Origin of the sequence: Crossiella sp. CA198 (genome assembly GCF_052078295.1) — a bacterium.
GTDB lineage: Bacteria > Actinomycetota > Actinomycetes > Mycobacteriales > Pseudonocardiaceae > Crossiella.
The window spans coordinates 338496-396166 of record NZ_JBQJIM010000007.1; the positions used below are offsets into that span (position 1 = coordinate 338496).

Here is a 57671-nt window from a genome sequence, read left to right on the forward strand (position 1 = left end):
ATTCCGTTGGCGCGCAGTCGATGACGATGGTCAGTCAGGACGGGGACCGGGCCAGCGGGTTCAGCCTCGGCTACGACGGCGGGCGCGGGCGCTGGGCGTTCGGGATGAACCGCACCGACGGCGACGGGGCCGTGCTGGACGCCTCGGTGTCCGCGTCCGCGCCGAAGCCGGGCGTCTGGACCCACCTGGCCGGTCGTTATGACGCGGCGGCGGAGGAACTCCAGCTGTTCGTGGACGGCAAACCCGAGCCGCCGCAACGGTTCCGGGCCACCTGGTCGGCCGGTGGCGGGCTGCGGATCGGCCGGGCCAAGGTCGACGGCGGCGCACTGCGGCACTGGCGCGGGGATATCGACGAGGTGCGGATCGTCGGCGGTCTGCGCACGGCGGACCAGCTGCTGGAGGAAACCACCCTGCCGTGGACCGGGCGGCCGCTGATCCGGGACGGCCTCAACCGCTACTACGGCCACAACCGGGACCACTTCACCACCGGCGGCGCGGGTGCGGGTGGGGCCGCCCCGCCCGGCTATCACCTGGAGCACGAGCTGGGCTGGTTCGCGCCAGAGGGCGCACCGAACACGCTGACCCTGTACTCCTGCCTGACCGGCGAGGACCAGTTGGCCTCGGCCGAGGCCAACTGCGAGGGCTTCCGCAAGCTGGCCACCCTGGGCCAGATCTACCGGACGCCGCCCGCGGGTGAGCCGACGGTTCCGTTGCAGCGCTGCCGCACCGAGGGCGGCGAGCACTTCGAGTCGACGCACGCCGACTGCGAGGGCAAGACGGTGGAGCACCGCCTCAGTTACCTGCGGGCCTACGCGCCGCTGGTGCGCTATGCCCAGCAGGACCAGCCAGGTGATCACCTCACCTCGGTCGGCGGCGTGCCCACCGGGTACCGGGCGGAGTGGCGGCTGGGCCTGCTGCCGTTCATCCCGCAGCCGGGCACCAAGGCGCTGGAGTTGTGCCAGGACGGTACCGATGCGTTCACCGCGCTGGAAACCGACTGCGGCGGCAAGACCAAGCTACGCACGCTGGGCTGGATCCACACCGAACCACCGGCGGGCAAGGAGTCGGCCCGGTTGCTGCGCTGCCGCCTGCCCAACGGGGAACGCTTCGAGACCACCGATCCCGGCTGCGAGGGCCAGACCCCGGACGGCACGCTCGGCTACCTGATCACCCGGCTCTGAGCCGTGATCCCACTGGGGGAGAACACCATGAAGACCCGTACCTCGCAGGCGTGTTGGCCGTTGTCGTACCCAGTCTTGGCCAAACTGGTGCGCCCATCCGGCCAACACACCGTCCGCAACGGCCAAGACACCGTCCACAACGGCCAACACGGCGTCCAGAACGGCCAACACGCCGTACGACAACGGCCAACACGGTGGGGGTTGGGGGTGCTTCGCTGGGTGAGCGCCATCATGTCCACCGTGGTGCTGGTGACCACCGCGCAGGCGCTGCCCGCGGTCGCCGCACCCGCGCCAGTGCGATTCACGCCGGGTCAGGTCGATCGGCAGACCCCGGTGGTCCCGGTCCAGGCCGATCGCGGGGCCAGGCATCGGCAGAAGTCCGAACCACCGCGGATTTCCTGGCCTGCCAAGGATTCCGCCCGGGTGCTCGGCTCCTCGGCCAAGGCCGAGGTGCTGGATCGCGGCCGTGGCGCCGCACTCGGCGTCGACGGGCTGGTGCTGGCGGTGACCGGCAGTGGTCCGGCCGAGGTCCAGCTCGACTACGCCGGGTTCCGGGACTCCTTCGGCGGTGACTGGGCGCAGCGGCTGCGGCTGGCCGAGTTGCCCGCCTGCGCGGCGAACACACCCGAGCGGGCCGAATGCCGGACCAGGACACCGGTGCCCAGCCGCAACGATCCGGCCACCGGCCGGGTCACCGCGCGGATCGCGCCCTCGGCACCGTCCACTGTGTACGCGCTGGAGGCAGCGCCGGAGGGGGCGACCGGGGACTACAAGGCCACCCCGATGGCGCCGTCCGGGGACTGGCAAGTGGCCGCGCACAGCGGCAACTTCAGCTGGAACTACCCGTTCCGGGTGCCGCCGGTGCCGGGTGACCTCGCGCCGAAACTCGCGCTGGGCTACTCCTCGGGTTCGGTGGACGGGCGGGTGGCCGGGGTGAACAACCAGCCCGGCTGGGCCGGTGAGGGCTGGGACTTCTGGCCCGGCCACATCTCCCGCTCCTTCAAGGCCTGCGCCCAGGACAGCACGGTGGCCAGTCAGAAGACCGGCGACCAGTGCTGGGCCGGTGGGCACCACCTCAGCTTCGTCAACGGCGGCCGCTCCGGCGAGCTGGTGTGGAGCGAGGCGGACAAGTTCTGGCGCAGCGCGAGCGATGACGGCTCGCGGTTCGAGCTGAAGCAGGGCGAAAGCTATCCCGGCGGGGACAAGTTCGGCGAGTACTGGGAACTGACCACCACCGACGGCACCCGCTACCAGTTCGGCGCGGTCAAGGACGCCCAGTCGGTGTGGACCGTGCCGGTGTTCGGCAACCAGGCCGGGGAACCCTGCCACACCGGGGATTTCGCCACCTCGCACTGCGAACGCGCCTGGCGGTGGAACCTGGACCGGGTGATCGACCGGCACGGCAACACCATCAGCTACACCTACGAGAAGGAGACCAACGCCTACGGCCTGAACATGGGCAAGGCCAAGGGTTCCTACACCCGTGGCGGCACCCTGCGCCGGGTCGACTACGGCCAGCGCGAGGGCGTGGCCGGACCCGCCGCCGCCCAGGTCCTGCTCGACCACGCCGATCGTTGCGCACCGGGAACCGACTGCAACCAGCGCAACGCCGCCAGTTACCCGGATGTGCCGTGGGACCTCCAGTGCGACACCGCGGCCTGCACGAAAAGCTACGCGCCGAGCTACTTCTCCGCCAAGCGGCTGGCCAAGCTGAGCACCCAGGTGTGGGACGGCGCCAAGTACCTGCCGGTGGACTCCTGGCAGTTCCAGCACTCCTACCCCAGGCCAGGCGACTCCACCCGGGGTTCGCTGTGGCTGGACTCGATCGTCCACACCGGACTCGCCGGTGGCTCGATCGCGCTGCCCGCGGTGGAATTCGCCGGTGAGTTCCGGGAGAACCGGGTGGACACCGCGGGCGATGGCAAGCCGGAGCTGAAGAAGCAGCGGATCACCTCGATCCGCAACGAGCACGGCGGCGAGACCACCATCGGCTACAAGGCCGCCGAGTGCGTGCCGGGCGCGCTGCCCAAGCCGGAGGAGAACGCACAACGCTGCTTCCCGGTGCACTGGGCGCACGACGGCGGCATCGCCAAGGATGACTGGTTCCACAAGTACGTGGTGGACCACGTGTCCCTGGTGGACCGGGTCGGTGGCGCACCGGCCCAGGAAACCCACTACGACTACCAGGGCGGCGGGGCCTGGGCCTACCAGGACAACGAACTGATCCCACAGGAGCGGCGGACCTGGGCGCAGTGGCGCGGCTACCACACGGTGCTGGTGCGCGAGGGCTCGGCGCAGGTTCCGGCCAGCCAACGGCCGGAGAAGGAACTGCGCTACTTCCGCGGTCTGCACGGCGACCGGCTCAACCCCGGCGGCGGCGCCAAGCAGGTGTCCCTGCCCGACACCGAGAACCGGAACCTGGAGGACGCCACCGCGCTGGCCGGGTTCCAGCGCGGCGAGATCGTGCGCGACGGTCTCAACGGCCCGGTGGTCACCGACACGGTCACCGACGCGGAAATCCGGCGCACCGCGACCGCGCACAACCGCACCGCCTACTTCACCGGCGAGTCCCGCAGCCTGGTGAAAACCACGGTGTCCCAAGGCATCCGGCGCACCGAGAAGAAGACCCGCTACGACCAGCACAACCTGCACCAGGAGGTGGCCGAACTCGGCGATGTCACCACCGCGGCCGACGACCGCTGTGTGCGCACCAGCTACGCCCGCGACGAAGGCGCCCGGCTGCTGAACCTGGTCAGCCGGACCGAAACGGTCGCGGTCGCCTGCGACGCGCCGGTGCAACGGCCGGACCAGGTGGTCTCGGACCAGCGCACCCACTACGACGGCAAGCCGTGGGGCCAGCCGCCGGTCAGGGGCGATGTCACCCGCACCGAACGGGCCACCAGTTTTCCCGGCGGGCAGCCGAAATACGAGCAGCAGACCAGAGCCACGCACGACGGGTACGGCCGGGTGCTGCAGAGCTTCGACGCCCTGGACCGGCGCACCAGCAACGCCTACCAGCCGGAGACCGGACCCACCCGGACCACGGTGGTGACCAATCCGCTGGGGCACACCAGCACCACCGAACTACGCCCGGAATGGGGCAGTGTCGCGTCCACTGTGGACACCAATGAACTGCGCACCAGTCAGACCTACGACGCGCTGGGCCGGGTCACCGCGGTCTGGAAGCCGGGCCGGACACCGGGCCGGGACGAGCCGCACCTGCGCTACACCTACCAGCTGCGCGGCCGGGACGGGGTAAGCGCGGTGAGCACCCAGACCCTGCGTGGCAGCGGTGATTACGTGGTGGAGCACCAGCTCTTCGACGGCCAGCTCCGCCCACGCCAGACCCAGACCCAGGCCTGGACCGGCGACCGCGTGGTCACCGAGCACAGCTACGACAGCAGAGGACTCCAGGTCCGGGAGAGCAAACCGTTCCACGCCAAGGGAACACCCGGTATCGACCTGGTGCAGAGCCTCAAGGAGACCCCGCCGCCAGGACAGGTGTTCACCGAGTTCGACGGCGCCCGGCGAAGCACCGCCAGCACCCTGCGCACGCCGGTGGACGAGCGGCGCACCGTGACCCGGCACCGCGGCGACCGGACCGAGGTGATCCCGCCGACCGGGGACACCACCACCGCGACGATCACCGACGCGCACGGCCGGATCACCGAACTGCACCAGTTCCACGGCCCGCAACCCGATGGCGCCAAGGACATCACCCGCTACACCTACTCGATCCGGGGCGAGCTGGAGACGGTCACCGACAGCGCGGGCAACCGGCCGCTGCGCACCGTGCACGACCTGGTGGGCAACCGGATCGAGGCGCACGACCCGGACAAGGGCGTCTCCCGGATGACCTATGACAACGCCGGACTGATGCGCACCAAGACCGACTCCCGCGGCCAGCTGCTGGTCTACGGCTACGACGACCTCAACCGGCCCACCGAGATCCGCGCGGGTTCGGCCACCGGCACGCTGCTGGCCAAGTGGGAGTACGACGCCACACCCAGGGCGGGCGGCAAGATGGTGCGCGGGCAGCCGTCCGCGGAGATCCGCTACGCCGGCGGCCAGACCTACCGCAGCTCGATCCTGGCCTACGACGAGGGTTACCGGCCGGTGCGCACCGAGGTCGCCCTGCCACCTGCCGAGACCGGGCTGCCCGCCAGCTACACCACGGTCAGCTCGTTCAACCCGGACGGCAGCCTCGCCGCGCTGACCCTGCCCAAGATCGGCGACCTGCCCGCGGAAACGCTGGTCTACCGCTACGACTCGATGGGCCTGCTGCGCACGATGTCCTCCGCCGCTGGCAACTACGTGCGGCAGACCGAGTACACCGCCTACGGTGAACTGGCCGAACTGCGGCAGGGCCCGGACAGCGCCGTGGTGTCCCAGCGTTCCTTCTACGAGGAGGGCACCCGGGTGGTGGCCAGAACGCTGGTGGAGCGGGAGATCGGCAACCGCCTGGTGGACGACACCCGCTACACCCGTGATCAGGCAGGCAACGTCAAGAAGATCAGCAGCCAGGCCGCCGACGGGCTGGACACCCAGTGCTTCAGCCACGACCACCTGCGCCGGATGACCCAGGCCTGGACCCCGGCAGGCGAGTGCGGCACCGGTCCCTCCGGTTCCCTCGGCGGTCCGGCGCCCTACCGGGTCGGACTGTCCTATGACGCCAGCGGAAACCGGCGCACCGAGACCCGCTACGGCGCCGCGCCCGGCACTGACACCGTGCGCGGCTACGACTACCCGGCCACCGGCGCACTCCAGCCGCACGCGGTCCGCTCGGTGACCACCACCGCCCCCGGCGGCCAGCCCAAAGTCGAGGACTACCGCTACACCCCGACCGGCGGCACCGAGTCCCGGCCCGGCGTGCACGGCGGCAGGCAGCAACTCGGCTGGGACGCCGAAGACCGGCTCACCGAGGTCAAGGAAGGGGACAGGACCACCAGCCACGTCTACTCCCTCGGCGGCCAGCGCCTGCTCACCCGCGACCCCGGCGGCCGCACCCTGCACCTGCCACACGGCGAGCTGCGCTACGACGAGACGAGCAAAACCCTGCGCGGCACCCGCTACTACAGCAATGGGAAGGAACGCACGATCGCCGTCCGCACCGAAGGGAAGCTGTCCTACCAGGCACTGGATCACCAGGGCACCGCGACGCTGACCGTGGACGCCACCACCCACCAGGAAACCCGCAGGCGGCTGGACGCCTTCGGCACCCCGCGGCAGGCGACCACCCTGCCCGGCAACCGCGGTTTCGTCGGCGGCACCGAGGACAAGAGCACCGGGCTGACCCGGCTCGGCGTCCGCGACTACGACCCCGGCACCGGCCGGTTCCTGTCCGTGGACCCACTGCTCGCCCCGCAGGATCCCCAGTCCCTCAACGGTTTCGCCTACGCCAACAACAACCCGGCCACCCTCAACGACGCCAACGGCCTGCGGGCGACCATGTGCGCGGTGATGGACGACGGCTTCCCCGGCGAGCCCTGCTACGAGGAGAAGTCCGGCGAGGAATACCAGCGGCGGATCACCGAACGGCGCAACCAGCTCAAGACACCGGGCAAGTGCGGGCCGCCGCGGGTCTGCTTCGGGGACTACAAGCTCAAGTTCTGCGGACTGGGCGCCATGCGGGAGATCTGGCAGTCCTGCCCGGCCGCCCGCCGCTCGGACAAGGAGGTCGCCGCCGAACGCCGCGCCGAGGACGCCCGGCGCCGCGCCGCGGAGGAGGCGGAACGACGCAAGACCATGACCTACACGGTCGCGGTCTGCGAGTCCTACACCGTCTCGATCGTCTTCGTCAGCTACACCACGGAGACCTGCAACCTCACCGACGCCGAGGGCACCGGCAAGAGTTCCTCGTCGAAGTTCGGGTTCGGACCGGGCTTCGGCGCGAGCAAGACCGACTCGATCAAGCACACCAACGGCCGGATCGGTGTCGGCAACCAGTCCAGCTGGGGCGTCGACGGCAGCCTGGGACAGCTGGGACCGATCGGCGTGGAAGGCGGAATCTCCCGGCCGACCTCCGGCAATGAACTCGGCGACCTGACAGTCGGCGGCGGCCTGTCCCAGGGCCTGGGCACCCCGCGGGTGACCATCGGCTACGAGTACGGCACCACCTGGCGAACATGAGGCGGTAGGGACTACGTGGAGATCGTGGCCGCGATCGCGGCCACGATCGCGAACAAGAGAGCGAGGACGAGGATCGTGGTCGCGGCGCGAAGCAGCTTGAACTTCTTCGCGCCGAGCCGGGAAACCACCCGCAACCGCTCGCGGTGCCAAGCAGTCGGATCCGCCGCGATGCGGGTGAAATGCGCCGCGAGTTCCACGTCGGTCATCGACTGGTAGACGGCGAAACCACTGCCGCGCAACCTCGGTCGCACGCTGACCAACAACAGCAACAGGGCGACGCCGAGCAGCAGCAGAGCCGCCCAGAACCCGAGAGCCGCGGCCAAAGGTGTTGACAGGCGCGGCAACACCGCGACACCCACGGTGAGGATGGGGCTGAACACCGCCAGCAGGATCCCGGTTTTCGTCTCCGTGCGAGCGAGTGCCGCATCTCCCCGGCTCAGTTCCTCCTTGAGCAGGTCGTCGAGCTTCGTCGAATCGAGGTCCCGGCGATTCTCGATCGTCCCGTCTTCGGCCACCGCCGCATCATGCCAGCGCGTCCTCCGGCGGCTGAGTGGGGTCTCGGTGAGAATGGGCTTGAGTTTCCACCCGCTGGAAGGTTCAGGCTGAGTCCCGTGAACGACCCGACCGAGCTGTTCACCATCGGACAGCTCGCCACCACCACCGGTCTGTCGACCAGGACCATCCGGTTCTACTCCGACAGCGGCCTGCTACCGCCGACGACCAGGTCTTATGGGGGTTACCGGCTCTACGACGCGGCCGCGGTGGCCCGCTTGGAGCTGGTGCGGACCCTGCGGGAGCTGGGACTGGATCTGGACACGGTGTCGCGGGTGCTGGCCGAGCAGGTCACGGTGACCGATGTGGCGCGCACGCATGTGACCGCGCTGGATGCGGAGATCCGGACCCTGCGGGTGCGCCGGGCGGTGTTGCGGGCGGTCGTTCGACGTGGTGGATCGACCGAGGAGATGAGACTGATGAACGATTTGGCCAGGCTGTCCGCGGGGGAGCGGCAGCGCGTCCTGGACGAGTTCGTCGAACGTGCCTTCGAGGGCGCGGATCCGGCGGCGCCGGGGGCCGGGCTGGCGGACGCGATGCGGCAATTGCCAGCGGAGTTGCCGGATGATCCCAGTGACGAGCAGGTGGATGCCTGGGTGGAGCTGGCGGAACTGGTGCGGGACAAGGACTTCCAGCACCGGGTGCGGCAGATGGTGGTGGCAGGGCAGAACGAGGTCGGCCGGGAGGTGCAGGCGCAGGGGCCCTCGGCGGAGCAGGTGATCGCGGCGGCCGGTGTGGCGGTCGAGGCCGGCATCGCGCCGGATTCGGCCGAGGCCAAGGAGATCCTCGGCCGGGTGGTGTCGCCGGAGTTGTCCGCGGCGGAACGGGTGCGGCTGGCCGATGGCTGGGCGGTGTTCACCGATCGCCGGGTGGCGCGTTACTGGGCGCTGCTGGGGGTGCTCAACGGCTGGCCGCCGCGGCCGGGGCCGGACGGGGTGCCCGCGTTCGAGTGGGCCATCGCGGCCCTGCGCGCGTCCAGCTGACGCGGCGGGTCAGTCCTGATTGGCCCGCCGGCGCCGGATGATCCGCAGCAGGCCGAAACCCAGCACGCAGATCACCACGGTGGCCAGGATCAGCAAGGTGAGTTTCAGCCACTCCGGTTCGGAAATGAAACCGGCGATGGCGACCAATGCGAATGCGGGCACGAGTAGTGCGGTGAGCACCTGCGTGGACCGATCCTGTTCGTTCTGCACCGCGCGAGTGTAACAGGGTGAAAGTAAAACCGAATTTACCCGATCGGGGCTGTCGTGTGTATCGGCGGCCCCGATCATCGGTATCGGGATTGATTTCCGGCCGCTCCCGGAGTTGGCGTGCGAATGCGGTTGGGTGATTTCCCGGACTGCCGGACGCCGTGCCATGGCGAGCCGCGCCGCATCGCGCGGCCGGATTGGGTTTGATCACGGCATGACGACGATGCGTGCGGTGGTCCTGGACGGTCCGGGCTCGGTGGCGGCGTTGCGGCTCCGCGAGGTGCCCATCCCCGAGCCCAGGCCAGGCTGGGTGCGGATCCGGGTGGAGGCGTTCGGGCTCAACCGGTCCGAACAGCACCTGCGCACCGGGCTGGCCGGCAACCCGGTGTTCCCGATCATCCCCGGCATCGAGGCCACCGGCACCGTGGACCTCGCACCCGGCGGGGAGTTCGCGGCCGGGCAGCCGGTGGTGGCGATGATGGGCGGGATGGGGCGGGCCTACGACGGTGGGTACGCCGAGTACACCGTGGTGCCCGCGAGCAGTGTGACGCCGGTGCGCACCAGCCTGGACTGGGCCACATTGGGCGCGCTGCCGGAGATGCTGCAGACCGCGCACGGGTCCCTGCACACCGGGCTGGCGATCCAGCCGGGGCAGAGTTTCCTGGTCCGCGGCGGCACCTCCTCGGTGGGCGTGGCCGCGGCGGTGCTGGCCAAGGAACACGGCCTGGAAGTGTTGTCCACCACCAGGAATCCGGCCCGGCTGGACGTGCTGCGGGAACTGGGCGTGGATCACCTGCTGGTCGACGACGGCTCGATTGCCGCGCGGGTAAGGGAAATCCGGCCCGAGGGCGTGCACGCGGCGCTGGAGCTGGTGGGCGTCAACACGTTGCCGGACACCTTGCGTGCCACCGGGACGCACGGCACGGTCTGCTTCACCGGCATGCTCAGCGATGAGTGGACCATCCCGGACTTCTACCCGATGGACTACCTGCCCAACGGCGTCCGGCTCACCGCGTACAGCGGCCAGAGCAGCGACCTGCCCCAGGCCGATCTGCAGCGCTACCTGGAACTCATCGAGGCCGGGAAGCTGCCGGTGCGCATCCACAAGGTGTTCGCGCTGGAGGAGATCCGTGAAGCGCACCAGCTGATGGAAGACGGTGGCGCGGTGGGCAAACTGGTGGTGCGGGTCCGTGACTGACCGCTTACGGATCCGCTCCGGCGTGTGGTTCGGGACGCCGGATTGGCTGGCGCGGGTGCGGGTGGAGACCGACCGCTGCCGGTACCCGCGCTTCGAGCTGTCCATGCACGGCGACCCCGGCCGGGAGTCCTTCTTCACCGCGGTCCGCCAGCACCTGCCACAGGACCCCGTGCTGGTCAGCTCACTCAGCTGGGACGCGCTGCTGGACTCGGTGCGCAACGGCTTCCACGAGGCCAAGGGCAATCGGTTCGTGGTGGTGTGGCCGGATCTGGGCGAGGCGCCGCCGTTCGCGGTGGAGATGCTGGACAAGGTGGTGTGGCACGTGGCGGCCGGGCGGAAGTACCTGTGCGTGTACGCCGAGCAGAACCCCGCGTTCCCCGGCGGGCGCTACCAACCGCCAGTTCGCTGAACTCGCAGCTCAGTGATGGTTTCCAGCAGGTACCTATCGCACAAATAAGTGCCTAATTGCTGAAAGAGACCAAGGATAGGAGAGTGGTGCGCAGACAGGGACCACGCGGAGAGGGAAGATCATGGGCAACACGATGCGGGCGGTGCGGCAGGACTCCTACGGCGAGCCGGAGGTGCTGCGGGTGGCCGAGGTGCCGCGACCGGAACCGCTGCCGACCGAGATCCTGGTCCGGGTCAAGGCCGCGGGCATCAACCCGGTGGACTGGAAGACCCGGGCCGGCCAGGGCGTCGCCGGACTGCTGGGCGAGCCGCCGCTGATCCTGGGCTGGGACGTCTCCGGCGTGGTCGAGGCAGTGGGTGGGGGCGTGACCCGGTTCCAGGTCGGCGACGAGGTCTACGGCATGCCGCGCTTCCCGCACCGGGGCAACGCCTACGCCGAGTACACCACCGCCCCGTCCCGGCACTTCGCGCCCAAGCCCGCCACCCTCGACCACGTGCACGCCGCCGCCCTGCCACTGGCCGGTCTCACCGCCTGGCAGGCCCTGGTCGACACCGCCGATGTCCAGCCGGGCCAACGGGTACTGGTGCACGCCGCGGCCGGCGGCGTCGGCCACCTCGCGGTGCAGATCGCCAAGGCCCGCGGCGCACACGTGATCGGCACCGCCAGCGCGGCCAAGCACGATTTCCTGCGTGACCTGGGCGCCGACGAACTGATCGACTACACCAGCACCGACTTCGGCCAGGCCGTCCGGGACGTGGACCTGGTGCTGGATCTGATCGGCGGCGAGTACGGCGAGCGCTCGGTGCGGACCCTCCGGCCGGGCGGCCTGCTGATCGTGGTGCCCTCCGCGCCCGCACCGGCGGCCGCCCTCGCCGCCGAGGCCGCCGGGGTGCGGTTCACCGGGGTGCTGGTCGAGCCGGATCACGCCGGGCTGGAGCAGCTCACCGCGTTGGTGGCGCAGGGCAAGCTGCGGGTCGAGGTGGACACGGTGTTCCCGCTGGCCGAGGCGGCGCAGGCGCACAAGCTCGGCGAGACCGGGCGAACCAGGGGCAAGCTGGTGCTCACCGTGTGAGTGAGCCAGGCCACCGGATACGTTGTCCGGCGCGGGGTCCCCGGCGCCGGACAACGCGGCTCCGGACAATCCTCGGCGTACCGGACGACGAGGAGCGCGCTGATGCCCCGCAAGGAACAACCGCTGGTCCCGAACGGGCTGCCGCTGGTCGACTTCGCGATCGAGCTGCGGAAACTCCGGGCCGCGGCAGGGCAGCCCGCCTACCGCACGTTGGCCGCCGCCACCCACTACTCCTCCAGCACGCTGGCCGCGGCCACCGGTGGACAACGTCTGCCCAGCCTGGCCGTGACGCTCGCGCTGGTGCGGGCCTGCGGTGGGGAGATCGCCGAGTGGGAACGGCGCTGGCACCAGGTCGCGGCGCAGGTGCACGAGGAGGCGCCGCGACTGCCGCCGGCCGCCGCCGCGCCCTACACCGGGCTCGCGCCCTACCGGCGGGAGGACGCCGACCGGTTCTTCGGGCGGGACCAGGCGGTGGCCGACCTGCTGGCGCGGCTGGAACGCTGTGCCGTGGTCGCCCTCTTCGGCGCCTCGGGAGCGGGCAAATCCTCCACGTTGCGGGCGGGTCTGCTGCCCCGGCTCGGCGCCCGGACCGCGGTGGTGTTCGCACCGGGGGAGGACCCGTGGGGCTCCTGCGCCCAGGCACTGGCCGGGCCACTCGGGCGGCAGGCGGCCGGGCTGCGGACGGAACTGCGGGGCGATACCGAAGCGCTGGCGAGGGCGTTGCGCGAGCTGGCCGGGGGCGAGGCCGGGGTGCTGCTGGTGGTGGACCAGTTCGAGGAGCTGTTCACGCTGTGCGCCGACGAGGCCGACCGGGCCGGGTTCATCACCGCCCTGTGCGGTGCGGCCGGGGAGCGGCGGCGGGTGCTGCTCGGGGTGCGCTCGGACTTCTACACGCACTGCTCCACCCACCCGGACCTGGTGCAGGTGCTGCGTGCGGGCGTGGTGCCGCTGGGCGCGATGAGCCCGGCGGACCTGCGCCGGGCCATCACCGGACCGGCCAACGCGGCCGGGTGCGCGGTGGAGACCGACCTGGTCGCGCACCTGGTGTCCGGGGCGGCCGCCGAGCCCGGGGTGCTGCCGCTGGTCTCGCACGCGCTGGCCGAGACCTGGCGGCGGCGCAAGGGCAACACGCTGACCTTCGCCGGGTTCCAGGCCACCGGCGGGCTGGCGCACGCGCTGGCCAACACCGCCGAAGCCGTGCACGACGGGCTCACCGAGGCGCAGCGCGAGCTGTGCCGTCAGCTGTTCCGCAGGCTGACCGCGCCGGGTGAGGGCACCGAGGACACCAAGCGCCGGGTCGCGCACACCGAACTCGACCACGCGGGCACCGGGCTGGCCGAGGTGGTCGAGCACTTCACCGCCGCCCGGCTGCTGGTCGCCGACGAGCACGGGGTGGAACTGGCGCACGAGGCGCTGCTGCACGCCTGGCCGCGGCTGCGCGGCTGGCTGGTGCAGGATCGGGAGGGGCTGCGGGTGCAGCGCGACCTCTCGCACGCCGCCGCCGAGTGGCGCAGGCTGGACCGCGATCCCGGCGCGCTGTACCGGGGCGTGCGGCTGGCCCTGGCGCGGGACTGGGACGAGCGCGAACAGCCCGCGTTGTCCACCGGCGAACGGGATTTCCTGGCCACCAGCCAGGCCGAGCTGGCCAGGGAGGACACCCGGGCCCGGCGGCTGTTGCGCCGCACCCGGTTGCTGGCCGCCACGCTGGTGGTGTTGTTGCTGGTGGCCACCGGCATCGCCGGCTACGCCGTCGAACAGCAGCGCACCGCCACCTCCCGCCAGCTCAGCGCCGAGGCCCGGGTGCTGCTGGGCACCGACACCGAGGCGGCGATGCGCCGCGCACTGGCCGCGCACGCCGCCGCCAGCACCGAGCAGTCCCGCAGCATGCTGTTGCTGCTGGCCAACACCCCGCCGGAGCACTCCCGCGCCCTGCACGCCGACCAGCAGTTCGTCTTCGCCGGCGCCGATCCGGGGGTGCTGGACATCCAGCAGCGGCGGCTGCTGCTGACCCGCACCCCGGCCACGGTGTCCACCCAGGGCGTGCAGTCCGCGCGGAACTCGCCCAAGGATCCCGACCAGCTCGCCTACCTGTACCCGGACCAGGTCAAACTGGTGGACCGGCGCACCGGCGCGGTGCTGGCCACCATTCCCGACCCGCCCGAAGGCGCCAACGACCTGGGGCTGGCCGCCGACGGGCGGCAGGTCTGGCTGCACGCGCCCGGCGCCGCGCCGCGGCAGCGGGACTTCACCACCGGCGCCGCCGGTCCGACGTTGCCCACCCGGTCCCAGACCATCGCGGTGGATCGCGCCGGACGGCTGCTCGTCACGGTGGACCAGCAGGGTCAGGTGGAGCTGTGGGACGCGGTGACCGGCGCGAGCCGGGGCCGTGGACCGGGCGGCCTTGGCGAGGTGCGGGTGCTGGCCCTGCACCAGGACGGCCGGTTCCTGGCCGCTGGTGGCGCGCAGGGGCGGACCACCGTGTTCGACCTGGAACGCGGCACCGTGGCCGCTGAACTGGCCGATCAGGGCGGCACGGTCAGCGACCTGGCCTACGGCATCGACCCGAACGTGCTGGTGGTGGTGCAACAGGGCCGGGTCCGCTGGTGGGACAGCCGGGGTGATGTCGCGCTGACCCTCAGCGGGGACCGCGGCGATTTCCTTGGCGCCACCTTCGACCCGACCGGGCGGGTGGTGCTCGGGGTCAACGGGCTGAGCAACACGGTGTGGGACCAGTGGCGGCTGCCCCTGGTCGCCGGGTCGCCGATCACCCAGCCGCTGGCCTTCAGCGCCGACGGCCAGACCCTGCGCGCGGGCACCGGGACCCAGCAGCTCAGCTGGCCACTGCGCCCGGCGGGCCCGTTCCGCGGCACGCCCCGGCCGCCGCTGCGGGAGGTGGTGGTGGACCGGGAACACACCGTCGCGCTCGGACCGCGCGGCGAGGCCCTGGTGCTGTGGGACCTGCGCCAGGACCGGCAGCTCGGTGAACTGCCCGCCTCGCTCGGCGGGAACGGCGCGCTGAGCCCGGACGGCGCCACCGCCGCGATCAGCACCCCCACCGCGGTGCGGCTGTACCGGGTGCACGACCAGGCCCGGCTCGCCGAGCTGCCCAGCGGGGAGATCGAACCCGCCACCGGGGTGGTGTTCGCCCCGGACAACCGGAACCTGGCCTGGATCCGGCGTGCGGGCCCCGCCGTGCTGTGGGATCAGCGGAGCAACCGGGAACACGTGCTCGGCACGGACCACCCGCGCCGGGTGGTCTTCGCCCCGGGCGGCCGGTTCGTGCTCACTGTCACCGACGATGACCTGCAGGTCTGGGAGGTGGCCACCGGCAGGCGCACCGCCCGGCTGGCCCTGGACCGCGCGCACTCGCTCACCCACGCGCTCAGCCCGGACGGCCGCACCCTGGCGCTGGCCGGGGCGGGCCGCGCGATCGAGGTGTGGGACCTGCCCACGCAGACCCGCACCGCCACCCTGGACGGTCCCCAGCCGCTGGTGCACCTGGCGACCTGGAACGACGAGGGCACCGTGCTGGCCACCGCGGGCACCGACACCACGGTGGTGCGCTGGAACCTGGGCGTGGCGGCCGCACGGCGCAGCCTGTGCGAGGCCCTGACCGAGGACTTCGTCTCCACCGACGGCACCCCACTACCCCCCTCCTGCCCCTAGCCAAACCCGCCGCCGTGTTGGCCGTTATAGACGGCGTGTTGGCCGTTGCGGACGGTGTGTTGGCCGTTATGGACGGTGTGTTGGCCGCTGGGTGTACCAGTTCGGCCAAGACTGTGTACGACAACGGCCAACACACCGGCGGGGTTTGAGCTGGGTGGGTCAGGTGATGATGTCGAAGGGCTGCCAGCCGGTGCCGATGAGCTGCGGGCTGCCGAAGGTGGTCATCCCGCTGACGCCCTTGCTGTGCGGGTAGACCAGCAGTTCCCCGTTGCTCTTGATCTTGCCCACCAGGTCTGGCCAGCCGTCCAGGTTGACGTCGGTGAGCGTGATGGTGTCCATCATCGTCCAGCCGGTGCCGACCGTGACCGGCCCCCAGCTCGCGGCGGCCCTGGCCGGTCCGGCGCGCACCCGGTCGAACCGTGGCGCTTGCCGTTGTGCCGCAACGGAACGCGCCGAGATGCCGTTGTCGCCCGGGTACAGGGTCAGCCGTCCCTGGTCCACGGTCGGGTCGGCCGCGATCAGATCGCTCACCCCGTCACCGGTGAGATCGGCCATCGCCAGCCAGGTCACCGGACCCCAGCCGGTGCCCAGCAGTTGCCGGGCCCCGAAGGTGGCGGTGCCGTTGAACACCCCGGAGTGGTAGTAGACGTAGAGGTCGCCGGTGGCCGCCTCGCGGGCGATCTGGTCATCCCAGCCGTCGTTGTTCACGTCGTGGAACAGGGTGAAGTTGTTGACGTTGGCGCCGAAGCCGAGGGTGACCGGGGCCAGCCAGGTCGAGGTGCCGTTCAGCTTGCCCGAGTGCGGGTAGACCTTCAGCTCGCCGCCGCCGCTCTGGTGCCAGCGGGCCACCTGGTCCGGACCTGGCCCGCCGGTGATCCGGGCCAGGGCGTAGAAATCGGCGATGCCCGCGCCGTGCCCGACCACCACGCCGGGCGAGGTGAAGGTCTGCTGCCCGTTGAAGACACCGGAGTGTGGGTAGACCAGCGTCACGTTGTCGCTGGCCCGGCGGGCGAAGAGGTCGTTGCGGCCGTCCAGGGTGATGTCCCTGGACTGACCGCCGAGCCCGGCCGCGGCCGGAAGTCCTGTGGTGGCCAGGAGCGCGAGGGCGAGGCCGACCACGCCCGCGGCCCGGCCGAAGCGCCGGATCATGGTGTTCCTCCAAGGAAATAGCCGTGCACGTAGCTGCGCAGGTGCGCCTGACCGGCGCTGTGCCACAGGGTCAGCGCCCCCGACGGACCGAGCCCGGTGACAAAGGCGTTGTTGCGCAACGGATGTCCGCTCGCGCTCAGCGGCAGCAGCGGTTCGGTGCTCAGCGGCGCGAAGCCGGTGTTGCCGTGTTCCTTCTGCCACACGTCGATGTCGGTGGCCTGACTGGCCAGCCGCACCGAGGCGGTGACCACCGCGCCGGTGGCGTTGCCCGGCACCCCGTCCCGCCGGGTCACCGGGACCTCGACCGGGGTGCCGCTGGGCAGGCCGGAGCTGAGCGCGCCTGCGCCGGTGGCGTTGCCGGAGCTGTACTGGTGCACGGCGTGCCGCAGCGGGACGTAGCGGGCCCCACCGGACTTCACCTCGAACCAGCCGGTGACCTCCACCGTGACGGTGGCGCTGCCGCGCGCGTTGTAGAGCTTGATCGCGTTGTCCGCGCCGACCGGCACCAGCACGCTGGTCGTGGTTTTCCCGCCCGGGTAAGGCGTGCTGGTCCAGGAGGCGGTGCGCCGGGTGCCGAAGACCTCGATCTCGGTCGGCTCACTCGCCGCGGTGGTGGTCACGTTGACCGCCACCGCGGTGGCCGCGGCCGGGATGCCCTGCACACCACGGGCGATCACCCCGAGCTGGGCGTTCGGGCCGATGGTGGCCGGGCCGTGCAACCGGAACGGCCTGCGCACCGGGAAGAACAGCGAGGCGCTGCCGCCGCTGTAGTAGCCGAGCACGTCGATGGACAGGTTGACCTTGCTGTGTGAGTTGTGGATGCGGATGACCTTGTCCACCGGGTTCAGCGTCGCGGTCATCGTCTCCGACCGGATCTGTCCTTTTCGGACGTCCACTGTGGGCACCAGGCTGGCAGGCTTGCTGACGTCGGGGGTGATGCTCAGGCTGGTGAACTCTTCGGCGTGCATGCCGGTCACGGTGAGCACCACCGCCTGCGCGTCGGCGGGCAGCCCTGGGATGGGCAGCGTGTAGGTCTCACCCGCCTCGAACGGCCGCTGGTGCCCGCCCTCGGGGCCGTAGGTGTTGAGCACCCGGTTCTGCACGGTCAGCGGGGTGTACCCACTGCCGGTGGGCGCGGCCAGCGCGCGGTGCTGGCCCAGGTGCAGGGTGCCCCGGCCGAGCGTGTTGTCCCGGCCCTGGCGGTTGGCCGCGTCCAGCAGCAGGGTGCGCAGGTGCTCGGCGTCCAGGTCGGCGCCGCCCCGGTAGACCGCGGCCGCCCCGGCCACGTGCGCCGCCGCCACCGAGGTGCCGCCCAGGGTCGAACCCGGTGCGCTGCCGCCGCTGTAGGAGGAGACGTTGGTGAGCGCGGTCAGGTCCGGCTTGACCCGGCCGTCCACCGTGGGACCCCGGCTGCTGTAACCCTCGACCTGGCCGCCGGACTGCTGATTGGCCGGGGTGATCGCGCCGACCGCGAGCGCGTACGGGGAGCTGGCGGGTTCGGCGATGCTCTGCGCCGGGGTGGTGTAGGACAGGCCGTGTGCCGGGCCGTGCACGGTCAGGTCGTAGCGCATGTCCCGCGCGCCGCCGTTCCACTTCACGTAGGCCCAGTAGGTGCCGGGCGCGTCGGCGGGCTGGGTGAAGGTGACGGTCTCGACCGGGGTGAGCCCGCCCGAGGTGCCCTTCTGCGCACGGATCGAGTACCGGCCGCTGAGTGCGGGATCGTTGAGGCCACTGGGTTTCGCGGGTGTGCTCAGCACGTACAGGTCGAAGTCCACCGTGGTGCGCGGCCAGGCGTCCCACTTCAGTTCCACGGTGACCGTGCCGCCGGAGGAGACGGAGAAGCCCTGCCCCTGCGCGTTGCCGTTGAGGTACTGCCAGCCGTCGGCGTCGGAGCCGAGCAGCCGCCCGCCGAGGTGTTTGTCACCCTCGTTGCCCGCGGCGGCCACCACCAGCACGCCTGCCGCGCGCAGCGCTCGCACCACGTTGGCCGGGGCCGTGGCACCCTCGACGTCCTCGCCGGTGCCGTCCCCGCGCCCGGTGCCGGGAAAACCGAGCGCGACGGTGACAATGTGCACGCCCTGCTGCCGCAACCACTCCGCCGCGTCGTCGAAGTCCATGGTGTCCACGATGCAGGCCAGGAACAGCTGGGCTTCGGGGGCCATGTCGTGCACCACCTCGGCCATGGTGGTGCCGTGCGAGCTGATGTGCTCGGTCCCGCAACGTCCATTGTGGACTGTCGCGGTGGCGGGCAGCTCGCCCGCGGTGCGGGCCGCGGCCAGTCTGCCGTAGCCGATGTCGATCACCCCGACCTTGGCGCCCGCGCCCTTGCTGCCAGCGCCGTGCCAGGCAGGGGAGTTGGTCAGCGGCACGCCTTCGGAGACGACCATCGGGATCGGCCGGATGGGCTGCCGGATCTCGCGCACCGCCTTGTTCGCCGCGATGGCAGGCAGGGCTTCGCCGGGCAGGGTGGCGCGGATGCGGCCGGGGGCGGTGTCGGTGACCTCGCCGCCGTTGGCGCGCACGGCTTTCGCGGTGGCGGCCGGGTCGCCGTCGAGGTAGACCTCGGCGCTGGCGCCGGACTCGGCGGCTGCCAGGGCGTACTGGTCCATTGTGGACAGTACGGGGGCCGCCGAGGCCGGGACGGGTGCGCCCATCGCGAGCGCGGCCACCACCCCCGAGGCCAGCGCCACGGCGCGTCTGGAAAGTCTGGTCATTCCGCTGTTCCTCATTCCAGGTTACTTGCAGTTGTTGCCGGGGCCCAATGGGGCGTAGGCGCGGTTCTCCACGGTGATCGCCCTGGTGTAGCCGCGGTGCCCCACCGCGACCAGGCTCACCGACTCGGGCACCGGGTTGCCGCCGTCGTAGTTGGGCACGGAGGCGACGAAGATCCGCTCTCGCTGCTTGACCTGATCGGCCACGCACTTCTCGAAGTTCTGCCGCATCTGGTTGGTGTTCGCGGTTCCCACCAGCGGAACCAGGTTCTTCCTGATTCCTTCGCCGTGGAACTCACTGGCCACCAGGTGTCCCCGGTGGTGGTCCAGCTCGCGGTCGAAGCCGGGCGGAGTGTGTCCCGGCTTGGGTTCGTGGCGTTTGAAGACCCCGGGATAGTTCTGCTTGTTCCACAGTGTCTCCACGCAGACGAACGCACCCTGGGCCCGGCCGCTGTTGGCCTGGTCCAGTTCCAGGTAGCGCGGCGTGTTCGCCGCCATCGTCGGCACGTCGTCGACGCAGGACTCCGCGCGTTCCCTGACGTCCTCGACCAGGTCCTCGTCCACGTCCGGGCCGCGCTTGAGACCGGCGGGCGGGCCGTCCAGCATGTCGTTGAGGTACTCCATGCCGAGTGCGGCCGTGACCGCGGTGGCGGCCGCGATGAGGCTGTTGGACGGGTCGATGAACTCCGTCGTGGTGTCCACCGGGATGTTGGTCGGCGGCCGCGGCGTGGTGGTCGAACCGGGCTTGGGCGGCTTCGGCGCGCGTACCAGGTTGAGCAGCCACAACGGCGGCGGGGGCGGGGGAGGGGTGACCCTGGGCCGGGGCGTGGTCCTGGTGCCCGGACCTGGTGTGCCGCCGGGGCCGGGGGTGACTCCGACACCCGGACCCGGTGGGACGTACCCGCCGGCGCCGGGTCTGGTGGGCACGGGCCGCTGGGTCCGGGGACGGATCTTGTGCTCCGCTTTGGAGACCTTCGTGGTCGGGCCCCCGAGTAACGCGGCGGCCGCCGCCCCCAAACCGACGAGGGCCGCGATGGCACTTCCCGCTTCGCTGACGACGAGCGCGCCCCCGACGAGGACCGGCACCAGATGCCCGCTGGGATCGGTGTTGTCCAATGGCGCGGCGTCGCCGTAGGTGTACCGGTTCGCCTTCACCGACGGCCGCGGATCCAGGGTCCAGGTGTCCCGGCTGCTGAACCCGCTCGTTCCCGGTTCATACCACCGGGTCAGCATGTTCACCGACCCGGTCTCCGGCTCGGTCCACTCGCCCTGGTACCCCAGCGCGGGCTGCGCACCCCGGCTGGTGGTCACCGAGCCGAACGGGTCGAATGTGCGCTGTCCGAACACATCCAGCCCCCGGTAGGACCCGGTGACATCGCCGTGCCGGTCGGTGTAGAGCAGCGTGCCGTTGCCGGTGGCGTCCACCGCCTTGTCCGCCAGCGGTTCGCCGTCCGGGCCGCGGCTGATCAGCCGGGCGCCGTCGGCGACGACGTCGTTGTCCGTGGTGGCGTAGCGGAAGGTGCTGCCGTTGCGGCTGGCGATCCGGCCCAGGCTGTCGTAGCCGTAGCGGAGGCCGCCGGATTCGCGGATCTGCTCGAAGGCGTCGGATTTGGTGCCGCGGCCGGCCGGGCCGGTGGTGGCGGCCAGGGTGCCGCGGGGGGTGTAGGTGCGGGTGGTGGTGCCGTCGGTGAGCAGGCGGTTGCGGTCGTCGTAGGTGTAGGTGGTGTTGCCCGCCTTGGTGCGGTTGCCCGCGTCGTCCCACTCGTAGCCGGTGCGGACGCCGTCCTGGCGGGTCCAGGAGGTCAGCCGGCGGGCGCCGTCGTAGCCGAAGGTGTCCGCGGTGGTGGCGCCGTTGTCGATGGTCTTCTTGGTGGTGAGGTTGTCGTCCTTGTCGTAGTCGTACTCGGTGCCCAGCAGCACCAGCGAACTCGTGCCGCTGGGCTCGAACTCGGTCAGCCGGTCACCGGTGAGGCGGCCCAGGGCGTCGTAACCGCGCACCCGGCGGACGAAACGCTCCATACCGCGTTCGGCGGTGTGCGCCAACCGGCCCGCCGGGTCGTAGGAGTGGTCCACGGCCCGGCCGTTGAGGCCAACGGTGGCGGAGGTGAGCCTGCCCGCGCCGTCGTAGCTGAAGGCGGCGGTGCCCGAACTGTCCACTCTGGACTTCAGGCGGCTGTCCGCGTCATAGCTGAACCCGGCCTCGCCGCTGCCGCCCTTGCTCTCGATCTGGTTGCCGCGGTCGTCGTAGCGGTAGCTGGCCGGTCCGGCCGGAGTGTCCTGAGTGGACAGTCGACCGGCCGGGTCGTAGCCGAACTTCTTGTCCGGGGTGGCGACCTCGGCGCCGCTGCCGCGTTGCACCCGCAGTCTGCCCTGGGCGTCGTACTCGGCGGTGAGCACCACGTTGCCGGGCCGGGTTTCCCGCACCGGCTGCCCCGCCGCGTCGTAGCCGGTGGTCCAGGTGCGCTGGGCCGGTTCCGGGTGGGCCGGGGTGACCGGTTCGAGCACCGATTCGGGCAGGCCCCACGGGGTGAAGGTGTACTCGGTGACCTTGCCGCGGCCGTCGGTGAGCCTGGTCCGGTTGCCCGCGGGGTCGTAGCCGAAGGCGGTGGTGATGGTGTGGTCGGTGCGAACGCGTTCCTGCTGGCGCACCGGGCGGTTCAGCGCGTCGTAGGTGGTGCCGCGCAGCCGTCCCTCGGCGGAGAGGGTCTCCGCGAGGTTGCCGTTCGGGTCGAATTTCGCGGTGCCTGCCCGGAGTTCCTTGCCGCCGGCGTGGTCGCTGACCCTGGTGGGCCTGCCCGCGAGGTCGTGCTCGGTGCGGCGGGTCAGCCCGGCCGGGTCGGTGTGCGCGGCCTGGCGGCCGAGGTCGTCGTAGCCGAAGGTGGTGGCGCGGCCGGTGGGGTCGGTGATCTTGACCGGTTCGCCCGCGGCGTTGAACTCGGTCCGGCTGGTGTGCCCGGCCGGGCTGGTGCTCGTGACCGGATTGCCCGCGTCGTCGTAGCCGGTTTTGGTGACGTAGTAACCCAGTTGTGGATGCCGGTCCACCTGGGTGGCGGTGATCTGCCTGCCCAGTTCGTCGTAGCTGGCCTGGGTGCTGCCACCGGCCGGATCGGCCTGGCCGACGAGTTCGCCGTTGCGGTTGTAGAAGTGGGTGGTGGTGCTGGGCTGGCCGTCCACCGGCGGGCGGGTTTCGGTGCGCACCCGGCCATACGGGTCGAAGGTGCGGGTGGTGACCCGGTCGAGCGCGTCGGTCACCGACTTCGGGTTGCCCACCTCGTCGTAGCCGGTGCGGGTGGTCGCGGTGATCGGCGCTCCGCCGGGCGGGGTGTAGCCGGGCAGGCTCACCGCTTCCTGGCGGCCCATCCGGTCGTAGGCCACGGTGGTGACCGCCCCGTTGGCGTCCCGCGCGCCGGTGACCTCGCCGAAAGCGTTGTAGCCCATGGTGGTTTCCGGCCGGACCTGCCGCGCGGGCTGGCCCGCCGTCCAGGCCTGCACCTGCGGGCTGGTGCGGGTGACCGGCCTGCCGAGGGCGTCCCTGGTGGTGTCGGTGACCAGGCGTGCCCGGTCGGCCTCGGCCACCACCAGGCCGCGCGGGTCGCGGACCACGGTGGTGAGCAGGCTGCCGCCGGAGCCGAGCGCGACCTCCTCGCGCAGCTGGTTGCCGTCGGCGTCGTAGCCGTAGCTGGTGGTCTCGACGCGGCCAGGAGCGACCGGCCCGGTGCTGGCGCGGCTGCTGACCTGTCCGTCCGGGTCGTAGCGGAAAGTGTTGACCCGCTTGAGTTTCCCTGGATCGAAGGTGACCGTCTCGGGCAGTCCGGCCCGGTCGTAGGCGGCGGCGGTGGTGACGTCACCGGCGCCGACCAGGGTGGTCAGGTTGCCTGCCGGGTCGTACTCGCGGCTCTCCAGGCGGACATCGCGGGTCGAGCCGTCCGGCTGGACCACACCGCGGCGGGTGGCGGTGGCCGGGAGCCCGTCGTCGAAGTAGGTGTAACTGGTCTCCCGGCCCATCGCGTCCCGGCTGAGCGCGAGCCTGCCAGCCGGGTCGTGCGCGTTGGCCTCGACCGTGAGCACCGCGTTGGCCTCGGGATTGGCCGGATCGGCCCCGATGCCGGAAACGGTGCGGCGCAACACCCGGGCCCGGTGATCGAGGTGGGTGGTGGCGAGGGTGCCCGCGGCGTTCCTGACCACGAGCTGCCGTCCGGCGTCCCGGTACTCCCTGGTTTCCGTGCTGCCGTCCGGGAAGGTGATCTTGACCGGGCGATCCTGCGGGTCGTACTCGTAACCGGTGGCCCTGGGCGGGTCGCCGCCGGTCAGGTCGAGCAGTTCGCGCCGGGTCTGGTTGCCGTTGCCGTCGTAGCTGTTGCGCACCTGCAGGGTGTGTGTCTTCCCGGTCAGCGGGTTGGGCACGCCGGGGGTGGTGACGGTGGCCAGTTCCGAGCGCGGGGTGTAGGTGTAGCCGGTGGCGCCGAAGCTGGTGCTGGCCTGGATCCGCCTGCCGATCAGGTCCTGTTCGTAGCCGGTGCGCAGCCCCAGCGGCGAGGTTTCCTCGGCCAGGTCGCCGTTGGCGCGGTAGCCGTAGCGGGTGACCTGGCCGGGCCGCCTGCCGGTGTGCTCGACCAGCAGACCCGCCGGGACCACCCCGCCGCCGACCGCGGCCTCCGATCCCTTGCTGTACACCCATTTCTCGGTCGGCGCGGCGGACCCGGCCGGGGCAGGGTACTTCGCGTCGATCTGCCTGCCGAGGGTGTCGTAGCCGTAGCTGGTGCGGTAGGTGGTGTCCGCGGGGCCGCTGGAGCGGGCGTCGGAATCACTGGTGCGGCGGTCGTTGCGCGGGTCGAGCGGATCCGGCAGCGGTGCGTGGTAGGTGGCGTAACTGGTCTGGCAGGAGGAGGTGCTGCGGCAGCTGGTGCGGGAGAGCACGTTGCCGCGGTCGTCGGTGCTGAAGCTGATCCGGTGGTTGTTCTCGTCGGTGACCGCGGCCAGCGCGCCGATCGCGTTGTACTCGTAGCGGCGGGTGCCGCCGTCCTGGGTCTCGGCGACCGGCCGGCCACCGCGGTCGGCGTCGTAGGTGTAGGTCGCGTCCGGGTAGGGGCCGCGCAGCACCACCATCCGGGTGGCCTCGTCCCTGGCCGGGGTGTCCAGCCGCCACTGCCTGCCGCCGTGGTCGGTGAGGGTGGCCACCCGGTCCTGGGCGTCGTCGTAGGTCAGTTGCGCCTGTACCCGGTCGTCCTGGGGCAGGGTGATCTTGGTGAGCAGTTCGGCCCGGCGCGCGGCGGCGTGGTGCTGCCGGATCGCGGTGTGGCCGAGGGCGTGCTGGTACAGCGCCACCTCGTCGATGAATCCGCTGAAGTGGAACTCGCCCTCCCCGGCCGAGGGCCAGCCCTTGCCCCGGCCCGCGCCGACGGTCAGGTGTGGCTGCTCGTCGTGGTCGATGAGCCCGGTGACGGTGCCCTGCGGCACCCCGTCCAGGTACAGGGTCTGGGAGTTGACGAACCCGGACAGCACCACGTGGTGCCACTTGTCGTCGTCCACCGGCGCGGCCGAGGTGACCTGCCGCGGCCCGTCCGGTTGCGGCACCCAGAAACCACCGCGCAGGTGACCGTCCTGGCCGACGTAGAGGATCGGGGTGGAGGCCCGCACGTCGGCGCTGCCGAAGGGCCGGTCGCTGGTGTTGAGCAGCACGCCGTCCCGGGTGGTGCGGAACCACAGCTCCACCGCGAGGGTGCTGGTGGGGCTGGCCAGCTTGTCCGGCAACGCGATCCGGCTGTTCGCCCCGTCGAAGGCGGCCGCGGTGTCCCCGGTCCCGGCCAGCGGACCGGCCGCGCCGAGGGTCACCCCGGTGTAGCCGCCCTTGTCCGCACCGGCCTTGCGCGCCACCGCGTTCGCCGCACCCGCCGAAGCGTCCTTTTCGGACAGTCGCCAGAATCCGCGTGGGCTGTCGTCGATGACGGTGGAGCGGTAGTGCGAACCGCCCTGGTAGTCATAGCGGGTGCAGTTCGGCGCGGCCCCGGGCGCGCAGGCTTTGACCAGTCGATCGCCCTGGTACTCATAGGTCCAGCTCAGCGGTTGCGCCCCGGCGCTGGGTGCGGCGGTGCTGACCGTGGTGACGTGGCCGTTGACCCAGGTCATGCTCAGCGTGCGGCCGCTGACCAGGTTGCGCAGGGTGTGCGGTTTCCCGGTCGGCCCAGCCTGGTCGTACTGGAGTTCCTCGGTGAGCCCGTTGCCGTCGGTGATCGAGCGCAACCGGCCCCAGGCGTTGAAGGTCCACCGGGTGGCCGTGCGGTCCCGCAGGCTGTACTCGCCGCGCACTGGATCGTGCACCAGGGTCAGGTTCTGCCCCGAGGGTGGGGCGAAACCGCCGTCGTGGTTGCGGCCGAAGCGGATCTGCCGCCCGGAGCCGAGGGTGACCACCACGTTGCCCGAGCCGTCCTCGTCGGCGGTCAGCTCCATGTCCAGCCTGGATGCCCAGCCTTCGCCAAAAGCGTTGTGCGGCCTGGGGTCCAGGCTGTTGTAGGTGCGGGTGAGCACCAGGTCGGGGCCGACCGTGGCGACCTCGGCGTCCTTGCCTGCCAGGCCGAAGTTGCCGACCTGCGGGTCGAGTCCTGGCGCGACGCTGTCCGGTGTGCCGCCCAGGTGTGCGGTGATCTGCGGTTGCGGCACCTGGGTGCTCAGCAGCAGCGGCCCCACCCAGGCCCCGGCCTCGGCGGTGTCGTGCACCTGCACCCACCAGTAGTAGTCGCGGCTCCACTTCAACGCGCCGGGCGGTGGGGCCCAGGTGGCGTTGGTCCAGCCGGATTCCACGCAGTCCACCGGATTCTCCGGGGTGCCCGCGCAGATCTTGTAGTTGTAGGTCAGGCCCTTGGCCGGCCAGTTGTCCGGGTCGATGCCCTCGGCGTACAGGGTGGGGCGCAGCGAGCCGACGAGTGCGCCGGAGCCGGGCTGCTGCTTGTCCGAGGTCGGCTTGATGTTCTTGATCTGCAAGCCGAACTGGCCTCTGGGCACGCCGTGCGCGGTGTGGAAGTCGGCGCCGTTGTCGTACATGGTGAGCACCACCGCGTAGTCACCCGGCGGCTGCTTGTGCAACGGGGCGCGCACCAGCGCGGAGCCGCCCGGTGGCACGTCGTGCGGCAGGCTGATGTTCCTGGTGTCCTGCTTGACCTGTCCGTTCTGCACCAGCTGCACGCCGAACTTGACCGCGCCGCCCGGACTCCAGCGCCCGGCGCCGCGGTTCCGCACGGTCACCGCGATGCTGCCGTCGAGATTGTTGAACGGCAGCAGGACCTCCTCGACCTTGTAGTCGGCGCCTTGCGGCGCGTAGGTGACGTCCAGGAACGGCTTGGCGTTGGCCGGGCCGTTGGCCGAGCCGAACTGCTTGTAGGCGGCGGTGTCCCGCTCGTCGGCGGCCCGCACCGCGAGGCCGTGGAAGGGCGCGCCGTGCGTCCAGTCGGTGGCCAGGTCGGCGTTGAGGTCGAAGTCCACCCGCGCGGCCGCACAACCCGCCTTGCCGTGCGCGAAACTGCGCTGTGCCAGGTGCTGGGCCAGTGGCGGGCCGGGCCAGGAGCGCAGTTGCCCGCCGTCCCAGGAACCGCCGACGGCGTAGACGTCCACCGGGCGCGGGGTGCAGGAACCGGAGTCGGAGTTGTAGAGGTTGAGGGCGAGGCCGTTGACGTACTGGTTGCGCAGGTTGCCGACCAGGTCGGGGAAGTGCAGGAACGCGGCGTGCACGCCGACCCCGGCCTGGTTGCCCGCGCGCAGGTCGATGGCGGCGGAGTTGTTGGCACTGCGGCCCTTGGTCAGGTAGGTGTCGTCGGTGGCCGCGGTGATCTGCACGGACGGGTCGGCCAGCACCGGGTAGGCGCGCTCGGGCGCGGTCAGCCAGGCCTGGTCCAGTTCCACCCGCAGCACCTGGGTGCCGCCGTCCTGGTCGAGCCGGTAGCGCACGTCGTGGGACTCCACACCGCGGGCGTCCCGCATCCAGCCCGGCGGGATGAGCGCGCGCACCGCGCCGGCGCCGTCCTTGAGCAGCACCTGGGCGCCGTCCAGCTCCGCGCGCAATCCCTTGAGATGTAACGGGAAGTCGAAGCTGGCAGGCGCGGCGCGGGAGTGCAGGACGAGGTTCTCCTTCACCCCACCTGCGGTGGCGGCCAGTTCGACGTCGGTGTGCGGCCGCACAGCAGGGTAGGTGGCGGTCGCGCCGTCCACCCGGGGCGCGGCGGAGCCGGCTCCGCGCAGGCCGAAGGCGATCTGGTGCTCCTGGCTCAGCGTGATCGAGGCCAGTCGCTGGTCCGCGCCGGAGCCCGCGAAACTCGTGTCCTGGGAGGCGGCGCGCGGGCGGAGGCGGTCGCCGGGGCGCAGGGTGAGGTCCAGTGGCGCCCAGCTGCCGTCGGCCTGCCGCAGGTGCACGGGGTCGGTGTGCAGGCGGCGGGTGTGGCTGCCGTCGGGGTTGCGGAAGACGGTGGAGGTGGCGGTGCGCTGTTCGGGCAGTTCCCGGCTGGCGGCGGTGAACCCGCGTTCCGCGGCCGGTACCGGGGTGACCCGGAGGTCGGTCCGGCGTTCCGGTCCGGTCCGCTCGGCGCGTAGTTCGGGCAGTGGTGGCCGGTCGGGCCCGGCGCCCGGCGGGCGTTGGCTTCCGGCGGGTCCGGGACCGCCCTTGGCGGCGGTCTGCTCCACCGGGACGCGGCCGGGCAGGCCGTCCGGGGTGCCGGATCGCTGCTGGGGCGCCTGCCGCGCGGCGCCCTCGGGCAGGGTGACCGCGCCCGCGAGTGGCGGCGCGATGACCTGTGGCGTGCTCGCCACCAGCGCCAGGCTGAGCAGTCCCGCCACGACACGTCTGGTCCCAGGCACCGTCGTTTCCTCCCCGCACGCACATCAGGCCGCGCGGGTGCGCAGGCCCTGTCCTCGCCATCGGGCGGATCCCCCAGTGGACCGGCCTGGAAGGGATCTATCAGCGCAGCGTTGTGCACCGCCGGGTTCGCAGGGCCGGACATCGAAGACCGGACAACCCGCGAACCCGGCGCCGGACAATGCCGGACAACGCCGCTACCTGCGAGGACTGTGCTGGGACGGTGCGGTCAGATTTCCCCTTCCTCCACCTCCGCCGCACCGGCCGGGGTCGCGGCGGCGGCGACCAGGTGCAGCAGTGGGGCGGCGAAGAAGCGAGCTAGGGGGATGTCACGGCGGAGTTCCTGGCGGGCCAGTTCGATGAACCGGATGGCGCGCACGCTGTCGCCGCCCAGGGCGAAGAAACTGTCCTGGCGGCCGATCTGCGGCACGTCCAGGACCCTGGTCCACAGTTCGGCGATGGCGGTTTCCACCGGGCCGGACGGGGTGTGCCCGGTGTCGGCGCGGGTGCCGCTGCGGGCGGCGATGGTGGCGCGGTCGACCTTTCCGTTGGCGCTGAGCGGGAACTCCGCGAACTCGGTGACGGACTCGGGCACCATGTGGCCGGGCAGCCGGGCCGCGGCCCAGTCCAGCAGGGTGCGTTCCGCGATCTTGCCGCTGGGCACGATCGCGGCGGACAGGCGGCCGCGGACCTGGACCACCACGGCCCGGTCCACCGACTCGTGCTGGCTGAGCACGGCTTCGATCTCGCCGAGTTCGACCCGGTGGCCGCGTACCTTGATCTGCTGGTCGGTGCGGCCAAGGAACTCCAGCAGGCCGCCGGGTTGGTAGCGGCCGAGGTCGCCGGTGCGGTACCAGCGGCCGTCGGGGGTGTCGACAAACGACCGAGCGGTCAGTTCCGGTGCGCCGCGGTAGCCCAGCGCGACGCCGGTGCCGCCGATCCACAGTTCGCCGGGCACCCAGTCCGGGCAGTCCCGGCCGAAGGCGTCCACCACCCGGTAGCGCTGGTTGCGCAGCGGGTAGCCGTAGGGCACCGAGCGCCAGGCCGGGTCGACCTCGCGGACCTCCAGTGCGTTGGACCAGATCGAGGCTTCGGTGGCGCCGCCGAGGGCGACCAGCAGGGCCGCCGGTGCGGTGGCGGCGAGGCGGCCGGGCAGGTCCAGGCCGACCCAGTCGCCGGAGACCAGGGCCAGCCGCAGGCTGTCCGGGGGCAGGCCATTCTCGGCGACGACCAGGAGCATGTCCAGCAGGGTGGGCACCGTGTTCCACACCGTGACACGGTGTTCGCGGACCAGTTCGGCCCAGCGCCGGGCGTCCCGCCGTTCGTCCTCGCCGGGCAGTACCAGCGCGCCGCCCGCGGCCAGCAGGCCGAAGATGTCGTAGACGGAGAGGTCGAAGTCGAGGGCGGACACCGCGAGCACCCGGTCCGCGGCGGTGACACCGAAGCGGGTGTTGATGTCCTCGACGGTGTTCACCGCGGCCCGGTGGGTGATCTCCACGCCCTTGGGCTCGCCGGTGGAGCCGGAGGTGAAGATCACGTAGGCCAGGGTGTCAGCGTCCACAGTGGACAGTGTGGTGGCCGGGGTGTGGGCGTCGGCGATGGTGAGTACGGTGCCGGGCAGGCCGCGGGCCAGGTTGTCGGTGAGGGTCAGGCGGGCGCCGGAGGTGGCGATGATCCGGTCTCGGCGGACGGCGGGCTGGTCGACGCCGACCGGGACGTAGGCGCCGCCGGCGGCGTGCACGCCGAGCACGGCGGCGATCTGGTCGATGCCCTTGGGCAGGTGCAGCACAACGGGTTCGCCGGGGGTGAGGTGGTGCTCGGCGAGCAGTCCGGCCACCCGCAGGGCGCGGTCGGCGAGTTCGCCGTAGGTCACCCGGTCCGGGCCCGCGTACAGCGCGATCGCGTCCGGGTGCCGGGCGGTCTGGGTGAAGAAACCGTTGTGCAGCAGAGTTTCCTGCTGGACTTCGGTGGTGGCGTTGACCTCGGCCCTGGTTTCCCGTTGCGCGGTGGGCAAAGCGCTGGGGACGGGGCTGGTCCAGTCCTCGGTGCAGAGCCAGTCGACCAGGCGCAGGTAGGCGGCGAACATGGCGTCCAGGAGTCCGGCCGGGAACAGGTCCTCGACGGCGTCCCAGTTCAGTTCGACCGCGATGCCGTCCGGGCCGTGCCGTTCCACCACCTGGTGGTCCAGCCACACCTGCGGGGTTTGCGAGACACCCCAGACCGGATTGGCCAGCAGCCCGGCGCCGGCGGGGGAGGCGGTGGGCAGGCCGAGCGCGCTGGTGAACACCACCGGCATGGTGACTTCGGCTTCGCCGGTGCGCCTGCCGCGTTCGCGGAGCACCTGGATCGCGGAGACCTCGCGGTGGTCCAGCGCGCGCCACAGGTCGGCCTGCACCGCGCGCACCCGGTCCAGCCACACCTCGCCGGGCTGGGGCTGGTAGCCGACCAGCAGCAGCGAGGTGAAGTCGCCGAGCACCCTGGCCACCTGCGGGTGCACCTCGCGGCGGTCGAACAGGGTCAGGTTCAGGGTGAGGTCGGGGCGGGCGCTGAACGCGCTGAGTACCTCGGCGAAGGCGGTGAGCAGTACCGAGGCCGGGGTGCTGCCGTGTTCGCGGGACAGGTGCAGAATCCGTTGCCAGCGCGTGGGATCGAGCACGGTGGCGCGGCGGGTGAACCGGGGCCGGGTAATCTCGGCCGGGTCGATCGCCAGGGGGAGTGCGGGGCCGGGCGGCAGGGTGTCCAGGCGGGTGGACCAGTAGGCGGTGGCGGCCGGGTCGGGTTCGGCGGGCAGGCTCCTTACGTAGTCGCGGAAGGACAGGTCGACCGGCGGAAGTTCGGTGCCGGGGTGGTCGTGCAGGGCGGCGAGTTCGGTGTAGACGATGAGCACGCTCAGCGCGTCCGCGATGAGGTTGTCGATGCCGATGGCCAGCCGGGTGCTGGATCCGTTGGGGGCCACGGCAATGCGGAACAGTGGCCACTCCGCCGGATCGAACACGTGGTGCGACAGGGCTTCCCGGAGCTGATCCGGGTTTTCGGCGAATTCGACGGTGAAGTGCGGGACCTCGGGTAGCACGCGCTGGTCGCCGCGTTCGTCGAAGACCGCGCGCAGCATGCCGTGCCGGGCGATGAGCTGGTTGACCGCGGCCTCTAGACGGGTCAGGTCCAACTCGGCCACGTCGTACTCGCGGTAGAAGTGGCAGCCGACGCCGCCGAGGGTGAACTCCCTGGAACGGCCCAGCCAGTAGGCGCGTTGCACGTCGGTGGGCGGGAACGGGTCGTGGCGGTGTTCGGGGTCGGCGACCAGTTCCTGTTGTGTGGTGCCGTTTGTGGCGGGAGTGAGGGTGGTGGCGAAGGCGGCGAGGACCGGGTTGGCGAACAGGTCGGACAGTGCCGCGCCCGCCAGTCCGGTCGCGCGCAGTTTGCCGATCAGGCGGGTTGCTAGGAGGGAGTCGCCGCCGAGGGTGAAGAAGTCGTGCTCGCGGCCGACGGTGGGCACGCCCAGGAGTTCCTGCCAGATCTCGGCGAGCAGCACTTCGGTTCTGGTGCTGGGTGCGGTGATCACCTGTGTGGATCCGGCGTCGCGTTCGGCGAGCAGGGTGCGCAGGGCGGGGCGGTTGATCTTGCCGTTGGTGGTGAATGGGAAGGCGGGCAGTACGAGCAGCCCACCGGGCACCATGGCGGCGGGCAGGCGGTCGGTGATGAAGGCCAGCAACGCGGTCTCGTCGACCTCGCCGGTGACCGCGGCGGCCAGTACCCGGCGATCCAGCACGGTAGCGACCGCGGCGCTGACCGACGGGTGGTCGGTGAGGGCGGCCTCGACCTCGCCGAGTTCGACCCGGTGGCCGCGCAACTTCACCTGGTGGTCGGCGCGGCCGAGGAACTCCAGCACGCCGCGGTCGCGGTAGCGGGCAAGATCGCCGGTGCGGTACCAGCGCAGGCCGTCGTGTTCGACAAAGCGGTCCGCGCTGCGCACCGGATCGTTGCGGTAGCCGAGCGCGACACCGGCGCCGCCGATCCACAGTTCGCCGGGCACCCAGTCCGGGCAGTCCCGGCCCAGCGCGTCGACCACCCGGCAGCGCACGTTGTCCAGTGGCGTGCCGTAGGGCACCGAAGTCCACTGTGGATCGACCGCGGTGACCTCGCAGACCGTGGAGTGGATGGCGGTTTCGGTGGTGCCGCCCAGTCCGGCGAAGCGCGCGCCTGGGGCGAGGGCGGCCAGGCGGGCAGGCAGATCCACGGTGACCCAGTCGCCGCCGAGCAGCACGGTGCGCAGCGGGAGTGGGGAGTCGGCGGCGGTGAGCACCATGTCCAGCAACGCGGGCACGCAGTTGAGCACGGTTGCGTTGTGCTGCAACAGCTCCCTCACCCAGGCCGAAGCGTCCCGGTGACCCTGCTCGCGTACGCACACCACCGCGCCGCCGACGGAGAGCGGGCCGAAGAGGTCGTAGACGGACAGGTCGAATTCCAGCGCGGACAACGCCAGCGTGCGGTCGGTCGCGCCGATCTCGAAGCGGGCGTTGAGATCCGCGATGGTGTTGACCGCGGCGGCGTGGCTGATCTCCACACCCTTGGGCTCGCCGGTGGAGCCGGAGGTGAAGATCACGTAGGCCAGTCCGTCGGCGAACACCGGTTCCGGCAACGGCTCCGCGTCGACCTCGATGCTGTCGATCAAGTGGGTCACACCGGCGGCGCGCAGGATTCGCTCCCGACGCACGGGAGGCGCATCCACAGCCAGTGGCAGGTAGGCGGCACCGGCGGCGAGCACGCCGAGCACGGCCACCACCTGTTCCGGGCCCTTGGGCAGGGACACCGCGACCAGCCCGTCCGCGCCCTGGGCCCGCAGGTGGCCCGCGATCCGGAGTGCGGCGGCGGCGAGTTCGCCGTAGGTCAGCACTTCCTGCTCGCACAGCAGGGCGGGGGCGTCCGGGGTTTGCTTGGCCTGGGCGAAGAACTGCTCGTGCAGGGCCCGCGGCTGCCGGGGCGCGTCGGTGGCGTTGACGCGGGCGCGGATCTCGGTTTGCGCGGCGGGCAGCAGTGGCCCGACCTCTGTGGTCCAGGCGTCGGCGGTGGTGAGCAGGCGGTCCAGCAGGCCGCAGTAGGCGGTGAACATCGCCTCGGGCACGCCGGGGGTGAAGGCGTCCTCGCGGATGTCCCAGTTGACCAGCAGACCGTCGTTGAGTTCGGTGACCTGGGCGTCCAGCCATACCTGCGGGCCCTGGGAGATGATCCAGGCAACCTCGCCGAAGGTGTCCCGGACCTGGTGCGAGAACAGCTCGCCGAGGCCGAGCGCGCTGGTGTAGACCACCGGGGCGAGGACCTGTTCGCCGTGCAGGCGGGACAGATCACGCAGCACGTCCACCCCGGAGTGCGCGGTGTGCGCGACGTCGGCGTGGAAGCGTTGCTGCAGCCGGGCGGCGCGCTCGGCGAAACTGCCGGGCAGACTGCCGTCCCATTCCAGCAGCACCGAGGAGGTGAAGTCGCCGACCAGGGCGTCCACGTCGGGGTGCAGGGGTTCGCGGTCGAACAGCGGCAGGTTGAGCAGGAATCGCGGTTCGGCGCTCCACGCGGTCAGCGTCTCGGCGATCACGGCGGCCAGGGCCATCGCCGGGGTCAGGCCGTGCCGCTGGGCGTTGTGCGCCAACGCACGCACCTCGTCCGGGGCCAGCCAGCGGTGCCTGCGCTGCACCACGGGGACGCCGCCGCCGGTGGTGGGCAGTCGCGGCGCGCCGGGCAGTTCGGGCAGGCGGTCCCGCCAGTACGCCAGGTCGGCGGCGGTGGGTTCGGCGGACCGGTCGGCGAGGTAGCGCGGGAAGCTGTAGGCCAAGGGCGGCAACGGTTGTCCGGCGTAGGCGGTGGCCAGATCGGCCAGCAGCACCCGCAGACTGAGCGCGTCCGCGGCCACCATGTCCAGGTTGACGTGCACCCGGGTGCGGCCACCCGGCAGCAGGGACAGTTGCACGTCGAAGACCTCGCCCGCACCGATGTCCATGGCACGGTGGGACAACTGCTCGCGCAACGCGGTCAGGTCGGGGTCGCGGTGCACGGTCAGGCCGGGCCAGCGGGACGGGCCGAGGTGCTGGGTGCCGTCATCGCCGACGCGCACCCGCAGCATGCCGTGCCGCTCGATCACCTTGCGCACCGCGGATTCCAGGCGTTCCGGGTCGACGCCGTCGCCGTCGAACTCGTGGTAGAAGTGCGCGGCCACGTCACCGAGTCGCTGGCCGGGCTGGCGGCCCACCCAGTAGGCGTGCTGCATCAGGGCGAGGGGGAACGGGGCCTGCTCGTCGATCTCGGCCAGTACCGGCACTTCGACGGCGGCGGGGGCCTCGGCCGCGGTCAGCAGGACCTGCCAGGCGGCCACCCGCGGATCGGCGATCAGGTCACCAAAAGCAATGCGCAGCCCCGCTTTCCGCCACGATCCGGCCAGGCGCATCATGGTGATGGAGTCCAGGCCGAGTTCGATGAGGTTGTCCTCGGGGCCGATCTGCTGCTCGGGCAGGTCGAGGGTGCTCGCCAGCAGCTTGGTCAGCGCGGCGGGGTCGGTTGGGTGCGGCACGGGGTTTCCTCTCTCGTTCACCAGGCCACCGGCAGCAGCCGCGGGCCACGCAGGAACGCGGCGGGCTTCCAGCTGACCTCGCCGGCCAGGTGCAGTCCGGGCAGGTTCCGGGTCAGCGCGCGCAGCGTTTCCTGGAGTTGCACGCGGGCCAGAGCGGCGCCAACGCAGTGGTGGCTGCCGTGCCCGAAGGCCAGGTGCTGCCGGGGCGGGCGGTTCAGGTCGAGCTGCCCGGGATCGGGGTAGCGCGCGGGGTCGTGGTTGGCGGCGCTGAGAGCCACCAGCACGGCCTCGCCCTGGCAGATGCGCTGGCCGCCGATGTCCAGGTCGGTGCGGGCGTAGCGGGGCATGGCCGCGGCCGAGGGCATGGCGACCAGACGCAGCAGTTCCTCCACCGCCTCGGTGATCGCCTCCGGTTCGGCGCACAGCCGGGTGTAGGCGCCGGGGGTGGTGAGCAGGGTGTGCGCGAAGTTGGCCAGTTCGGTGGCGGTGGTCTCGTAACCACCGAGCAGCAACGCGATGCACAGCTGCACCAGTTCCACTTCGGACAGTCGTTCGCCAGCGGCGCCCGCCTCGGCCAGCGCGCTGATCAGGTCGCCTGCCGGTGCGGTGCGCCGCTCGGTGAGCAGCTCACCCATGTAGGCCATCAGTGCCCCGGTGGCCTGCCCGAACTGCGCGGGGGTGCTGCCGCTGGTGGAGAGCACCACCTCGCTCCAGGCCCGGAACCGGTCCCGGTCGGCCACCGGCACGCCGAGCAGTTCGCAGATCACCTGGATCGGCACCGGCAACGCGACGTGCTCGACCAGATCGGCCGGACCGCCGTGTGCCCGCAGCGCCTGTACCGCCCGCTCGGCCTGCTCGCGCACGAACGGCCGCAGGGCCTCGGCGCGCCTGCCGGTGAACGCCTGGGCGACCAGCTTGCGCAGCCGGGTGTGCTCGGGTGGATCCATGGCCACGATGCCGATCGGACTCACCGGCGTGGTGCGCGGCGCATCCCGTCGGCCGGCCTCGGCGCGGCTGAACCGGGGATCGGCCAGCACCGCGCGGGCTTCCTCGTGCCGGGTGACCAGCCAGGCCGGTTCGCCGTAGGGCAGGCGGACCCTGGTCAGGCCGGGGCACTGCCGGATCTCGGCATATTCCGCTGACAGGGCAAGGCTTTCCGGGTTGTTGAACGGGTACGGTCGCTCAGTCATCAGCGCAGCCTCAGCGTCAGGGTCTCCAGGCCGTGCATGGCGGTGCTGTGCCGCCAGCGCAGCGAGTCCACAGTGGACAGCAGCTCGATCTGTGTGAAGCGGTCCAGCAGTCTGCCGAAGGCGATCTCGCCTTCGAGCCGGGCCAGCGGCGCGCCAACGCAGTAGTGCATGCCGTGCCCGAAGGCCAGGTGCCCGCCTGCCGCCCGGGTGATGTCCAGGCGGTCCGGTTCGGCGAAGCGGTCGCTGCGGTTGGCCGCCAGCCAGGACACCATCACGAAGTGCCCCTCCGGGATCAGCACCCCGCCGAGTTCGACGTCCTCGGTGGTATAGCGCGGTGAGGACAGGTTGTTCGGCGTCTCATACCGCAGGAACTCCTCGACCGCGTTGCGCAGCAGCGAGTGGTCCGCACGCAGCAGCGCGAGCTGGTCGGGGTGGCGCAGCAGCGCGAGCATTCCGCTGGAGAGCAGGTTCACCGTGGTCTCGAAGCCGCCGGTGAGCAGCACCACCGCGGTGGCGATCAGCTCGCGGCGGGAGAGCCGATCACCGTCCTCGCTGACGTGCACCAGCTCCGACAACAGGTCCTCGGTCGGCTCGATCCGCTTGGCCGCCACCAGATCGCCGAGGTAGGCGGCCATCCGCATGGAGGCCGCGCCGATCTCCTCCGGGGTGGTGGCCGCGACCATGGTGCGCGACCAGTCCACGAAATCCGCCCGGTCGGCGAAGGGCACGCCGAGCAGTTCGCAGATGACCTGGATCGGCAGCGGGTAGGCGAAATCGGCCAGGAACTCCACGGACTCCTTGCCCGCCATGGCATCCAGCAGCTCGTCGGTGATCTGCTCGATGCGTTCCCGCATCGGCTCCACCGAACGCGTGGTGAACGCCTTGGCCACCAGCTTGCGCAGCCGGGTGTGATCGGGCGGGTCCAGGTTGAGCAGGTTCATCACCAGGTCGTCGGAGAAGGAACTCTCCGCGTCCGGCCCGATCCGCAGCCGTTCCAGGCGGTCGTAGACGCGGTGGCTGCTGAACCGGGCGTCGGTCATCACCGCGCGTGCCTCGGCGTAGCCGGTGACCAGCCACACCGGGAATCCGCCCGGTAGCACGGCGAAACGCACCGGGGTGGTCTCGCGCATGCCGGCCGCCACGGTGTGCGAGTCCTGGATGAACTCCTCGCCGAGCAGCAGGGCATCCCTCATGTCGAGCATCGAGTTCTCCTCAGACCAGGTCTAGTTCGGGCCGGTACAGATCGGCCCAGTGGTGGAAGTCCAGGGCGCGTTCCACGCCGGTGCGCCCACCGCCGGTGACCGCCTCGGCCGGTCCGGTGGCGACCTGGTGCAGCCAGGCCCGGTCGAACACCGCGAACACCGGGCTGTCCGCCTCGGCGAGCACCTCGCGGGCCTGTTCCTGCAAGGCCAGCGCATAGCCGCTGTCCTGTGTGGACGGATACGGGCTCTTCACCCGCTGCACCACCGATTGCGGCAGCAGGTGCGCGACGGCCTGACGCAGCAGGCCCTTCTCCCGGCCGTCCACGTTCTTCAGCGACCACGGCGTGTTGTAGACGTACTCGACCAGGCGGTGGTCGGCGAAGGGCACCCGGACCTCCAGGCCCACCGCCATGGACATCCGGTCCTTGCGGTCCAGCATGGCCCGGACCAGGCGGGTGATGTGCAGGTGGCTGCTGGTGCGCATCCGGCGGGCGAAGGCGTCCTCGCCGTCGAGGTGCTCGACCTTGGCCACCGCGGTGGCGTACTCGTCGGCCACGTAACCGCCGATGTCCAGTGCGGCCCGCAGTTCCGGACGCAGCGGGGTGCCGCGGTCGGCGGTGTAGGTGTTCTGGAAGGCCAGCCACGGGAAGGTGTCCGCGTCCCTGGCGGCCGGGTGGTGGAACCAGGCGTAGCCGCCGAACAGCTCGTCGGCGAACTCACCGGAGAGCGCGACGGTGGACTCCCGCCGGATCGCCTGGAACAGCAACAACATCGAGCTGTCGATATCGCCGAGGCCGATCGGCATGTCCCTGGCCGCGACCACCGCCCGGCGCAGGGCCGGGTCCATCAGCGCGCGGGAGTCGAGCACCACGTTCTGGTGTTCGGTGCCCACGTGCGCGGAAACCTCGCGTACGAAAGGGGAATCCGGGGTCTCACGCAGTTCGTCGGGTCGGAAGTTCTCCTCATATCCGGCGAAGTCCACCGCGAAGGACCGCAGTTTCTCCCCGGTGGCAACAAGTTCGGCCGCGGCCAGGGCAGTCACCGCGCTGGAGTCCAGGCCGCCGGAGAGCAGCACGCAGCGCGGCACGTCGGCGACCACCTGACGGGCCACCACATCGGTGAGCAGCTCGCCGACCCTGGCGATGGTCGTCTGCGGATCGTCTTTGTGCTCAATGGTTTCCAGCCGCCAGTACACGCGTTCGCGCACACCCGAGGCGTCCACGGTGACCACGGTGCCCGGTTCGACCTCGTGCAGATCACGCCACAGCGCCCAGCCGGGGGTCTTGGTGAAGCCGACCAACTCGCGCAGGCAGCCGGTGTCCACCCGCCTGGGGAAGCGCGGATTGGCCAGCACCGCCTTGGGTTCGGAGCCGAACAGCACACCGTCGGGAGTGCGGTGCAGGTACAGCGGTTTGACGCCCATCCGGTCCCGGACCAGCACCAGTTTCCGCTCCCGGCCGTCCCAGATGGCGAAGGCGTACATGCCGTTGAGGCGTTCGGCGAGCTGCTCGCCCCATTCCAGGTAGCCGCGCAGCACCACCTCGGTGTCGCTGCCGGTGCGGAAGGTGTGGCCGAGGCCGGTGAGCTGGGTGCGCAGTTCGGTGAAGTTGTAGACCTCGCCGGAGTAGACCAGCACTACCGAGCCCGCCGGGGTGTCCGCGCGCATGGGCTGACGGCCGCCGGGCAGGTCGATCACGGCCAGCCGCCGGTGTCCCAGGGCCACGTGCCGGTCCAGCCACACGCCGCTCTCGTCCGGGCCGCGGTCGGCCATGGTGGCGGTCATCGCCTCGACGAGGGGCCGCTGGGTGGTCAGGTCCGCCGTAAAGGCGACCCAGCCGGTGATGCCGCACATGTCAGGTCCTCTCAGGGGTGCGGGTCAGGAAGACGCGGTGCCCCAGGCGCGTCAGCGGGTGGTCCTCGGCCGGTAGCACGGGTTCGACGTGCAGGCCCGCGCCGACGAGCACGGCCAGCCACTGGTCCAGGGACAGGAAGGTGGCCCCGGACTCGGCGCGGGCATCCTGGGCCTGGGCCATCAGGAAGCCTTGGGAGGCCATCACCCAGTGCTCCTCAGCAGTGGGCTCGGTGAGCACCAGCCAGCCGCCGGGCACGAGCAGTTCGGCGAGCCAGCGCACCGCGAGGTCGGTGTCCGCGGCGGCGTTGAGCACGCCGCCCGCGAGCACCACGTCGAACTGGCCGAGTGCCATGCCCTGGGCCGCCGGGGCGGCGTCGATGTCGTACTGGCCGTAGCGGATCCGGTCGCCGAACTGGCCGCGGGCCTGTTCCAGGAAGTAGCGGGAGACGTCGGTGAACAGGTAGTCGACGTCCTGGCCGCGCAGGGCGGGCAGCACGGCCTCGGTGGTGCCGCCGGTACCCGCACCGACCTCCAGCACCCGCAACCTTCCTGGCGTGGATTCGGCCACGGCGCGCAGTGCTCCGGCGACCGCGGCCCGCTGGTAGCGCGCGGTGGCGCCTTCCCGGTACAGCGCGGCCGCCACCTCGGTGCGGCCCTCCGGGAACAGCAGGTGCACGGCCTGCTCGGTACCGCGCAACAGTTCGGGCAGCAGGTCGGCGCTGCGGCGCACGTAGGCCACGGTGTGCGCCGAACCGAGCGTGCCCGCCCACCGCTCGGCCTGGCGGTCCCAGTCGGCGGCGAGGTCCGCACCAGCGTCCACTGTGGACGCATAGCGGCCGTTGTCCAGTGTCAGCAGTCCTTCCCGGATGAGCACCGCCAGCCAGCGCCGGACCAGCGGGCGGAACTCAGGCAGTACCCGGGCGGTGGTGAGGATCTCGGATTCGGTGTGCGCTGACCCGGCGGTGAAGTTGCCGGTGCGGTGCAGGGCGGCGAGCATGGCCCGCAGACACAGTGCGCTCACCGCGTCGGAGACCTCGGCCGCGGCGTCAACGTCCAGTCCCGCCAGGGCCCGTTCGGCCTCGGTTTCGGCGGTGGCGACCGGGTCTGCCGCCGGGATGCTTGGCCGCACGATGTGTACCTCGGGGCCGAGTTCGGCCAGTGCGCCGGGGTTCCGCGGCTCGCCCACGCACACCACGCGGGTCAGCTCGGCCAGGTCGGTCAGGGCCGCCGCGGGTTCGGCGGCGAGGGCGTCGGCGAGTGCGGCGGGAAGGACAGCCGTACTTGCCCCGCTGCGTTCCAGGAAGGCGAGCACGGCGGCGGGCCGGGTATCCTTCGGTCCAATGAGGACAGTGCCGCCCGTCGCGCGCACCGCCTGCGCGGCAACGCCGTCAGGCAGCAGCACCGCGGTACGCGCCGGGTTTGGTCCGAGGGCACGCAGCAGGTCGTCGATCTCGTTGGCCCGCGGTGCGGCCACGGCGTGGAAGAGCCGTTGCCCGCCGGGGATGTCCGGCTGGGTCACGGTCGCCGGGATGAACCCGGCCGCGATCAGCTCCTGCTGCCAGTGTTTGGCGGGTGGGAACAGTTCCGCGCCGCGCCGGTCGCCGCTGCCCGGGGCCGGATCGCCGTCCTGGGCGGAGAGCAGGAAGTGCATGGAGGTGAGCACCGCGTGGTTGTCCCGGACGCAGTCGGTGAACACCAGCGTGCCGCCGGGCGCCAGCACCTCGCGTAGTTCCCGCAGGGAGAAGCCGAGGTCGACGGCGTTGTGCAGCACGTTGCCCGCCACCACCACGTCCGCGCTGCCCGGCGCGAAACCCTGCTCGGTGAGGTCGCGGTTGAGGTCCAGGCGGGCGGTGCGCACGCCGAGCCGTCCGGTCGCGGCCACGGTGAACAGCGTGGACCGGTCGGTGAACAGGTAGTCCACCTCAAGTCCGGCCAGTGCGGCGAGCACGGCCTCGGTGGTGCCCGCCGCGCCGCCGCCGACTTCGAGTACCCGCAACGGTTCCGGGCCAGCGGCCGCGCGCACCAGGTCGGCGCAGGCGGTATTGAGGGCCTTGGTGGCGTGGTTGTCCTGGTAGGCGGCCAGTGCGGCGAGGTGGTCGCCGTCGGCGAAGAGCAGGTCCTGCACCGCGATCTCACCCCGCAGCAGCTGCGGCAACGAGGCGAGCGCGGCACAGTGGAAGGCCGCCATCCGTTGCGGGAAGCCGAGTTGTGCGTAGGCGGCGTCGAGCCCGTTGGTGCGCAGCGAGGGTGCGGGGGAGCAGCGCAGCCGGTCGCCGTCAGCGCTCAGCAGGCCCGCGTCGGTGAGCGCGACCAGCCAGCGCTCGAACTGGCCACGGTGCCGGGGCGCCACCCGCAGCGTCGCGGCCAGTTCAGCGGCGGTGCCTTCGCCCGCGCCCGCGACGATCTCCGCCATGGCGGCCAGCCCGATGTTCTCCAGCTGCCGCATGGCTTCCGGGCCGGTCACAGCTCGCCCTCCTCGTCGGTGTCGATGCTGTGCACCGCACTCGCGACGGCCGGGCCGCCGGGGCCGGTCAGCTCGGCCACCAGGGCGACCGGGTCCAGTACGTCGGTGGCGTAGTGCCGCCCTGGCGGGACCTCGCCCCTGGCCACCGCCCGCGCGGCGAAGGCGGCCACCGCGCCGGTGATCGGCGCGTTGCCCGGACCGCGCAGCACCGAGGACAGTGCGGCGGGCTGACCGTCCTTGACGCCCTCGGCGCGGACCGCGATCACGGCCAGCGGCGCGCGTCCGGCCAGGTCGAGCAGACTGGTGCGGCACAACGCCGCGATGGCCTCGGCCCGGTCCAGCGTGTGCACCCGGTCGAACACGCTGAGCACGTGCGTGCCGGAGAGCACGGTGTGCCAGTCACCCCGGTGCAGGCCCAGTGCTTCGGCCAGCCGCACGGATTCGGTGGTCAGCTGGGGCAGCGCGGTGATCTCCCCGGCCACGAATGGCAGCCGGATGTCGTCCCGCCGGGTCAGCGCGCCGGGCTGGATCCCGTTGCGCCAGGCGGCCCGTGGGGTGCTCAACCCGTCCGCGACTGCCTGGAGGTACTCGTCGGCGGCGACCGCGGTGAACCGGTCGATGAGTCCGAAGTAGACGGTCAGTCCGGTGACCTGGTCCAGTCCGGCCGCCACGGCGCGGGGGAAGATCGAGGTCAGGCCGGGCTGGACACCGGCGGAGAGCACCGCGGCCCGCCCGGCCGCGGTGAACCTGGCGTTGTCCAGCCGGGCGTGCAGTGAATCGTCGCCCGCGGCGTCGACGTAGTCCGCACCGGCCCGTAGCGCGGCCTCGGCCAGCACATCGCCGACGGCGTGCGAGGGTCCCGCGCAGTTGAGCAGCACCCGGCACCCGTTCGCGAACTCCGCCGCCGCGGCCGGATCACGGAAATCAACCCGGCGGCACCCGACTGACCCGTCCAGTTGGGCGGCGAACTCGGTGGCAGCGGCCAGATTCCGGCCGCCGAGCCGCAGCTCCATGCCAGCCCGGTGCAGGGCCCTGGTGGCGTGGCCGCCGACGTCGCCGTACGCGCCGACGATGCCGATCAGCCCGCTCACGCGTCCGCCTCCGCGACCAGGCGCCAGCCACTGCCGCGCTGGCGGCGGTGCCAGAAGTCGGCGTAACGGCCACCGGCGGCGAGCAGGTCGGCGTGCCTGCCCGCTTCGGCCACCCGGCCGCCGTCGAGCACCAGGATCTGGTCGGCGGCCACCACGGTGGGCAGCTGATGGGCGATGACCAGCAGGGTGGACCGGCTCATCAAGGCGTGCAAGGCGTTCTGCACATGCCGTTCGTTCGCCGGGTCCAGCGCGGCGGTGGCCTCATCTAGGAGCACGATCGGCGCGTCCTTGAGCACCGCGCGCGCCACCGACACCCGCTGCCGCTCCCCGCCGGACAGGGACGCGCCGCCCTCGCCGACCCGGGTGGCCCAGCCCCGCGGCAGCCGCTCGACGATCTCGTCCACCCCGGCGACCCGCGCGGCCTCGCGCAGTTCCTCCTCGGTGGCGCCGGGGCGGCCGATCCGGATGTTGGCCTCCAGGGTGTCGTCGAAGAGGTAGACGTCCTGCATCACCAGCGAAACCTGGGCCATCAGGTCCTCTGTGGACAGTTCGCGCACGTCGACGCCGCCGACCTTCACGATGCCCTGGTTCGCGTCGAAGAAGCGCATCACCAGGCGGGTCAGCGTGGTCTTGCCGGAGCCGGAGGCGCCGACCACGGCGGTCATGGTGCGTGGCGGGATCGTCAGCGTCAGCCCGGCCAGCACCGGGATTTCAGTGCGGTAGCCGAAGGTGACGTCGGCGAACTCGATCTCGCCGGGCCGGGTGACCGGCTTGGGGTTGTCGGGCACCGGCAGCGGCGGCTCGTTGAGCACCGCGGCCAGGCGGGACAGGTCGTTGGCGGCCATCCGCAGCATGCCGCTGCGGCCGGCGACCTCGGTGAGCGGGCCGACGAACCGGGCGGACAGCGCGAGCAGCACGACGAGGGTCACCGGGTCGATGGCGGCGTTGAGCACCAGCAGCACACCGACCACCACGAGCAGCACGAAGGACAACTGCACGGCCAGGCCACCGGCGAGCAGCTTGGGCATGGTCTGCCGCAACATGTTCCCGCCCGCGCGACCCCGGTTCTCGATGGCTTCTTCCAGGGGCCGGTAGCCCTCGGTGCCGCGACCGAAGGCGCGCAAGGTCTTCTGGGTGCGGGCGAACTCGACCACCCGGCTGGCGGCCAGGGCGTCCGCGCCGTCACGCTGTTCCTCGGTGCGGCTGATCGCCGCGGCGGACCAGCGGTGGATGGTCCACACCACCGGCGCGCTGAGCACGATCACCAGGCCGAGCCGCCAGTCCAGCACCAGCACCGCCAGGCCGACGGTGGCCGGGGTGATGATGCCGCTGACCACCGGGGTGAGCATGTGCGCGAACACGTTGGTGACCATGAAGGTGCCGCTGGTGGCGCTGCGAGAGAGCCTGCCGACCTTCTCGCTGCTGAACCAACCGAGCGGTAGGGTCGCGATGTGGTCGCCGAGCCGCTCATGCAGGGTTTCCAGGGTGGTCAGGGCCAGGCCGAAGCCCTTCATGGCCTGCTGGTAGCGGGCCACGCAGGTGAGCAGCACGGCCCCGGCGAGCACGCCGAGCCAGCGCAGCGCGCCGTCGGTGTCGCCGTCGAGCAGGGCACGCAGTGCGGGCACCAGCGCCACCATGGCGAGGCCCTCCATCACGGCGTAACCGACCAGCCAGCACAGGTAGGCGCGCAGGGCGCCCCGGTGCCGCTCGCCGAGGACGGTGGCGAGGTGGCGGATCATCGGGTGGCTCCTTCGGGGTTCTGCACGGCGGCCCACATCCGGGCGTAGCGGCCGTCCAGGGCGAGCAGTTCGGGGTGGGTGCCGCGTTCGGCCACCCGGCCTTCGTCAAGCAGCACGATCTGGTCGACGCCGGTGATGGTGGCCAGCCGGTGTGCGATCACCAGCACGGTGCGGCCCCTGGCCAGCACGGACAGCGCGTCCTGGATATCGGCCTCGGATTCGGCGTCGGCGTGTGCGGTGGCCTCGTCCAGCACCAGCACCGGGGTGTCGGCGAGCAGCGCGCGAGCGATGGCCACCCGCTGGGCCTCGCCGCCGGAGAACACCGCGTCCTCGCCGACCACCGAGTCGTAACCCCTGGGCAGGGCGGTGATGCGGTCGTGGATGCGGGCGGCGGTGGCGGCCTCGACCAGTTCGGCCTCGGTCGCGCCGGGTCGGCCAAGGCGCAGGTTGTCCGCGACGCTGCCGTGCAGCAGCTGCACGTCCTGCAACACAAAACCGACCGTTCGGTAGAGATCGGCGGGCAAGAGGTTGCGCACGTCCACGCCGCCGATGCGCACCGCGCCGCCGGTCACGTCGTAGAACCGGGGCACCAGGGTGGCCAGGGTGGACTTGCCCGCACCGGAGGCGCCGACCAGCGCGGTGACCGTGCCCGCCGGGCAGTGCAGGTCCACTGTGGACAGAACGGGCGTGTTCTCGGTGTAGCCGAAGGTGACCGCGTCGAACTCGACGTCGTGCCCGGTGGGCTGCTGCGGGTTCGTGGTGACCGGCAGCGCCGGGGTGGCCAGCAGCGCGGCGAGGCGTTCGGCCGCGGACACCGCCTTGCGCTGGGCGGTGAAGCCTTGGTTGAGGGTGAGCAGGGTGGACGGGATGACCACCGCCACCAGCACCTCGGCTAGCGCGTCCACCGGGTGCACCCAGCCCTGCGCGGTGAACCAGATGCCACCGGCGATACCGACCAGCGCGACCACCGGCACGGCCAGTGCCATCGAGGTCAGCGCTTCCAGCCGCAGCACCGGGCGTACCCAGCCCGCGTAGCGCTGGGCGAACTCGCTGACCGCGCCGCGATATCCGGCGTGCGCGCGCCCGGCCTGGCCGAAGGTCTTGACCACGGCGATGCCGTGCACGAACTCCACGATCGCCGAGGACACCTTGGCGAAGCCGGAGTCCAGCTGTCGCATCTTGTCCGCGAAGCCGCGCATCATGAACCCGTAGGCCACCAGGTAGACCGGCAGGGTGGCCAGCGCGAGCAGGCCGAGTCGCCAGTCCAGCCAGAACAGGTAACCCAGTCCGCCCACCGGCAACGCGATCGCGCCTGCCAGTTCGACGTCGTGGTGGGCGATGAGGTGGTGCAGGTCGTCGATGTCGTCCTGGGCGGCCTTGCGCACCGCGCCGGAGTTCGTGTCGGTGTACCAGCCGAGTTCGACCTGGCCGAGCCGGGCGACCAGTGTGCGGCGCAGTCCGGCCTGCAACCGGCCGTCGGCGATGTGGGTGACCCACAGCGCCGCGCCGGTGCAGCTCCAGCCGAGGATGATCCCGGCGCCGATGAGCACCGCGGCGGTGATGATGGCGCTCTCGTTCAGCGGTCCCGGCGTGAGCAGGGTGCGGGCGAGTTCGGCGATGCCGATGAACGGCAGCAGCGTGGTGAGCGCGCCGAGTGCGCCCAGGGCCACGCCCAGCCTGGTGAGCCCGATGACCGGGGCGCGCAACTCGCGCAACGCGGTCGGGGTGGAGCCGCTCATGCCGGGATCTCCTGATCGGTGTCGGGGTGGACGCGCAGGGCGGTCGCCAGGTGTTCGGCGACCTCGCCGACGTGGGGTGGTTCGATGAGGCTGAAGTGGTTGCCTGGCACGCCGTGCACGGTGAACTCGTCGAGACAGGTGTTGGCCCAGAACGGTTCCGCCAGGTGCCCGACCCCGGCGGTGATGCCGAAGGACTGGGCCTGTTCGGCGCGCAGGAAGGTCAGGTCACCGGCGTAGGGCTCGGGGTCGAACCGGGCGGCGATCACGCTGTGCCGGGTGACCCGGAACAACGCCGGGATCAGCTCCGGCGCGACCGGAATGCCCGCGCCCTCGGCGCAGGCCGCCGCGTACCCGGCGAGACGTTCCTGTTGCGGCACCGCGGCTCGGGCGCGGGCGGCGGCGGCCACCGCGTCCAGGCCGGGGTCGCCGGTCAGCTCGGCGAGTTCGCCCGCCTCGATCCGGTTTCCGTTGCGCGCCATGAGCATCGAGACGGCGCGGCCCAGGTCGTCGGCGTCGACCTCCGGTCCGAACACGGCGGCGACCGGGTCCAGGTCCAGGTTCGGCACGAAGATCGACTCGAAGGCCAGTTCCTCGTCGGTGTCCAGCATCATCGGGATGCTGTCGACCAGGGTGAGGTTGGCGACGTCCAGGCCGCGTTCCAGCAGCCGCCGGGCCACCTCGACCGCGAACAGGCCGCCCAGGCAGTAGCCGATGAGCTGGAACCGGGTATGGCCTTCCTCGGCCAGGCGCTGGGCGTAGCCGTCGGCGACCGCGGCGACCAGGTCCCGTGGTGCGGTGGCGCAGTAGACCTCGGTGTCGGCGACCGCGATGCCCACGACCGGGCCGAGTCCCTGGGCGGCAAGGGCTTTGCCCAGGTGCTGGAAGTAGTCCATGGTGCCCAGCGCGGCGTGGAAGAGCACCCGCACCGGGCCGTCCACGCCACCGCCGAAGGGCACCAGCAGGGCGTTGCCGGAGCCGGGCCGGGCAGCCTCGGCCGGTAGTTCGGCCGGGCTGGTGCTGGCGCGCAACAGATGCAGCAGCGCGGCGATCCGCGGTTCGTTGAGCTGGGCGCGCAGCAGCGTGTCGTAGGGGAGTGCGGCCGCCTCGGGGAGCTGCTCGCGCAGCTTGCCCGCGACCCTGGCCATGATCAGCGAGTCGGCGCCGCGTTCGTAGAGGTTGTCCTCGCGGCCGAGCCTGGTCACGCCGAGGGCCTCGGCCCACAGTGCGGTGACCGCGGCCTCCAGCTCATCGGCCGGGGTGTCGGCGTTGTCGCTGCCGTCGTCGGCGACCGCCTGGATCCGCCAGTTCGCCAGCGCACCCCGGTCGATTTTGCCGTTGGCGGTGACCGGCAGTGCGTCCACGAGTTGGAGCTGGCCGGGCACCATGTGTGCGGGCACCCGTTCGGCCAGGTGGGCGAGGAGTTCCGGCGCGGTGACCGGGCTCCGGTCGGTCTTCACCCTGGCGGTCAGGAGGTGCATGCCGTGCGCGGCGAAGGGGTGGTCCTGCTCGGGCAGGCACAGCACCTCTTCCGCGCCGACCTCGGCGAGCAGTGCACGCCAGCGGGTCAGGTCGTGCACCGGGGTGGTGCCGTCCGGAGTGGGCAGCATCATGAAGCCCTGGGTGAGCAGCAGATGCGGCAGTTCGGCGGTGGGTTCGGTGAGCACCAGGTAGCCGCCGGGGGCGAGCAGTTCCACCGCCCGCCGCAGTGCCGCGCGCACATCCTTGGTGCTGCTGAGCACGCCGGCGCACAGCAGCACGTCCACCGAGCTGGGCTGCTGACCCTGCGCGCGCAGCTCGCCGTCCAGGTCGAACAGCGCCAACCGAGCGGTCGGGAACTGTGCGCGAGCCGCGCCGAGGAAGAACGGGGTCAGGTCGGTGAACTGGTAGTCCACCTCGTACCCGGCCAGCAGCGGCAGCACCACCGAAGTGGTGGCGCCGGTGCCCGCGCCCACTTCCAGCACGCGTACCGACCGACCGGTCGGGTGAGCCGCGGCAATCCGGCGCAGCACGGCGGCGGCGCCGTGGTTGAGGTAGCGGGTGATCGAGTAGTCCCGGTACACCGCCAGTGCCCGCGCGGTGTCGCCCGCGGGGAAGAGCAGCTCGAACGGGCTCTGCGTCCCGGCTAGCAACTCAGGAAGCCGGTGCAGGTGGTCCAGGTGGTAGTCCAGGAACTCCGCGGTCCACAGCCCCGCTTCGACGCCTGCGCGTACTCGGTGCCAGGCGGCGTCGACGTCCTCGGTGATGTCCACCGCGTAGTAGCGGTCGCCGTCCAGGGCCAGCAACCCGTGTTCCCGCAACAACTCCAGCCAGCGGCGCACCAGCCAGACGTGCTGATCGGCGACTCCGGCGGCCGCCAGCACCTCGGCCCGGGTGTGCCCGCCCTCGGCGAACAGCCCGGCGCCGGTGAGCGCGGCGAGCATGGACAGCAGCGCGGCCCGGTGCAGTGCGTGCACGTGCCCGGCCACCGTCTCGGCGGTCAGCTCGCCTACCTGTCGGTCGGCGAAGCGGTGCACCGCGGTGCGCAGCCGCTGATCGTCCTGCTCGGCGGGCGCGGTGTGCGCGGGCTCGGCGAAGGCCAGCAGCACCCGGTCGGCGGCGGTATCCCCGGCCAGCACGGCGGCGGCCGCGCCCACGCCGGGGTGGGCCAGCAGTCCGGCCTCCACCTCGCCGAGTTCCACCCGGTGCCCGCGCAGTTTGACCTGGTTGTCCCGGCGGCCGAGGAATTCGATTTCCCCGCCGGGCCGATAACGTCCGAGGTCGCCGGTGCGGTAGAGCCGCTGCCCGTCGGCCGGGTGCGGGAAGAACTTCGCCGCGCTCAGCTCGGGATCGCCGTTGTAGCCAAGGGCGAGTCCGTCGCCGGTGATGTGCAACTCGCCGACCGTCCACACCGGACAGTCCCGGTACTGCTGGTCCAGCACCCGGAAACCCTGGTTGCGCAATGGGGTGCCGTACGGGATGGACGGCAGGTCCGGGTCGGCCTCGGTGATGTCGTGATGAATGGACCAGATCGCCGCCTCGGTGGCCCCGCCCAGGGACACCGGGCGCAGGGCCGGGGCGAACCGGGCGATCTGCGCGGGCAGCGTCACCGGGATCCAGTCACCGGAGAGCAGCGCCAGGCGCAGCGTGAGCAGCTCGGTGGGGCTGCTTTCGAGGTAGTTGGCCAGCATCTGCAACTGCGCGGGGACCGAATTCCACAGCGTCACACCGTGGTCGGCGACCAGTTCGGCCCAGTGCGAGGGATCGGCGCGGCGCGCGGGGTCGGGCAGCACCAGGGTCGCGCCGACGGCCAGCGGTCCGAACAGGTCGTAGACGGAGAGGTCGAAGCCGAGCTGGGCCAGGCCGAGCACGCGGTCGGCCGCGTCCACCCGGTAGCGCTCGTTGATGTCCCGCACGGTGTTCAGCGCCGCGCGGTGGGTCATCAGCACGCCCTTGGGGGTGCCGGTGGAGCCGGAGGTGTAGATCAGGTAGGCCAGCGCGTCCGGGTCGCCCGCGGGCACCTCGGGCCTGGACTCGGCCGGAGTCAGCGCGTCGACGTTGGTGCGGTGCACCTCGGCTGGCCATTCGGTGTCCAGCCAGGACTGGGTGAGCACCTGTCGCACACCCGCGTCGGCGAGCATGCGATCGCGGCGCAGCCGGGGCTGGCTGGTGTCCACCGGCACGTAGGCGGCTCCGGCGAGCAGCACACCCAGCACGGCGACCACCTGGTCGGCGCCCTTGTCCAGCACCACGGCCACCCGGTCCGCGCCGGTACATCGCACCGCCTCGGCGACCGCGGCGGCCCGCCGGATGAGTTCGTCGTAGGTGAGCGTGCCCGCCGGGGTGCGCACGGCGATGGCCTCCGGGGTGCGCCCGGCCTGGGCGAAGACCTCGGCGTGCAGTCGCGCGTCCGGCAGCGGGCCCGCGGTGTTGTTGACCTCGGCGCGTTCCCGCTGCTGCCAGGCAGGCAGCGGCAGGTCTCGGCCGCTGGTCCACGCCTCGGCGTCAACCGCCAGGTCGGTGAGCAGGGCGCTGAAGGCGGCGAACATGTCCTCGACCAGCCCGGCCGGGAACACGCCTGCGCGCACGTCCCAGTCCACCACCAGTTCGCCGTCGCCGTCGTTGGCCTGGCAGTCCAGGAGCACCTGCGGGGTCTGGGTGATGCCCTCGCCGAGGGTGCGCCCGCTGCCCGTGCTGTCGGCCGGTCCGACGCCGATGCCACTGGTGAACACCACCGGCATCAACGCCGCTGCCCGGCCACGGCGGCGGGTCAGCTCGCGCAGCACTTCCACACCGGTGAACAGCCGGTGTTCCAGGTCAGCGAACAGGCGGGCGCCGATCTCACCGGCCCAGTCGGTGAATCCGCGTCTGTCGCGGGGTTCCACGGCCAGCAGACTGACCGAGGTGAAGTCGCCTACCAAGCGGTCGGTTTGCGGGTGCAGTGGCAGGCGGCCGAGCAGGGTGAGGTTGAGGCTGAACCGGGAGCGCGCGCTCCAGCGTTCCAGCACCGCGGCGTAGGCGGTGAGCACCGCGTTGGCCGGGGTGATCTCCCGGACGCGGGCCTGTTCGCGCAGCCGGTCCCACTGTGCTGCGGGCAGCCGGAAGCGGTGCCGTTCGAAGCGGCCGGGCCCCTGCGGCGCCGGGCCAACCGGCAGGTCGGGCGCGAGCGGCAACTCGTCCACCCTGGCCTGCCAGTACTCCTGATCGCGCTGGTAGCGGCTGGTTTGACGCAGGCCGCGTTCGGCGAGCAGGTAGTCCCGGAAGGTGAGTTCCAGCGGTGGCAGCTCGTCGCCGAGCATCAGCGCGTCGATCTCGTCCAGCAGCACGGTCGCGCTGCCCCAGTCGGCGATCAGCGAGTCCAGGGAGATGTGCAGGACGTCGCCGGCGTCGGTGCGGGTGAGGCGTAGCTCGAACAGCGGCCAGGCGGTGGTGTCGTGCCGGTGATGCCCGAGTTCTTCGCGCACCGCGGCCAGGTGTGGATCCGCGTCCCGGCCACGCAGGTCGGTCACCGGCACCCGATAATGGTCCACACTGGACAGAACCTGCTGGTAGCCGTCGGCCAGGATGATCGCGCGCAGCATGTCGTGCCGGGTGATGAGCTGGTTCCACACCCGCTCGAACCGCACCGGGTCCAGCAGCGGGTAGCGCACCTCCAGGTAGCCGTGGCAGGCCACCCCGCCGTACTCGAAGGATTCCTGCCGCCCCAACAGGTACGCGGTCTGCACATCGGTCAGCGGGAACGGCTCGTGTCGGGATCGAGGATCGGCCACCACCGATCCGGCCTGCGCTTCGGCCGACAGCAGGTCGAGGACCTCGTCCCGGTGCGCACGCAACCGGGCCCGGTGGTCCTCGGTGAGCAGGCCGGGCGCCGCGCGGAAGCGGATGCGGCCCTGGACGGTCCACAACTCCACGCCCAGTGCCTGCAACTCGGAAATGATCTCGGGCGCTGTCATGCCTGTGCTACTCCTCGGGTGTCGAGCGGGGAGATCGGGGTGAGCAGGCGGGCGACCGCGGTCGCCGGATCGTCCTGCCCTGGGAAGAGGTGTTCGGCCGACCCGGTGGTGGCCACGCGACCGCCGTGCAGGACCACAACCTGGTCCGCGGTGACGGCTACGTGCGGGTCGTGGGTGATCAGGACGACGGCGAGGCCGAGCTGTGCGCGCACGTCGGCGAGCACGGCCAGGATCTCCTGCTGCGCGGCGCTGTCCAGGGCCGAGGTGGCCTCGTCGCAGAGCAGCACCTCGGGTCCGGCGGCCAGCGCGCGGGCCAGTGCGACCCGTTGCCGTTGCCCGCCGGAGAGTTCGCCGGGCAACCGGTCGGCGAACTCCCCGGGCAGGCGCACCAGTGCCAGTAACCGGCGCACATCGGCTTCGGTCGCGGTGGTGCGGCGCAGGGTGCGGGTCGGCCGGGACAGTGCGGTGCGCACGGTCTGGTGCGGGTGCAGGGCGTCGGCCGGGTTCTGCGCGACCAGGCCGAGCGCGGCACGCTGAGCGAGGTTCCGCCTGCGCACATCCGGGGCGAGCAGGGTGCCGCCGAGCCGGATCTCACCGTCGCCCCGCGGATGCAGGCCGGTGATCCGGCGGGCCAGGGTGCTCTTGCCCGCGCCGGACGCGCCGAGCACGACCAGCAACTGTCCGGAGTGGACAGTGAGGTCGACTCCGGCCAGCACGGTCCGCTTGCCGTGCCGGGCCGAAAGTCCTTGCACGGTGAGCACCTCCCGGCCCGGACTGCTCCCGCTGCGCTGCCCGGCCACCCGGATCGGGCGGGCCATTGGGCGGCCGTCGCGGACCACCCGGCCCGCCTCCAGTTCCAGCACGCGGTTGGTCAGCGCGGCCACCGTGCCGTGATCGTGGCTGATCCACACCAGCCCGGTGCCGGACGCGCGGACCCTGGCCAGCTCGGCCAGAACCTCTTGCGTGGCCAGCACATCCAGCGCAGTCGTCGGCTCGTCCAGCACCAGCAACGCGGGCCGCCCGGCCAGTGCGGCGGCCAGCGCCACCCGTTGCTGCTGACCCCCAGAAAGCTGGTGCGGGTAGCGCCGGGCGAGGTCGGCGGGCAGTCCCACCCCGGCCAGCAACTCCGGCACCGAGCCGCGACCGCGGGCCGCGGTGCGCAGGATCGAACCGACTCTGGCATAGGGGTAGAGCGAGCCGCCGGGATCCTGCCCGAGGTAACCGAGCACCCGCCCGGCCACCCTGGGAGCGCGCCGCGGCAGCATGTCCTGGCCGTCGACCAGCACCCGGCCGCCGAGATGGCGCACCCCGGGCCGCAGGTGTCCGAACAACGCCAGCGCCAGGGTGGTCTTGCCGCTGCCGGAGGGACCGACTATGCCCACCGACTCGCCGCGGGCCAGCTGCACCGAAACCCCGTCGAGCAGCCGCTGATCACCCGCGCCGAGCGCGAGATCCTCCAGTCGTACCAAAGGTTTCACGCCAGCACCGCCTTGGCGCGGGCGCCGACGCCGTCGGTGACCAGGGTGGCCGACACCGCGAGCAGCGCGATGGCCAGGGCCGGGGCCAGCAGCGCCCACGGTTGCAGCGCCACCCCGGGCAGTGCCTCCACCACCAGCAGTCCCCAGTCGCTGCCGGTGCCGCTGATGCCGAGGAATCCGGCCGCGGCGACCAGGTAAACCGACAGCACGAACCGCAAACCCAGGTCTGCCAACAGAGTTCCCGCCACCAGTGGCAGCACCTCGCGGGTGAGCAGCCAGCCAATGCCCTCGCCGCGCAGCACGGCGGCTTCCACGTGCCCGCGGTGGCGGACCTGGTCGGCGGTGGCCCTGGCCACCCGCGCGGACAGCGGCGCGCTGACCAGCACCACGGCCAGCACCAGTCCGGTCCGGGTGGGCAGGGCGGTGAGCACCAGCAGGAGCAGCAGCACCGGCGGCACCGCGGCGAGCACGTCCAGCAGCCGGAACAGGGTCGCGTTCACCCAGCGCAGCAACGCCGACAGCAGTCCGGTCAGCGTGCCGAGCCCGGTGCCCGCGACCGCGGCCAGCAGACTGGTCAGCAACAGCGGTCGGCCACCGGCCAGCAGCCGGGAGAACACATCGCGGCCGAGGTGGTCGGTACCCAGCAGGTGTCCGGCACCCGGCGGCGCGTACGGCGGGCCGACCGGCGCGGTCACGCTGTGCGGGGCCAGCTCCGGGCCCACCAGCACGAGCACGATCACCGCGCCCAGCAACAGGAATCCGGCTCGCCTCATCCGGTCACCGTCGTGCGCAGGCGCGGGGTGAGCAGCACCGCGGCCAGGTCGGCCAGCACCAGCGCGAGCAGCATCCCGCCACCGAGCACCACCACCAGTGCCTGCACCGCCGGCAGATCACCCGAGCGCACCGAGGTGACCAGCAGTTCACCCACACCCGGATAGCCGAAAACCTGTTCCACCAGCACGGCCCCGCCGACAAAGCCGCTCGCGCTGATCAGCCACACCTGCACGGCCACCGGCAGCACCGAGGGCACCACCGCGCGCCAGGCGATGGTCAGTGGGGGAATGCCGTTGAGGGTCAGGAATTCCACCTGCGGCGAGCGCAGGGTGGCCACCGCGCAGGCCCTGATCACCCGCACCGCGTAGGCCAGGCCCACCAGCAGCAGGCTCAGCACCGGCAGCACCAGCACCGCGGGCTGGGCCAGCGGACTGACCCCGGCGGGCACGAAGGACAGCGCGGGCAGCCAGCCCAGCCCGGTCGCGAAGATCACCACCAGGGCGCTGGCCAGCACGAATTCGGGCAGGGACACCAGGGTCAGCGCGGCCGAGGACACGATCCTGTCGGCGGCCCGGCCCCGGTGCCAGGCCGCGAGCACACCGAAGAACACCGACAGCGGGGCCAGCAGCAGCACCGCGAGCACGGCCAGCAGCAACGAGTTGCCGATCCGGTCGGCGAGCACCTCGGTGACCGGCCGCCCGTTCGCCGCGTTGCCCAGATCGCCCTGCAGCAATCCCCAGGCCCACTCGGCGTAGCGGGTGAGCACCGGCCGGTCCAGGCCGAGATGTGCGCGGATCTCGGCGATCCGGGCCGGGGAGGTGTTCGGGCCGAGCCGGGCGGTCACCGGGTCACCCGGCAGCAGGTCCACGCCCACGTACACCACCACGGTCAGCAGCACGAGCAGTCCGCCGCTGAGCGTGGTGCGGCGCAGCACCATGGCCAGTCCAGGGTTCACGCGAGACCGGCCTTGCCCAGGTAGGGGTACTTGGCCTCATCCCGGACCTGCACGCCGGCCACGGTCTTGCGCGCCACGCTGAGCACATCGGCCTGGCCCCACACCACGGTGTTGCCGCGTTCGGCCATCACCCGCTGCGCCTGCTCCCAGGCCTGGGCGCGCACGCTGTCCTCGGTGGCGCCGAGCGCGCGCTGGAAGGCCGCGGTGAACTCCGGATCGGCCAGTGCCAGGGATGGGAACGCGCCGAGCCGCCCGTAGGTGGCCGCGAGCGGGGACGGGCCGATGGAGAAGGTCACGCTGTTGGCCTCGGCGAGCGCGGCCGGTTCGAAGAACTCCTGCAGCCCCACCAGTTGCACCCGGGCGTCCAGGCCGATTTCCTTGAGCTGCTCGGCGAAGAGCTGGGTGGAGGCGTTGTAGCCCAGCACGTATTCGGCCGAGCGCAAGGTCACCGCCGCGCCCTCCGCCCCCGCTTCCTTGATCAGCTTGCGGGCCGCGGCGACATCGCGGGCCGGTGGCGGCGTGTCGCTGTGGTGCCGGGCGCCTTTGCCGAACAGGTCGTTGCCGGGCGCGCCGTAGCCGAGCAGCACGGTGTCTACCAGTGCTTGACGGTTGACCGCGAGCCGCACTGCCCGGCGCACCCTCGGGTCGTCGAAGGGTTTGCGGGTGGTGTTGAGCACGAAGGCGAAGCCGATCCGGTTGGCCTCGCCCGCGGTGCGGATCTCCAGGTCCGCGCCGGGCACTCCGGTTCTGGCGGTGGCGACCGGGACGTCGCCTGCGTAGTCGGCCTGGCCGGAGGTCACCGCGCGCACCGCGGTCTGCGGATCGCTCAGGCTCAGCAACAGGATCTCGTCGGCCGGGGCCTGCCCATCCCAGTGCCCGTCGAAGCGCACGAGCCTGGTCTGCCTGCCCGCCTCGAAGGAGTCCACCCGGTACGGTCCGGTGCCGATCGCCTTGCCGGCGCTGAAGTCCTTGGCCCCGTCCTTGACCATCTTGGCCGGGATCGCGGCCAGCAGCTGCGCCGGATCGCCGACCGGGGTCAGCGTGGGCACCACGACCGTCTTGGCGTCAATGGCATTGGCACGGGCGACATCCAGGTAGGGCGCGAGCTGGCTGGGGAAAGGCCGGTCGGGGGAGCACATGTAGCGCAGGCTGTAGACCACGTCCTGCGCGGTGAACGGCGACCCGTCGTGCCAGCGCACGTTCTCCCGCAGCCGCAGCGTGAACGACTTCGCGTCCTTGGCGACCTCGACCGCGGTAGCCAGCGAGGGCACGGATTCCGCGCCACGCAACACGAACAGCGAGTCATAGACCACGTCGTTGCGCACGAAGTCCACCGGCGTGCCAACGGCGTAGGGGTCCAGGCTCTCCGCCGGGCCGCCGCCGAAGACCGCCCGCAGCGCGCCACCCCGGCGCGGCGTGGCCTGGTTGCCACCGGCCAGTGGCACGCCGCCCGGGGCGGGCGCGCCACCGCACGCGGCGAGCACGGGACTGGCGGCGAGTGCGAGCGCGATCCCCCGGAACAGGTCACGGCGGTTCAGCGGCATCGAGGATCTCCTTGGGGGATACGGGTTTCAGCGGGTGGTGGCGGGGCGGATCAGTGCGCCGCGGGTCAGCGCCGGGTCGAGTTCGGTGCGCAGTCCGGCCAGTTCCACGGCGAGCACCCCGGTCTGTTCGGCTTCCCGGAACTCGAAGTCGCCGCCGTCGCCGACGAGCAGCCGGAGCACCGGCAGGTCGGCCGGGCGCACCCCGAGCACCACCTTGGTCAGCGCGGTGGCCCCGTTCGCGTGCGTCACTGACGGCGGGTGCTGCGGTGGGTCGTAGGGGGTGACCAGGAACGGCGCCCGGTCGGCCCGCGGGTAGGCGAAGCGGAACCTGGTCTGCTGGCCATCCGGCTTGGTGCGGGTCCAGTTCACCACCCGGCCACAGCCGGAACCGTTGGCGCGCAACGCGTTACGCGTGTCGGTGAGCTGATCGTCGTTGACCAGCACGGCCGCGTCGCAGAAACCTTCCGGCTGGACGGCCCAGCGCACCATCCGCCGCCCCGCGCCCCGGCCGAAGGCGACCTCCAGTGGCCAGCGCAGGAACTTGGCTCCCTTGGGCGCGGTCAGCAGTTCCAGCACCGGCCCCTCACGGAACCAGACGTGCGCGTGCAACGCCTTGTCCTCGGCGGTGGCGTAATGCACGTCGAAACCGACCGATCGGTAGGCGGCGACCGCGCGCCGCAGATCGTCGACCTTGATCAGCACATGGCTGCACCTGCTCATCGGATTCCTCTCGCGTCCTCAGCGGCCACCGCGGCGAGCAGGTCGCCCACGGGCAGCACCGGCGGTTCCCCGGGGTGGATGGGTTCGGGCACGCCGAGCCGGGCGGTCAGCGCGGACCAGGCGGTGGCCACCCCCAGCGCCTGCTGCCCGGTGCGGGCCCGGCGCGCGGGTTCGTGGATGTCCTGGACCAGCCGGTGCAACGCGGTGCGCACCGCGTCCGGCCACAACTGCGCGAAGACCTGGTGGAAGGTGCCTGCTTCCGGGCCGAGCACGGTGGTGCTGGTCGCGGCGAGCCGTTCGGTGCCCGGCCCGGCCATGATCAGCCGCCCGGTGTCGTCGCGACCGGCGTGCAGGCGTGGTTGCCACAGCACCGGTCCGTGCGTGTCGGCCAGGGTGAGCACCCCGGCGTCGCCGCCGACGGTGATCCGGTGGAAGAAGTGCGCGTGATTGTCCGCGTCAGCCGGGTGCAGCTGGTTCTGCACCCGCAACGTCACCGGCAGCCCGCCGACGGTGGCGTGCAGCGTGCGGTAGGGCTGGCCGTCCGATCCGGTGGCCGGGCCGAAGCTGAACGGCCGCACCGATCCGGCGATCCGGGCCAGGATCTCGACCAGGGGGTAGGCGACCTGGTTGGCGCAGGCGGCGTCGACGAACCGCAGCGGACCCGACTGCCGCAGCACCTCGACCGCGGCCAGGAACCGGCGCACCGGCGCGAGATCCGGGTAGAGCGTGTGGACCGCATAGGCCGCGCCCCCGCGCCGCGCCGCACGCAGGTTGTCCGCGATCTCCCCGGCGTGCACCGGGTGCTCCTGCAGCACGTGCGTGCCGCGACCCAGGAACGCCTG

Annotated in this window: 27 protein-coding genes (2 of these 27 cut by a window edge); 7 read left to right on the forward strand and 20 right to left on the reverse strand. The window is 71.8% G+C overall.

Annotated elements, in window-relative coordinates:
* Together ACTOWY_RS14535 and ACTOWY_RS14540 are read left to right on the forward strand one after the other, a co-directional pair.
* Nucleotides 1-1181, forward strand: the 3' portion of a protein-coding gene (locus ACTOWY_RS14535; protein WP_441310147.1) for a LamG-like jellyroll fold domain-containing protein. It extends 2836 nt beyond the left edge of the window; only the last 1181 of its 4017 coding nucleotides appear in the window; its start codon lies beyond the left edge, outside the window; its stop codon occupies nucleotides 1179-1181.
* Nucleotides 1182-1400: 219 nt separating this feature from the next.
* Nucleotides 1401-7310 carry an RHS repeat domain-containing protein gene (locus ACTOWY_RS14540; RefSeq protein WP_441310148.1) on the forward strand — a complete coding sequence of 1970 codons (5910 nt, stop codon included), beginning with the start codon at nucleotides 1401-1403 and terminating at the stop codon, nucleotides 7308-7310.
* Nucleotides 7311-7321: 11 nt separating this feature from the next.
* Here the strand turns inward: ACTOWY_RS14540 and ACTOWY_RS14545 are convergent, their stop codons facing one another.
* Nucleotides 7322-7825, reverse strand: coding sequence for a Pycsar system effector family protein (locus ACTOWY_RS14545; protein WP_441310149.1), 504 nt, complete (start codon nucleotides 7823-7825; stop codon nucleotides 7322-7324).
* 96 nt (nucleotides 7826-7921) lie between these two features.
* On the opposite strand from ACTOWY_RS14545, the gene ACTOWY_RS14550 reads away from it, so the two are divergent.
* On the forward strand, nucleotides 7922-8845 hold the full coding sequence (locus ACTOWY_RS14550) for a MerR family transcriptional regulator (protein WP_441310150.1): 924 nt from the start codon (nucleotides 7922-7924) through the stop codon (nucleotides 8843-8845).
* A gap of 9 nt (nucleotides 8846-8854) precedes the next feature.
* Here ACTOWY_RS14550 and ACTOWY_RS14555 read toward each other — a convergent pair whose 3' ends face one another.
* Nucleotides 8855-9055 (reverse strand): hypothetical protein, encoded by a 201-nt coding sequence (locus ACTOWY_RS14555; RefSeq protein WP_441310151.1) that lies wholly within the window; start codon nucleotides 9053-9055, stop codon nucleotides 8855-8857.
* Nucleotides 9056-9266: 211 nt separating this feature from the next.
* On the opposite strand from ACTOWY_RS14555, the gene ACTOWY_RS14560 reads away from it, so the two are divergent.
* From ACTOWY_RS14560 to ACTOWY_RS14575, 4 genes are all read left to right on the forward strand, one after another.
* Nucleotides 9267-10250 (forward strand): zinc-binding alcohol dehydrogenase family protein, encoded by a 984-nt coding sequence (locus ACTOWY_RS14560; RefSeq protein WP_441310152.1) that lies wholly within the window; start codon nucleotides 9267-9269, stop codon nucleotides 10248-10250.
* Complete coding sequence (locus ACTOWY_RS14565) at nucleotides 10243-10659, forward strand: hypothetical protein (protein ID WP_441310153.1); 417 nt, start codon at nucleotides 10243-10245, stop codon at nucleotides 10657-10659. The genes ACTOWY_RS14560 and ACTOWY_RS14565 overlap by 8 nt, the downstream gene beginning before the upstream one ends.
* Before the next feature lie 133 nt (nucleotides 10660-10792).
* Nucleotides 10793-11731, forward strand: coding sequence for an NADP-dependent oxidoreductase (locus ACTOWY_RS14570; RefSeq protein WP_441310180.1), 939 nt, complete (start codon nucleotides 10793-10795; stop codon nucleotides 11729-11731).
* Nucleotides 11732-11833: 102 nt separating this feature from the next.
* Entirely contained in the window at nucleotides 11834-15397 is a 3564-nt protein-coding gene (locus ACTOWY_RS14575; RefSeq protein ID WP_441310154.1) for an nSTAND1 domain-containing NTPase, read from the forward strand.
* 159 nt (nucleotides 15398-15556) lie between these two features.
* Here ACTOWY_RS14575 and ACTOWY_RS14580 read toward each other — a convergent pair whose 3' ends face one another.
* From ACTOWY_RS14580 to ACTOWY_RS14665, 18 genes are all read right to left on the reverse strand, one after another.
* Nucleotides 15557-16546: an FG-GAP repeat domain-containing protein gene (locus ACTOWY_RS14580; protein ID WP_441310155.1), complete on the reverse strand. Its 990-nt coding sequence runs from the start codon at nucleotides 16544-16546 to the stop codon at nucleotides 15557-15559.
* Entirely contained in the window at nucleotides 16543-19260 is a 2718-nt protein-coding gene (locus ACTOWY_RS14585; protein WP_441310156.1) for a S8 family serine peptidase, read from the reverse strand. Before ACTOWY_RS14585 ends, ACTOWY_RS14580 begins: the two co-directional genes overlap by 4 nt.
* Nucleotides 19261-19281: 21 nt before the next feature.
* Nucleotides 19282-28098, reverse strand: coding sequence for a LamG-like jellyroll fold domain-containing protein (locus ACTOWY_RS14590; protein WP_441310157.1), 8817 nt, complete (start codon nucleotides 28096-28098; stop codon nucleotides 19282-19284).
* A 227-nt stretch (nucleotides 28099-28325) separates the two neighbouring features.
* Nucleotides 28326-34652: an amino acid adenylation domain-containing protein gene (locus ACTOWY_RS14595; protein WP_441310158.1), complete on the reverse strand. Its 6327-nt coding sequence runs from the start codon at nucleotides 34650-34652 to the stop codon at nucleotides 28326-28328.
* 17 nt (nucleotides 34653-34669) lie between these two features.
* Complete coding sequence (locus tag ACTOWY_RS14600) at nucleotides 34670-35842, reverse strand: cytochrome P450 (protein WP_441310159.1); 1173 nt, start codon at nucleotides 35840-35842, stop codon at nucleotides 34670-34672.
* On the reverse strand, nucleotides 35842-37044 hold the full coding sequence (locus tag ACTOWY_RS14605; protein ID WP_441310160.1) for a cytochrome P450 family protein: 1203 nt from the start codon (nucleotides 37042-37044) through the stop codon (nucleotides 35842-35844). The genes ACTOWY_RS14600 and ACTOWY_RS14605 overlap by 1 nt, the downstream gene beginning before the upstream one ends.
* 10 nt (nucleotides 37045-37054) lie before the next feature.
* On the reverse strand, nucleotides 37055-38896 hold the full coding sequence (asnB, locus tag ACTOWY_RS14610) for an asparagine synthase (glutamine-hydrolyzing) (RefSeq protein ID WP_441310161.1): 1842 nt from the start codon (nucleotides 38894-38896) through the stop codon (nucleotides 37055-37057).
* Nucleotide 38897: 1 nt separating this feature from the next.
* Nucleotides 38898-41360: a methyltransferase gene (locus tag ACTOWY_RS14615; protein WP_441310162.1), complete on the reverse strand. Its 2463-nt coding sequence runs from the start codon at nucleotides 41358-41360 to the stop codon at nucleotides 38898-38900.
* On the reverse strand, nucleotides 41357-42451 hold the full coding sequence (locus ACTOWY_RS14620; RefSeq protein ID WP_441310163.1) for a saccharopine dehydrogenase NADP-binding domain-containing protein: 1095 nt from the start codon (nucleotides 42449-42451) through the stop codon (nucleotides 41357-41359). The genes ACTOWY_RS14615 and ACTOWY_RS14620 overlap by 4 nt, the downstream gene beginning before the upstream one ends.
* The gene (locus tag ACTOWY_RS14625) at nucleotides 42448-44190 is read right to left on the reverse strand and encodes an ABC transporter ATP-binding protein (RefSeq protein ID WP_441310164.1); all 1743 of its coding nucleotides are present in this window, start codon (nucleotides 44188-44190) and stop codon (nucleotides 42448-42450) included. Before ACTOWY_RS14625 ends, ACTOWY_RS14620 begins: the two co-directional genes overlap by 4 nt.
* Entirely contained in the window at nucleotides 44187-45929 is a 1743-nt protein-coding gene (locus ACTOWY_RS14630; protein WP_441310165.1) for an ABC transporter ATP-binding protein, read from the reverse strand. The genes ACTOWY_RS14625 and ACTOWY_RS14630 overlap by 4 nt, the downstream gene beginning before the upstream one ends.
* Entirely contained in the window at nucleotides 45926-51358 is a 5433-nt protein-coding gene (locus tag ACTOWY_RS14635) for an amino acid adenylation domain-containing protein (protein ID WP_441310166.1), read from the reverse strand. Before ACTOWY_RS14635 ends, ACTOWY_RS14630 begins: the two co-directional genes overlap by 4 nt.
* Nucleotides 51355-52836, reverse strand: coding sequence for an ABC transporter ATP-binding protein (locus ACTOWY_RS14640; protein ID WP_441310167.1), 1482 nt, complete (start codon nucleotides 52834-52836; stop codon nucleotides 51355-51357). The genes ACTOWY_RS14635 and ACTOWY_RS14640 overlap by 4 nt, the downstream gene beginning before the upstream one ends.
* Complete coding sequence (locus ACTOWY_RS14645; RefSeq protein WP_441310168.1) at nucleotides 52833-53609, reverse strand: ABC transporter permease; 777 nt, start codon at nucleotides 53607-53609, stop codon at nucleotides 52833-52835. Before ACTOWY_RS14645 ends, ACTOWY_RS14640 begins: the two co-directional genes overlap by 4 nt.
* A complete protein-coding gene (locus ACTOWY_RS14650; RefSeq protein WP_441310169.1) occupies nucleotides 53606-54565 on the reverse strand; it encodes an ABC transporter permease in 960 nt (319 codons plus the stop codon). The genes ACTOWY_RS14645 and ACTOWY_RS14650 overlap by 4 nt, the downstream gene beginning before the upstream one ends.
* Complete coding sequence (locus tag ACTOWY_RS14655) at nucleotides 54562-56109, reverse strand: ABC transporter substrate-binding protein (RefSeq protein ID WP_441310170.1); 1548 nt, start codon at nucleotides 56107-56109, stop codon at nucleotides 54562-54564. Before ACTOWY_RS14655 ends, ACTOWY_RS14650 begins: the two co-directional genes overlap by 4 nt.
* A 27-nt stretch (nucleotides 56110-56136) precedes the next feature.
* Nucleotides 56137-56829 carry a VOC family protein gene (locus tag ACTOWY_RS14660; protein ID WP_441310171.1) on the reverse strand — a complete coding sequence of 231 codons (693 nt, stop codon included), beginning with the start codon at nucleotides 56827-56829 and terminating at the stop codon, nucleotides 56137-56139.
* Nucleotides 56826-57671: the 3' portion of a Gfo/Idh/MocA family oxidoreductase gene (locus ACTOWY_RS14665; RefSeq protein WP_441310172.1), read on the reverse strand. The gene runs 261 nt beyond the window's last position; the window shows 846 of its 1107 coding nt (coding positions 262-1107); its start codon lies beyond the right edge, outside the window — the gene reads right to left on this strand; it ends in the stop codon at nucleotides 56826-56828. Before ACTOWY_RS14665 ends, ACTOWY_RS14660 begins: the two co-directional genes overlap by 4 nt.

Bases quoted from the DNA above. Each gene is read 5' to 3' on its own strand.
- ACTOWY_RS14560 (WP_441310152.1), top strand. From the start codon at position 9,267: ATGACGACGATGCGTGCGGTGGTCCTGGACGGTCCGGGCTCGGTGGCG.
- ACTOWY_RS14570 (WP_441310180.1), top strand. From the start codon at position 10,793: ATGCGGGCGGTGCGGCAGGACTCCTACGGCGAGCCGGAGGTGCTGCGG.
- ACTOWY_RS14575 (WP_441310154.1), top strand. From the start codon at position 11,834: ATGCCCCGCAAGGAACAACCGCTGGTCCCGAACGGGCTGCCGCTGGTC.
- ACTOWY_RS14580 (WP_441310155.1), bottom strand. From the start codon at position 16,546: ATGATCCGGCGCTTCGGCCGGGCCGCGGGCGTGGTCGGCCTCGCCCTC.
- ACTOWY_RS14585 (WP_441310156.1), bottom strand. From the start codon at position 19,260: ATGACCAGACTTTCCAGACGCGCCGTGGCGCTGGCCTCGGGGGTGGTG.
- ACTOWY_RS14600 (WP_441310159.1), bottom strand. From the start codon at position 35,842: ATGACTGAGCGACCGTACCCGTTCAACAACCCGGAAAGCCTTGCCCTG.
- ACTOWY_RS14605 (WP_441310160.1), bottom strand. From the start codon at position 37,044: ATGCTCGACATGAGGGATGCCCTGCTGCTCGGCGAGGAGTTCATCCAG.
- asnB (WP_441310161.1), bottom strand. From the start codon at position 38,896: ATGTGCGGCATCACCGGCTGGGTCGCCTTTACGGCGGACCTGACCACC.
- ACTOWY_RS14625 (WP_441310164.1), bottom strand. From the start codon at position 44,190: ATGATCCGCCACCTCGCCACCGTCCTCGGCGAGCGGCACCGGGGCGCC.
- ACTOWY_RS14630 (WP_441310165.1), bottom strand. From the start codon at position 45,929: ATGAGCGGCTCCACCCCGACCGCGTTGCGCGAGTTGCGCGCCCCGGTC.
- ACTOWY_RS14635 (WP_441310166.1), bottom strand. From the start codon at position 51,358: ATGACAGCGCCCGAGATCATTTCCGAGTTGCAGGCACTGGGCGTGGAG.
- ACTOWY_RS14645 (WP_441310168.1), bottom strand. From the start codon at position 53,609: ATGAGGCGAGCCGGATTCCTGTTGCTGGGCGCGGTGATCGTGCTCGTG.
- ACTOWY_RS14655 (WP_441310170.1), bottom strand. From the start codon at position 56,109: ATGCCGCTGAACCGCCGTGACCTGTTCCGGGGGATCGCGCTCGCACTC.
- ACTOWY_RS14660 (WP_441310171.1), bottom strand. From the start codon at position 56,829: ATGAGCAGGTGCAGCCATGTGCTGATCAAGGTCGACGATCTGCGGCGC.